The sequence below is a fragment of the Mycobacterium sp. NGS33 genome (assembly GCF_059812885.1).
This window is the reverse complement of record NZ_JCALDN010000001.1, coordinates 678,990-734,948: the sequence shown is the minus strand read 5'-3', so window position 1 is coordinate 734,948 and position 55,959 is coordinate 678,990. Positions and strand designations below refer to the sequence as shown.

The window sequence follows — 55,959 nt, the reverse complement described above, 5'->3', positions numbered from 1 at the left end:
CTGCGCGTTCCAGACCGAGGCCGGCCCGGACGGCAAGGCGCCGGTGGATGGGCTGATCCCGCAGCGCGGAAATCACCTGCCCGCGTTGACCGCCCTGGACCTGCTGTCCACCCGGCGGCTCGACGGACACATCGCGGCGCCGGCGGACCTGCTTTCGCAGGTGTACTGGCCCACCCTGGCCGGTGGAGCCCCGGGCGCCTCGCTGGATGACACGGGTGACAACGCCGACACCGTCGAGGTGGTCAGAACATGACCTGTTGCAAAAACGCGGTCATCCGGCGCAGGTAGTCCAGCTGGCTGACGTGCAACACGTGACTGCCCGGAAACCAGTGCAGCGCACACTGTTCCCAGTGGTGCCATAGTTTGACGGCGTGATCGGGCGGCGCCATCCGGTCGCCGAGGCCCGTGATGATCATGCGACGGTCCCGGGGCACCAGCGGCCGATAATTGAGCGGGCAGTGGTAGGCCAAGCCGGCCGCCACGTCGTCGTGGCTGATGCCGGACAGGCGTAGCCCCAGGCGGACCAGCTTGTTGGCGGGGAACCATTCGTCGAACAGTGTCGACGGCGTGACCACCGGGCAGTTGGGGATGACGGCCTCGAGCCGATCGTCGACCGAGGCCACCAGCGCCGACGTGTAACCGCCCAGCGAGATGCCGGTGAGCGCAATGCGGTCCACCCCGGTGTGGCGCAAATAGTCGATGATGGAACGGAAGTCGTGCACGGCCTGGGCCATCGCCTCGGCGAAGCCGCTCAGGCCGCCGGCGAAATAGCCGAAACCGCTGAAGGGTGAGAACTTTTCGGCCCGCTTGCCGTGAAAGGGCAACGTGTACATCAGCACGTCGTAGCCGGACCGGTAGTACCAGGGCAGCGAAAAGAACCGCCCGTTGGCCAGATACGACGAGCCCATGAATCCGTGGATGACGCACAGCGTCGGACGTGGCCCGTCGTCGTGGCGCCAATGCTGGGCGCGCACCATGTTGTTGGACCGCCAGGCGCCCCACTGCGCGCGCATGGCGGGGTTGACCGCGGTGAAACTGCTGGGGAACGCGATGTTGTCGACGGTGCCGCGCGCGATCCATTCCGCGAGCGGGCTGGCCCGCCGCGACGACACCCGGGGCACCTCGGTGGGGGCGGGAAAGGACCGCGCCGGATCGCCCGCCGCAGCCAGCTCGGCGTAGATATCGAGGTTCCCGCGCTCGGCGGCGGAATCGGATTGCCGCAGGGTGGCGGCCACCACGAACGGCGTCACCGTGGTGGTGAGCAGCGAGGCCACCCAGGTGCGCAGGGCCAGATCGCCCAAGGCCGACGCCTCGACTACCATTCGCTGGCGGGGCGACAACGCCGAGTGGGGGGGTAATCCGCCGGCGCCGGCCGGGAGATCGGCGCCGGGAACGTCGGGAACGGGGACGGGCGGGTCGATCGGATCTGAGTCGGGCGCCACGAACGCCGATGGTAGCCCGCCGGGCACGCGTTGCCTGGGGGTTTCGACCGGTTCGGGTCGTAGCGGTGTTATCCCGGAACCATTCGGGCCGCGTCGGCGCACCATGGGAGTTATACGGTTTGCTATCGGCCGGTGAGCGGCGGCGCGAGGGATCAGGAGGATCGACATGTGGGATCCGGACGTCTACCTGGCCTTCGCCGACCATCGCGGCCGGCCCTTCTACGATCTGCTGTCGCGGGTGGGGGCCGAGCGGGCGCGGCGCGTCGTCGACCTGGGTTGCGGACCCGGTCACCTGACGACGTACCTGGCCCGGCGCTGGCCCGACGCGGTGATCGAGGCGATGGACAGCTCGCCGGAGATGGTGGCCGCCGCCAAGGAGCGCGGCATCGACGCCGTCACCGGTGACCTGCGCGACTGGAACCCCAAACCCGACACCGACGTGGTGGTGAGCAACGCGGCCCTGCATTGGGTGCCCGAGCACGCCGATCTGCTGCTGCGCTGGGCGGGGCAGCTGGCGTCCGGATCGTGGATCGGTGTCCAGATGCCGGGCAACTTCGAGTCCCCGTCCTACGCGGCGGTGCGGGCGCTTGCCCGCCGGGAGCCGTACGCGAAACTGCTGCGCGACATACCCTTTCGGGTGGGCGCGGTGGTCCAGCCGCCGGCGCACTACGCCAACCTGCTGCTGGACGCGGGATGCAAGGTCGATGTCTGGGAGACCACCTATCTGCACCAGCTGACGGGCGAGGATCCGGTGCTGGAATGGATCACCGGCACGGCGCTGGTGCCGGTGCGCGAACGGCTCGACGACCAGACGTGGGAGCAGTTCCGTGAGGAGCTGATCCCGCTGCTGAGCGACGCCTACCCGCCCCGGTCCGACGGGACGACGATCTTCCCGTTCCGGAGGGTGTTCGTCGTCGCCGAGGTGGGCGCCCCCAACCGCTCGGCCGGCTAGCGGGGTGCGTCCGGCGCTGCGGCGGCGAGACCGCGATCAGCGCTGGGTGGGCTTGCCTTCTTCGATGCCCCGGTCGGCGGCGATCCCCGAGCGGGGGGTCGGCTTCGCGCGGTGGATCTGCAGATACGTTTCGGTGTAGCGCGCCGAGATGCGGGTGCCGGCGAACTCGGAGGGGATGACGTCGCCGGTGCGTTGCCGCCAATCATGCAGCAGCACAGCAAGATTGGCAGCGACCTCGTCCGCGTCGGTGCCGTCGCCGGCCAGCAGGTTGGTGGTCTCGGTGGGGTCGGTGCGCAGATCGTAGAGTTCACGCTCGGGCCGCGGCGCGGTGACGAAGGGCGCGACGGCCAGCCCGGACGGGCTCTCCTTGATGTCCAGCGGCAGATCCAGCAGCGGCCGGGGCGCGTAGTTCTCGATGTAGCTGTACTCCTTGGTGCGGATCGCGCGAATCGGATCGAACGAGTCGTGGTAGGTCTTCATGGTGTACAGGTGGTCGCGCACCGGCGCGGTATGCGGATCCGGCTCCAGCAGGGCGGCGGCGTGTGAGACACCGTCGACGTCGACCGGAGCGTCGATTCCCAACAGCCCCAACAACGTCGGGACCAAGTCGACCGCGCTGAACAGCTCGTCGTAGACGCGAGGCGCCAGGTTCCGGTTGGTGGGCGGGCGAACGATCATGCCGATGCCGGTGCCGGCGTCGTACAGCGTCGATTTCGCGCGGGGGAACGCCGGGCCGTGATCGGTGAAGAACACCACCCAGGTGGTGGCGTCCAGGCCGGTGTCGGCCAGCGCGTCCAGCAACCGTCCGACCGCGGCGTCGGCCGTGCTGATGGCCCCGTAGAAGTCGGCGAGATCGCCGCGCACCTCGGGGGTGTCGGGCAGGTAATCGGGCGGATCCACCTCGGCGCTGTCCGCCGGCGTGTAACGGTCCCGCGGATACGGCCGGTGCGTCTCGAAAAAGCCCGCCGTCAACAGAAATGGTTGACCCACAAGGCCTTCGGCGCTTTGCCGCAGCCACTCGTCGGCCCTGTCGGACACGTAGTCACAGTAGGAGTTCGAAACGTCGAACTCGTCGAAACCCAACCTCTTGGGATAGGAGGTCTCGTGCTGCATGCCGAAAAGCGCCGAGTACCAGCCCGATTCGGACAGAATCTGGGGAAGGGTCCGGATGCCGTCGCGGTATTCCCAGCCGTGGTGGGCCAATCCGATGAGGCCGTTGCTCTGCGGGTAGCGGCCGGTGAACAGCGATCCGCGCGACGGTGAGCACAGCGGCGCGGTGGCGTGCGCCCGGGTGAACAGGATGCCCTCGGCGGCAAGGCGGTCCAGCCGCGGGCTCGACACGTCGGCGTGGCCGTAGGCGCCCAGGTAGCGCCCCAGGTCGTGCCAGTGCACGATCAGCACGTTGTCCCGAAAGCCCGTATTCCGTTTTCGGTCCGCTCTGTCGCCCGGCGTCAATCGCGTCACCTCTCACATTGCCTTGCGACCGGCGACGTTACCGCAACTTCTCTGCAGGATTGCTGAGTGTCGACCCGTCAGGGCATTGGCAATTGACCCCAGCGGTTTTCGCAGACGAACTCCGACAACGGGCGCCCGACGGTCCAGCCGTCCAACTCCAGCGCCGGGCGGTCGGGGAACTCCGGCACCGGCCCCAGGCACAGGATCGCCACCGGCTCGGCGCCGGGCGGCATGTCCAGCAGCGCCCCCAACCGGTGCGGATCGAACAGCGACACCCAGCCCATGCCCAGGCCTTCGGACCGCGCCGCCAACCACAGGTTCTGGATCGCGCACGAGACCGACGCCAGGTCCATCTGCGGTAGCGTGCGCCGGCCGAAAACGTGCGAGTCGCGGTCGTCGCCGAGGGCCACCACGAACAGCTCCGCGCATTCGAGGATGCCCTCCACCTTCAGCGCCAAAAACTCGTCGGCGCGCTCGCCCAGCGCGGCGGCCGTGCGCGGGCGTTCCTCCTCGACCAGGGCGTGAATGCGCCGCCGCAGCGATGCGTCGGTGATCCGGATGAAGCGCCACGGCTGCATCAGGCCGACGCTGGGCGCCGCGTGCGCCGCCTGCAGCAGGCGCGCCAGCACCGCCTCGTCCACCACCGCGCCCGGAACGAACCGGCGCATGTCACGGCGTTCGGCGATGACGCGATAGACGGCCCGCCGCTCTTGCGGGCTGAATGCGTCACCGGTCACGTCAGCCATCGTAGGAAATCCGCGTTAGCGTGGATCGTGCCCCGACCCACCGACCCGGTGGACGCGGGAAGGGAGTTGACAGTGAAGCCTTCCGACGTACTCGACCAGCTGGCCGCCGACGCCGCCGCCGGCCGCCGTTACGGCGAGCCCTATCAGACCCCGGACGGCACCACCGTCATCGTGGTCACCAAACCGCTGGGGGTGTTCGCCATCCGCGACGGGCGGGCCTCCTGGACGCCGGCGGTGGACGGGGGCCGGATCGCGCTGATCGGGGTGGTCACCGGCCTGGTGGCCGCGGTGATCGGCAGCCTGGCGGTGCTGCGCCAGCCGCCCTGGCCGCGCATCACGATCAGGGACTATAGGTAACGCCGACCGCACGAAACACGTACTCCGGCGGCATGTCGAACGCCAGCGAGCGCAGGGGCAGGCGGCGCAGGACATCGTCGGGAATGGCGACCTTGTAGTGCAGCGACAACTCGCCGCTGAACTTCTCGTCGACCCGGGCGACGTCGACATTGACCTGCAGGCCGGTCGAGGAGATCTCCACCTGCGCCGCGCCCGTCTGCGGCGCATTCCACCGCACGTTGACGGTCGGGCCGGCCAGCCGGGGCAGCATGGACAGCGTCGCCAGCACCCGCTCCGAGGTGAAGACCAGCGAACCCGTGTAGCTGGCGACGCTGTGCGGCAACCGCACACCGGGGATGGTGCCGCTGAATCGCCTGGTCACGGCGACGTAATCGGCGAGATGAATGAGGCCTTCCGACTCGAGCTGGGCGTGCAGCTCGTCGGGCAGCTTGCCGATGCCGAACAACCTACGGACAAAGACGGCCATATCGACAGTATGACCGCGCGAGCGACGACGGGCGATCGCAAGCGCGGCGCTTGTCGCCGGGCGCGGCGGGTCGCCCGCATGTCACGGGCGATCGCAAGCGCGGCGCTTGTCGCCGGGCGCGGCGGGTCGCCCGCATGTCATGGGGCGATCGCAAGCGCGGCGCTTGTCGCCGGGTGCGGCGGGGTCGCCCGCATGTCATGGGGGGCACTGCTGGTATCGGTTGGGTATGACTCGCCCGAGGATGCCGATGGCACTGTGGATCGCGGCAATGGCCGCGGCGGTGTACGCGGTGCTGTGGGTCGGCTACTGCCGGCACTGGGCCTGGCTGCACCGGATGGATGGGTCGTTGCTGAACGAGGCCCGCGACATCGCGGTCAAACACCCGTCGTGGCTGGGGTTTTGGCAAGGCGTGTCCTACGTGTTAGGCCCGGTGCCGATGTCCGTGCTGGGCATCGCGATGACGGTGTTGGCCCTGGTGATGCGCAATGTGCGGGCCGCGCTGGTGCTGGTGTTCGCGTGCGGGCCGCTCAACGAGTTCGCCACCGCGGCGGCCAAGGCCCTGGTCAACCGTCCGCGTCCGGCGACCATGCTGGTCGTCGCGCCGTCTAGTTCGTTTCCGTCCGGGCATGCGCTGGAGGCGATGGCCGCCCTGCTCGCCGTGTTGTGCTTTTTCTTTCCGATGATGAACCGGTCGATCCGCCGCGTCGCGGTCGCGGTGGTGGCCGTGTCGGTGCTGATGGTCGGCGTCTCCCGGGTGGCGCTGAACGTGCACTATCCGTCCGATGTGCTGGCCGGCTGGTCGCTGGGCTATCTGTATTTCCTGGTGTGCCTCTTGATTTTCCGGCCCTCGGCCCGTCGGACGGCCGGCCCGCAGCGCCAGATCGAAAACGCTGCGGTGTGCTAACGGCGGTGTCGCGGTGGGGATTTGGTCACGGCGCGGTGACCTAACTGGGGCCGAAGCTTTACTTGACCCCGAAGATGCGCACGTTTGACGATGGAGTGCATGCACCGACTGCTCGCTTCGCTATGCGCCGCGGCGTGCGTACTTGTCGCTTCGCTGGTGCTCGCCCCGATCAGCGCCGCGGCCGGCGCCCCCTGGTTCGCGAATGCGGTAGGTAATGCGACGCAGGTGGTTTCGGTGGTCAGCACCGGCGGTTCCAACGCGACGATGGAGATCTTCCAGCGCACCGGCACCGGCTGGCAGTCGCTGCGCTCCGGCATCCCTACCCACGTCGGTTCGGCCGGGATGGCGCCGCAGGCCAAGAGCGGCGTTCCGGCCACCCCGATGGGCGTGTACAGCCTGGACTCCGCGTTCGGCACCGCGCCGAACCCGGGTACCGGCCTGCCCTACACCCAGGTGTCCGGGCCCAACTACTGGTGGAGCGGCGACGACCACAGCCCCACGTTCAACTCGATGCAGGTGTGCCAGAAGGCGCAGTGCCCGTTCAACACCGGCGACAGCGAGAACCTGCAGATCCCGCAGTACAAGCACGCGGTCGTGATGGGCGTCAACAAGAACAAGACGCCGGGTGGCGGCGCCGCGTTCTTCTTCCACACCACCGACGGGAAGCCCACCGAGGGCTGCGTGGCCGTCGACGACGCTCAGCTGGTGTCGATCATGAAATGGCTACGGCCCGGCGCGGTCATCGCCATCACCAAGTAACGCCTCAGTCGGCTGCGATGGCCCGACCGGGCTTGAGCGTGAAGTTCAGCCCTTCCAAAGACATTGTGGCGTCGTAGGTTCGGTCGTAGCCGGTGCCGCTGATCTTCCAGCCGGCATCGGTGCGGCGGTAGGTGTCGCGGTAGAAGGCCGCTCCGATCAACATGAAGTTGAAATCGGCCACCATCACCCGGTCCTGCAGATACCAACTGCCCGTTGCGGTGTCGCCGTCGACGGTGATGTCGGGATGCGTCACCCGGTGCTCGGTGATGACGTTCGCCGGCAGCGAGTTCCGCATGTACTCCACCAGGTCGGCGCGATTGGTGAAGTGCAACTCGTTGCCGATCGACGGCCCGTAGTCGGCCTTGATGTCCTCGGCCAGGGTGTCGGTGAAGTCGTCCCAATGTTTGGTGTCCAGCGCGCGCAGATACCGGTATTTGACTTGCTTGATCGCTTCGATATCGGCGAGATCGTCGAGGGTCATCCCGTCATTGCAGCACACGGTGTCACGCCGCCCGCGCTCGCATCGACGAGCCGGTCGCCGAAACGTCAACCACCGGTCATACTGTGCGGCGTGTCGGGTGCGTGGTTTACGTGTCGCGATAGCCGTGGCCTTCGGAGAGGTAGCCGGTGACCATGTCGACGAGGGCGCGTCGCTCCAGGCTCCAATCGATGGCGGTGCCGGTGACCATCTGGGCCAGCACCACACCGCGCAGCGTGGCCCAAATGACTTCGGCCACACCGGCATGCGCGGGATCGGTGGTGATCAATCGCCCCAGCTGGCCGATCGCGGAATTCATGTCGAGCAGGTGGCGCCGCGACGACGGGTCGGGGCCGCCGCGGGTTTCGCGCAGGATTTCGAAGGCGGCCATCGACGTGGGGCTGCTGTAGCAGCTCCAGGCGGTGTCGACCACGACCTCGATGCGTTCCCGCAGCGGCAGCTCGCTGACATCAGCCGACGACAGGCTGTCCACCAGCCGGGCCACCCCGTCGTCCACCACGGCCATCAGCAGGCCGTTGCGATCGCCGAAGTGGTACTGGATGACACCCCAGGTGACCCCCGCACGCTCGGCCACGTGCTTGGCGGTGGCGGCCGAGAAGCCCTCCTCCACGATGCAGCGGACCGTCTCGTCGATGATTTTCGCCCGGGTGTCATCACCGCGCTTGCGGGGCGCGGTCGTTCGCCTGGTGGGCCCCACCGGGCGATCGGGTCTTTGGCCGGCGACGATAGGCATTGTTGACTTTATAACATAGCCGAGTCTATTTTTGGGGCGTGAGCAGCCCCTCGCGATACGCGCAATTGTCCCGTGACGAGCTCGTCGTGCTGGTTCCCGAACTGCTGCTGATCGGGCAGCTGATCGACCGGTCCGGGATGGCCTGGTGCATCTCCTCGTTCGGTCGCGACGAGATGGTCCAGATCGCCATCGAGGAGTGGGCGGGCGCCAGCCCGATCTACACCCGGCGGATGCAGAAGGCGCTGAACTACGAGGGCGACGACGTCATCACGATCTTCAAGGGCCTGCAGCTCGACATCGGTGCGCCACCGCAATTCATGGATTTCCGGTACACGGTCCATGACCGCTGGCACGGCGAATTCCACCTCGACCACTGCGGTGCCCTGCTCGACGTGGAGCCGATGGGCGAACAGTACGTGTTCGGAATGTGCCACACCATCGAGGATCCGACGTTCGACGCCACCGCGATCGCGACCAACCCGCGCGCCCAGGTGCGTCCCATCCACCGCCCGCCCCGCACGCCGGCCGACCGGCACCCGCACTGCGCGTGGACCGTCATCATCGACGAGTCCTACCCGGAGGCGCAGAGCATCCCGGCGCTGGACATCGTCAGCCGAACCCGCGCCGCGACATGGGAACTCGCCGCCATCGATCCCTCGGACGAGGGGCAGGCGGATTACTCGGGACCCCTGCTGTCCGACTTCGACTTCGCCGCCTTCTCCCATTCGGCGCTGGTCCGGATGGCCGACGAGGTCTGCCTGCAGATGCACCTGCTCTACCTGTCGTTCGTGATCGCGGTGGCCGCGCGCGCCGCCAACGACGAGGAAGCCGTCGGCGTATGCACCCGCGGCCTGACCGGCATCGCGGGCGTGGCCGCCGAACGCATCCACCGCGCACTGAAGCTTCCCAGCGGGATCGACGGGGCGCTGCGGGTCCTCGAGCTGCACCCGCTGCTGAACCCCGCGGATTACGTTGTCGCCGAGACGGAGTCAAACCGGCTGCACGTCCGTCCGTCGCCCGCCCACGACGACGGGGCCTGGATCTCACTGTGCTCGCCGGATTCCGTCCAACCGCTTCAGGCGATCGCCACCGCGGTGGAACCGCGCATCGAGGTCCGAGTTAGCGGAACGGCCACCGACTGGACGGCCGAACTGGTCGAAACCGACACGCCCGCCGAGGAACTGCCAGAGGTTTCGGTGGTCAGGGTCAGCGGCGGAGCGACGTTCCAGTTCGAGCCCAGGCGTTCGCTGCCCTTGACGGTGTTGTAACACAAAGCTTTTTGTCAAGGGGTTTTCGGTACCGCTTCGGTGACGCAAGCGCATCGAGCGGATACCAATGACATTGCGAAGCATCGGCTTTCCGCGTGTCCGCGGCTATCGTTAACGCTGCCACCGACCCCTATAGACGAAGGTTTTCGCTCTATGTACGACCCACTCGGGTTGTCGATCGGGACCACGAACCTGGTCGCTGCGCGTAATGGAAGCCCGCCGGTTACCCGCCGGTCTGTGGTTACCCTTTACCCGCACTGTGCGCCGAAAATTGGTGCGCCCGAAGAGAATCCGTGCCTAACCGAGCCCGGCGTGCCGATGAGAGGTTTCATCGAGCGCATCGGTGATTCCGTCGCGCTGGCGTCGCCCGACGGTTCCGCGCACGACCCCGGACTGCTGACGGTGGAGGCGCTGGACGCAATGGTGCTGGCCGCCGGTGCGGATGCGGCGTGCTCGGAGATCTCCATCGCCGTGCCCGCGCATTGGAAGCCGGTGACCGTGCAGGCATTGCGGGACGCCCTGCGGACCCATGTGGGCTTCGTGCGAAGCGGGATGGCGCCGCTGCTGGTCAGCGACGCCATCGCCGCGCTGACCGCGGTCAAGTCCGAGCTGGGACTGCCCGACGAGGGTGTGGTGGGCTTGCTCGACTTCGGCGGCAGCGGCACGTCGGCCACCCTGGTCAATGTCGCGGGGGACTTCGAACTCGTCAGTGCGACACTGCGTTACACCGCGCTGTCCGGCGACGAGATCGACCAGGAGTTGCAACTGCGCGCGTTCGAGGAGCTGGGTCGTGGCAGCGGACTGGACCCGGCCAGCACCGCAGGCGTCGGACAACTCGGCGAACTCAGGGAACAATGCCGCGCCGCGAAGGAGCGGCTCTCGACCGACATGGCCACCGACATCGCCGCCGTCCTCGGCGGGCGCAGTTGCAGCCTGACGCTCACGCAGGACGACCTCGAAGAGCTGATCCAGGATCGGCTGACCGGCTTCATCTATGCCTTCGACGACATGCTGGTGCGCTACCGCAAGAGCTGGTCCGACCTGGCCGCGGTGGTCACGGTCGGGGGAGGCGCACGCATTCCGCTTGTCACCGAACGCCTTTCGATGCACGGCCGCACGCCGATCCTGACGCCGTCGCAACCGGCCCTGGCCGCGGCCAGCGGGGCGCTGATCCTGGCTTCCCGCGGCGGCGAGCTGGACCTGCGCACCCGGACCTCGATAGGGCTGCTCGCGTCGGCCGACGCCGCCGGCGACGTCGTCGACCTGGGGGCCGGTGACGTGCTGGTGATCGACGACGAGGCGCTGACCGATCGCGAATTGGCTTGGTCGCAAACCGAATACCCCGGCGACCTGCGGATGCGGTTCGGTGGGGAAACCTACGACGAGGACGGTCCGGCCGGCTGGTCCATGCGGCTCAACGTCATCGCGCCGCCGCGGGAACGGCGGCCATGGCTGCGGCTTCGGTTCTCCCAGTTGGTCATCGGCATGTCGGCCGTGGTCGCCATGACCGCGATCGGCGGGGTCGCCTACACGCTGACCGGGATCGAAAACCGCCAGGCGCCACCGGCGCCCTCCGTCGCGCCCCTGCCCGCGCCGCCGGCCAACTCGGTGGCGCCGCGCCCGGCCGCACCACCGCCGCCCACCGCGGTGCCGCCGCCCCCGCCGCCGCCGGCCAGTGCGCAACCGATCCCCAGCCCGGCGCCGCCACCGCCGCCCCCGCCGCCGTCCCCGCCACCGCCGCCGGTGGTGGTCACCACCGCACCGCCGGCACCCGTCTACACCCCCCGGCACACGGCGCCGCCCACCACCGCGCCGCCGCAACCGACGATCACCACGACGGTGCCGCCCCCACCGCCGATGGAAACCAGCACCACGCCGCCGCCCCCGCCGCCGCCGACGACGACCAGCACGACGGTGCCCATGACGACGGAGTGGATACACGTTCCGCTGCTGCCGATACCGATCCCGGTGCCGGTTCCGCAGACCCAGGCTCCGGCGACCCCGCAGTATCCGCAATATCCGCAGCAATATCCGCAGTATCCGGGGAACCAATACTCGCAGTATCCGGGGACGCAGAATCCGTTCCTCGGGCCGGGTTACTAGCGTCCTTCCTGCGTACGCACACCGCCTGCGGGGTTAGCCGCACGCGGGTAACGTTTATGTCACCAAGTTCGGACGGGGTTCATCCCGTCATGCCCTCCCGGGAGGGCGTTGAAAAAGACCTTGGAGGCGTTACGTGGACATCGTGCTTGGGGTGTCGATGGCTCCCAGGACAGTCCGCCTGGTAGCGATCGAAGGCCAAAATGCGGACGGCGTGACCGTCGAACAAGAAGAGTTCGCGGTTGGGTCCGTTGATAATTCGGCCGCCGGTGCGGTCGGTCAGGTGATCGACGCAATCATCGGCACCCGCGAAGGAGTGCTCGAGGGCGGCCACCGGCTGACCTCGACCGGGGTCACCTGGAGCGACCCCGCCGGCGTCGGGGCGCTGCGGGACGCGATCGCCACCCACGAACTCGACGGCGTGATGCTGGTCGCACCGTTGCTGGCCGCGGCGGCGCTGGCGCAGACGGTGGGATACGCGCTGGGCTACGAGCGCCTCGCGATGCTGTTCGTCGAGCCGGCCAACGCGACCCTGGCCGTGGTCGACGTCGCCGACGGCTCCATCGTCGATCTGCACCGGCGCCAGATCGGCGACGGTAGCGCCGACGGCCTGGCCGTCGAGCTGGCGTCGATGGTCTCCGGTCTGGACGCCCGCGGATCGCGCGCCAACGGTGTGTTCCTGATCGGCTGCGGAACCGACATCGTGGCGCTGAAGCCCACGCTGGAGGCGGCCACGCCGCTGCCGGTCACCGGCCCCGAGGAGCCGGACATGGCGCTGGCCCGCGGCGCGGCCCTGGCGTCGGCGAACGCCCCGCTGTTCGCGTCGTCGACGGCGGCCCTGGCCTACGCGCTGGACCCGGGCACGGGCGAAATGAATCCGCCCGCCCTCGGCCCCACCTACCTGGACGTCTGGGGCCACGCCGACGTCGACACCGACGTTCGGGCGTACAGCGCCGTCGCCGACGACGACGAGACGCCCCCGCGCCGCCCCTGGTCCATGCTGTTGGCCGGTAGCGCCCTGGCCGGCATCGTCGCGGTGATCGGCGGGGTGGTGCTGGTGACTTTGACGTCGGACCGCCCGGGGCCGGGCGTGCGGCACGACTCCGGCGTCAGCGTCGCCACGCCGGGAGTGCAGCTGCCGGCGGCCCCGCCGAGCACTCCGCCGCAAGCGCAGCTGCCCGCCCCGAGCCCGGCACCGCCGCCGCCCGCCCCCGCGCCCAGCCCGTCGGAGGTGGCCGCCCCGGCGCCCGCGCCGTCGCCGGTGGAGCAGCCCGCGCCGCAGGCCCCGGTCACCGTGCCGCCTGCGGCGCCGGTCCGGCGCGCCCCGACCCGCCCCGCGCCGCAGTATGTGCCGCCACCCGTCGAGCGCCCGGCGCCCCCGCCGGCCGCGGCACCGGTCGCACCCCCGCCGGCGGCACCGCCCCCGGCGCCCCCGCCCGCCGCGCCGCAGCTGCCCCAGCAGCCGCCGGTGACGATGTATCTGCACTTCCCGTTCGTCACGGTGCCGATTCCGATCACCCCGCCGCCCCCGCCTGCGCCACCGGCTCCGTAGCGCGTGGCAAACGGTCTCGACTGAGCGCACACTGGCAGTTACGGCACGAGCGCCAAGGAGGTCGCGTGGGCGAGCACAGTGGATTCGGATTCGACCCCGACGAATTCGATCGAATGATTCGGGAAGGCAGCGAAGGCCTGCGCGACGTGTTCGAGCGAGTCGGCAAGTTCGTGGCCGGCCCCGGCGGCCGGACGGGCTGGTCCGCCGTCTTCGACGACCTGACGCGTCGCCCGCGCGGCGCCCCGGAAACGGCCGGCGAAGCGGGTGAGGGCGTGTGGGCTATCTACACGGTCGACGCCGCCGGCGGGGCGCGCGTCGAACAGGTCTATGCGACCGAACTCGACGCGCTGCGGGCGAACAAGACCAACGTCGATCCCAAACGCAAGGTGCGGTTCCTGCCCTACGGCATCGCGGTCAGCGTCCTCGACGACGACACCGAAGAGCCTGCGTAGCAAGCGCTTTCGGCTCAGCCCTGGCCCACCACGTTCGAGCCGCCGGAGTTGCTGATCTTCGGTGCGCCCGAGTGGTAGGTGACCTTGTTGTTGAAGCCGGAGGCCTCGATGCTGTCGACGGCCTCCACGGTGATCGAATTCTGCACGCCGGACACCGACAGGCTGGCGCAATGCCCGGTGATCGATACCGTGTTGGAAACCCCACTGACGCTGACGATGTTGTCGTTGCAGGCGATGGTCCGGTTCTCGTTGATACCGGAAACGCTGAGCTCGGTGCCGGGCGGAGCGGCCGGTGAGGTCGAGGGCGAGGCCGACTTGCGGCGGGAGGTCGACGGGCCGGGGCTCATCGAAACGCTCGGTGGGCCAACCGTTGTGGAGATGGTCGGCGGCGTCGCGATGATCGACTTGACCCCCGAAAGCCGGTGCGCGGCGAACGCCGCGATGCCGCCGGCGAGGGCCAGCACACCGATGGCGACGATCGTGCCGAGGATCCACCACGCGCGGTTGGCGGACGGGCGTTGCTGGGGCGGTACGAACGGGGGGCCACCGTACGTCCACGGGGCGGGCGGCGGTGGCGGGGCACCCGCCGGTCCGGGGGCATAGTTCTGGCCGGCGGGCTGCGCGCTGCCCTGCTCTGACGCCCGCGCCGCCTCGGCGAGCGGGCGTTCGAGTTCCCGGATCCGGTCTTCCGGGTCTTCGTTTGCTGCCATGGGAATGAATATGCCATTCGCTTCTGCGTTTACGGCCGGTTCGGTAGTTTTTACGATCGTGCCCGATCTGCCGAATCGCCAGGTCCTCCTCCGTCGCCGCCCTTCCGGGCTGGTCCGGCCGGACGACACGGAAATGGTCACCACACCGGCGCCCGAACCCGCCGACGGCGAGGCGCTGTTGCGCACCACCTACGTCGGCATCGACGCCGCCGCGCGCACCTGGCTCGATGACCAGCCCAGCTACCTCCCGCCGGTGCAGCTGGGTGAGGTCATCCGGGCGGCCGGGATCGGCGAGGTGGTGGCATCGCGGTGCGACGCCTACGCCGTCGGCGACGTCGTCACCACGCTGACCGGCTTTCAGGAATACGCGCTCATCCGCGACGACCTGTTCAGCACGCCGATCCCCGGCGAGGACGACCAGCTGGCCATCATGTCGGTCTACGGGCCGACCGGTGCCACCGCCTACTTCGGGATGACCGACATCGGCCGCCCGCAGCCGGGGGAGACGGTGGTGGTGTCGGCGGCCGCGGGCGCCACCGGATCGATCGCCGGGCAGATCGCCAAGATCGCCGGCGCGCGGGTGGTGGGCATCGCGGGCGGCCCCGAGAAATGCCGGGCGGTGGTGGAGGACTTCGGCTTCGACGCGTGCATCGACTACAAGAACGACGACGTCGCTGCGGCCCTGAAAAAGCATTGCCCGCAACGGGTCGACGTCTACTTCGACAACGTGGGCGGCCCCATCCTCAACTCCGTGCTGGGCCGCCTGGCCGCCCGCGCGCGCGTCGTCCTGTGCGGCGTCATCTCCAGCTACCTGACCGGAGAGCACCCCGGGCCGGCCAACTACGTCAACCTGTTGTCCAAGACCGCGTTGATGCAGGGGTTCAACGCGCTCGATCAGTGGGGACGCTTCGACGAGGCGTTCGCCGCGCTACGCCAGTGGGAGGCCGAAGGCCGACTTCACCACCGGCAGACCATCTTTGAGGGCATCGAGTCGTGTGTCGATGCCCTCAACGGCCTGTTCACCGGCGTCAACGTCGGCAAGACCCTGGTCAGGCTCAGCGAACCCAGTCCCCGCTAGGTGGCATCTCCTCGGACGGCCTGACGGCCGGCCACACCCTGGTGGCTACTGGTGGGTGGGGATGAGGATGGTCTTGCCGTGCAGGCTGCCGCTGTCGGAGTCGGCGTGCACGGCCGCGGCCTGCTCCAGCGGGCGGCGGTCGGCGACCTCGATGCGCAGTTGCCCGTCATCGACGCGACTGACCAGCTCGGCGAGCTGGGTGGCGTCACTCCGGACGAAGACCCGCTGGCTGCGGACCCCCCGGCCCGGGTTCTGCGGCCCGAAAACCATGGTGCCGACGTGGAAGCCGCCGTCGGCGACGACACCGATCAGGGCTTCGGTTTCTTCATCGGTGGTGCTGACGAGGTTGAGCACCACATCGAACGGTGCACCCGCAACGTCGATCGGCGAATGCGTGTAGTCGATGTAGCCCACGATTCGATCCGCACCCAAACCGCGCAGCCGCTCGGCATCGCGTTCCCTGGCCGTCGCGGTGACGACCGCTCCGGCCCGCTTGGCCAATTGAACCGCATAGCCACCGACCGCACCCGAGGCGCCGTTGATCAGGATCGTCTGCCCGGCGGTTAAACCGGCGATCTCGAACAGCGCCTGCCACGCCGTCAGCGCGGCCTCCGGCAGCGCCGCCGCGTCGGCCAGGTCCACCGACTGCGGCGCGGTGGCCAGCGACTCGGCCGGTGCTATCGCGTACTGGGCGGCAGCGCCGTCGGCATCCAACGGCAAAAACGCCACCACAGTGTCGCCGACGTTCCACCCTTGCACGCCCTCCCCGATTTCAGCGACGGTCCCGGCGACGTCGACACCGGGGATGTGCGGGAAGCCGATCTCGTACACCTCCGCCAAATAACCGCCGCGGATGCCTGCATCCACCGGGTTGAACGAGGTGGCGGCTACCTGCACCAGCACCTGGTGCGGGCCTGGCACAGGTCGCGGTGCCTCCTCGTACCGCAGAACGTCGCTACCGCCGTATTCGTGGTATCGCACGGCCTTCATGGTGTCCCTCCTTGGTCGTTGCTTCAACTTCGAAGCAGTTACACCGTCTACAACTCGCTTCAATGTCGAAGCAATCCCAAGGGTCCAGTGATGGTCGTCATACCGGTGACTGGCGCACGATCGCCCGTGTCAGTCAGTTGGTCGGGGGCGGCAGCCGGTAGTAGCCGACCAACGCGAGGAGTCGTGGCGCGTAATCCACCGAATTGACGACCAGGCCCGCGGAGTCCCACTTGTAGGGGCACTCACCCACGCGGACACCGTCATATCCGCGCCAGGATTACGCCTGATTTCTGGGCTGCGCTTCACGGGTTGGCCATTCTTGGCGCCGGCCGCGCACGCCTCGAAATCGCTGCGACGTCGAAGCATTAAGATGGCCGCATGGCCAAAGGCCTCAAGCCGGCGCAAATGCGCACGTACTTCGCCCTGACGGAAGCAGCCAGCCTGCTGCAGTACGCCGTGCGAGAGCAGTTGCAGGCCGAGGGTGGCCTCAGCTACGTCCAGTTCGAGGTCTTGGCCAAACTAGTCGACGCCGATCGGCCGCTGACGATGACGGAACTGGCCGACGGTGTGGTCTACAGCCGCAGCGGCCTTACCCATCAGGCCGGACTTCTGGAAAGTGCGGGGCTTATCACCCGCAAGGTCAGCACCCATGACAAGCGCGCCACTGCAGTCGGCATCACCAGGGCGGGCCGAGCCCGTGTCGACAAAGTCCTCCCCGGTCACATCCGGATCGTGCGCGACCTGCTGTACGGCACGCTTTCCGACCAGGACGTGAACACCCTGGGCGACCTCATGGGTCGTATCCGCGACCACATGCGTGACCGGCCACCCCGCTCGGCCGCACCGCGCAAGCGTCGCACTGGTACGAAGTGATCCAAAGCGCGCGGCCCTGCTGACCGGCTCACACATACCCGTTGTGCCGGTTGCTCTTTCGATGGCGGCCGGCCTTGCACTGCGATCAGCGACACGGGCAACCGAGAAGGTTCCCGTGCCAGCGTCGCCGGCGCCCTAGGCCGCGCCGAGAACCCGGTGCAGCGCCTTGCGCGCGTCGGTCAGCGCCTCGAGCACCTTGGTCCGGGTCTCGGCGAGCTGCTGCTTTTGCTCGTCCGTGCCCGTCCAGGCGATCGTGCGGGCCAGCCCCGCGATCTCGAAGAACTCCTTGCGGATCTTCAGAACGTCACCGAACTTGGCCGCCCGGCCCAGGAAGGCGTGCGCGGTCTCGCTGCTGATTCCGCGCCAGGCCAACAGGTTTCGGCCGAGCTCGGTCAGCGTCGCCACGCCGCCGTCGACGGTGACCACGCCGCGGCCCGCGAGAACGCCGATCGCCAGCTCGGCCACGTCCTGCGGAGGGGTGAACGCGCCGCCGGTCGCGTCGGACACCCGCTGCACCACCTGAGCGGCGTCGGCCGGCCCGTCCAACAGCAACGCCGCGGTGACGAATGCCGCGCGCCTGAGGCCGTGACGGCCCTTCTTGCCGAACGGCGCCAACCCGGGACCGCCCGCGCCCGGGCCGCCGAAGCCCGGGCCGCCGAAGCCGGGGCCACCGAACCCGGGACCGCCAAAGCCCGGACCGCCGAAACCGGGCCCACCAAAGCCCGGGCCGCCGAAACCGGGCCCACCGAAACCACCGAAGAATCCATGAGACATGGCTGTTGTCCTTTCTCGAACCATCAACCTCCTTGATACCAGCGGAAAGGGGTATGTCAACCAGATTGATGGTCGACGGGGGAAATCCCAGGAAATCGGGGCCGCTGCTGCTATCGTCGCTTGCTTATGCCAGCGGAATGTCGGCGACGGACCGGCGCGCGGGTGGTGACCGGCTACGGCGCGCGCGCGTCCCTATCGAGGGATGCGCGCCACCCCACCGCGTGGTTTCATAACACCGTTTGCGAGAGTTGCCTGGGGAGATCGCGCCGAGCTTGACGAGCCGGCTTTCAACGATGGGTGGTTTAGATGGATCGTCGCAGCATGATGCTGATGTCGGGCCTCGGCATGATCGGGGCGGCGATGCGCTTGCCGGGTGCCTGGGCCACCCCCTCGGGCCCGCCGGTGCCGGCCGCGCCGGCGGCGGGCGGCGGCGGCTACATCTTCGCCGACGAGTTCGACGGTCCGGCGGGTTCGGCTCCCGATCCGGGCAAGTGGACCATCCAGACCTGGCAGGACGACGTGTTCCCGCCGGTCGCGGGCATCTACCGCGACGACCGCCGAAACGTGTTCCAAGATGGCAACTCCAACCTCGTCCTGCGCGCCACCCAGGAAGGCGACACCTACTACGGCGCCAAACTGCGGGGCAACTTCCGCAGCATGATCAACCAGACCTGGGAAGCGCGGATCAAGCTGAATTGTCTGGACCCGGGCCTCTGGTCGGCGTTCTGGGGCGTCAACGAGGATCCGCTGCCGGACGGCGAGGTTGACCTTTTCGAGTGGTACGGCAACGGCTCGTGGCCGCCGGGAACCACGGTGCACGCCGCCTCGAACGGCAAGACGTGGGAAGGCAAGTCCATCCCCGGCATGGTCGACGGCAACTGGCACACCTGGCGAATGCATTGGGGCGAGGACGGATTCCAGTTCGCCCGCGACGGGGCGCAGTACTTCAGCGTGCCGAACAAACCCATCCACGTCCACGGCGGCGCCCCCGACGACTTCCGCTGGCCGTTCAACAATCCCGGCTACTGGATGACGCCCATGTTCACCCTGGCCGTCGGTGGCGTCGGCGCCGGTGACCCCGCGGCGGCGACGTACCCGGCGGACATGCTCGTCGACTGGATCCACATTTGGTGACTAGCGCTGGGCTTTGATCACCTGGACCAGGTTGAACTGCCAGCGCTCCACCAGCCGAAAGCCGAGGTCGTGCGGCACCGCGAAGGCGGTGCTCGCCCAATAGACCGGCCCCGGCGGTAGCGCCGGGCCCTGCTCGTGCGACGGCTGCGACGGGTCGGCCTGGGTGATGATCCAGACGACGCTGCACTGGCTCAACGGCCTGGCCACCACCTCGGGGATGAGGTTGGTGTCGAACACGTCGTTGCGGTCGGTCGCCTTCTGCCACAGCGTCAGGTCGATCAGCTTGCGATAGGCATCCGGTCGCGCCGCCATCAGCGGTCGCATGGGGGCCGGCATGAAGGTCACCGTGTCGTTGACCAGTAGGCAATCGCCCGGCGCCGCCTTCGCGGTGATCAGGTCGGCGACCTGGCTGTAGTCCATGCCGTATTTGGCATACGGGTTACGTTGCACCCGAACGTAATTGGGCGCGGCGGCCACGGCGAAAAGACCGACGATCGCCGTCGTGGCCCACGGTTTGGCGGCCACCGCGCCGGCGCAGACGCCCAGGATCAGCGCCAGCGCCGGCGCGGTGAAGCACAGGTATCGCGGTGTGTAGATCGGATGAACCAGTGCCGAATACACCACGATCGCGGCCGTCGGTGCGGCAAGCCACCCCGCCGCCAGCACCAGCAGCTGGCGCTGCGACCCCGTCGGGCGCGCGGAACCACTGAGCCACAACACGATTGCCGCACCGATCAGCAACGCCGACAGCACGGCGAACGGCGGGCATCGTTCGAAATACTGTTGCATCACCACGTCTTCGATGGTGCGGTGACCGATGGGTGCGACCCAACTGATCTGGTGTGCCTGCCCGGCGACCGTCATCAGGAACGGCAGCAACGCGGCCACCGCGAGGCCCGACGCAATGGCGAAGCCCGCCAACGCCGTTCGGCTTCGGTGGAAGACGCCGACGAACACGGCATACGCCGCGAGCAGCAGGGCGACGTACGCGTCGAGCACGATCGAGCAGGCCAGCGCGATGGCATACGACAGCCACAGCCAACCGGTGTCGCGGCGCGCGGCGTAGACCAGCAGGACGGTGAGCCAGACGGCGGCCATCATCGACATGGCGTACGGGCGCGCCTCGATGGCCGCCCACGTGGTCCGGGGCAGGATCGCGCAGAACACGCCGGAGGCCACCGCGACGGTCCGGGAGGAGAACTGCTTGCCCAGCACGACGACGCCCGCCGCGGCCGCCCCCACCGCCAGCGCGCTGGGGGCGCGCGACCAGAACTCGGTGGGCGGAAAAACCTGGAACCACCCGTGCATGAGCAGGTAGTACAAGCCGTGGACGGCGTCGACGTTGCCCAGCATGTGCCACATCTGGGTCAGTGACCGGCTGTAGGCGGCCGAGATGGTCGCGGCCTCGTCGTACCAGAAGGACGGCCGGGCCGCGCCGGCCATTCCGACCGCGGCGGCCAGCAGGGCGACGAGCACCGGGTCCAGCACCGCCGGGCGGCGACCCCGCAGCGCACCGCGGCGACTCGGTGATTCCTCGGTCGTTCCGATGCTCACCGAACCGCCCGGGACGTCGCGGTTTGGCTGAACACACCGCTATGTTGCCAGAAGCGAACCGGCCCGCTCGGCGGGCTCAACGCGCCATGCATTCGAACGTATGATCGATCAATGGGTCCGCTCGTGTCGATCGGGTACAACGGCCAACCGGTCCGGAGCCCATTCCGGGTGGTCCGTCCGGCCGTCGCCGTCCTGGTCGACCTCACGGTGCTGTTCCCGCGCGAGCCGCACCGCTCGGGGCGGTATCAGCCCAACGGTCTGCAGCTGCACAAGGTCGTCGAGGGGTGGCTGAGCTGCTGGGCCCTGTGCGAGCAGGGCGACTGGTGGGGGCTGGTGACCTACCCCGTCGCCTACGGAGCCAAGCGCCGAACGGTGACGCACTGGGTGCCGGCCTGGACGCTGCGCCGCAAAGGCTGAGGGCCGCGGTCGCGCTCTGCGTGAGCGCCACGCCAATGCGATGATTGCTGCCCGTGGACGCAAGTTGGGCCTCGGTGCTGAGCAAGCTCATCGCGTTGGCGGCGGTCATCGCCCTGTCGCCGATCACGGTCATTCCCGCCGTGCTGGTGCTGCACGCGCCCCGGCCCAGGCCGACCAGCCTCGCTTTTCTGGGCGGCTGGCTCCTGGGCCTGATCGCGCTGACCGCCGCGTTCGTCAGCGGCTCGGAGTTGCTCAGCGGTTTCCACGCCACGCCGCCGAAATGGGCGTCGTGGGTGCGGGTGGGCTTCGGTGTGGCGCTCCTCGCGCTGGCGGCCTATCACTGGTTCACCCGGCATCGGCAGCGCAGCATGCCGCGCTGGATGCGGTCGTTCTCCACCCTCTCGCCGGTGCGCGCGGGGGTGATGGGGACGGTGCTGGTGCCCCTGCGGCCCGAGGTGCTGATCCTGTGCGCGGCCGCCGGCCTGGCCGTCGGCAACAGCGGCCTGGGCGCCGGCGCGCAAGTGGTCGCGGCCGCGGTCTTCGTCGTCCTCGCCGCGTCGACGGTCGCCGTCCCGATATTGGCCTACGTCGGTGCCGGTGATCGCCTCGACGATGCGCTGGAACGCCTCAAGGCGTGGATGGAGGCGAACCACGACGCGATGATGGCGATCATCCTGCTTCTGATCGGATTGATCGTGCTCTACAACGGGATTCGCACGCTGGCCTGATCCGGATCGGGGCGGATACGGCGCGTTTCGGCGTCGCATCGCCCGCGGCAATGGCAGGATGCCGCCCATGGCAGGAAGCTGGGGGACGGTGCTGACCGGGCTCGTTCCGCTTGGACTGGTCATCTCGCTCTCTCCGCTCACGGTCATTCCGGCGGTGCTGGTGCTCCAGGCGCCGCGGCCGCGGCCGAGCAGCCTCGCGTTTCTGGGCGGTTGGTTGCTGAGCCTGTCCGCGCTGACCGCGATCGCGGTCGCGGCCTCCGGCCTGCTGGGCGGTTTGGACAAGGCGCCGCCGCGGTGGTCGTCGTGGCTGCGCGTGGTGCTCGGTTCGGCGCTGATCGTGTACGGCATCTACCGATGGCTCAACCGGCACGGTCAGTCCGAGTCGCCGGCCTGGATGCGTTCGTTCGCCAGCATCACCCCGGCCCGCGCCGGGGTCATCGGGGCGGTGCTGGCCGTGGTGCGACCGGATGTGGCGCTCATCTGCGTTCCCGCCGGGTTGGGCATCGGCACCAGCGGCCTCGGTCTGACCGGTGACTGGGTGGCCGCCGCGTTCTTCGTGGCCATCGCCGCGTCCAGCGTCGCGATCCCGATCCTGGCCTACCTCGCGGCAGGCAGCCGGCTCGACGACACGCTGGCGCGGCTCAAGGACTGGATGGACCGCAACAACGGTGCCCTACTCGCGGCGGTGTTCGTGGTGATCGGCGCGATGGTGCTCTACCACGGGATTCACGCCCTATAACCGCCGTCGGCCAGGCCCGCGTCCTCTTCGAACCCGTTCACCGCGCCAAAAGCCAACTCGCGGAACAACTCCCGACCGTAGCCGGTGAGCATCCCCAAATAACCCCGGTCGGCCCATTGCGCGGCGTGCCGCTCCTCGTGGTGCAACACCCGGTCCAGGTCGAGGCGGCTGGGGCGCGGGGCGCCGGCCCGGTCGAGAAACCACGCGCACCCCGACGAGACGATCCGGTGCAGCTGCCCGCCCGGGTCGGCGACCCGGCCCGCATTGACCAGGAAGATGTCGCCCCAGGTGGTGCCGCCGCGCTGGCTGAACAGCCGCTGGATCCAGTTGCCGCCCAGGCCCATGAGCATGCCGTTGGGGGTGGTGACCAGGCGTCCCCCGTTGCGGTGCACGAATCCGACATCGCGGGTGTAGCTCCAGCGATTCGCGTTCTGCCGGGCCATGATTCGGGCCACCTCGGCGGCGCCGTAGGGGGTGGCGGGAAAGTCGGTGGGCCGCGTGTCCGGCTTGCCGTAGCCGGTGTCCGCGTTGAGGACGTAGGTCATCAGCGCGGCGTCGCGGGCCCGCGCACCGTCGGCGTAGGCCGGGATCAGGAAGAACGATTTGCCGTGCGGATCGGTGAATTCGGCCATGCCCTCGAGGACCCCGAAGCGCGCGGCGGTGACGCCGTAGCGGCGGGCGATCTCGGCGACGACGGGCGCGGTCACGCCGCGGCGATCGGCGTTGTCGCGCATGTCTTCGGACCAATTTAGGGTGTAGCGAATGAGCAGGGGGCCCTGGCAACGCGCACGCGGCATCAAACAGATCACCCGGGGACTGGGCACGCTGGATCGAGAACTGTTCGATGCCATCGCCGAGACGGACACCCCGCTGCTGGACGCGGTGATGCCGCCGCTGACCCGGGCGGCCGACCACTCCAAGCTGTGGGTGGGCATCGGCGCGGCGCTGCTGGCCACCGGCAAGCAAAGCGCGCAGCGCGGCGCGACGCGCGGGCTGGTGACGCTCGCCGCCACCAGCCTGGTCACCAATCAGGTCGCCAAGCGGATCCGCCGACGGCCCCGGCCCGGTTACGACCTGGTGCCCTTGGTCCGGCAGGTCCGCCGCCGCCCCACGTCGAACTCGCTGCCGTCGGGACACTCGGCCAGCGCCGCGGCGTTCGCCATCGGGGTGGGGCTGGAGAACCCGCCGCTGGGTTTCGGGCTGGCGTTGCTGGCCGGGCTGGTGGGTCTGTCCCGGGTCGTCACCGGCGCGCACTACCCCGGCGACGTCATCGCCGGATTCGGCATCGGCTCGGGCCTGGCCGTGCTGGGCGGCCGGCTCGTCCCCCCGATCGTCGAAACCGCCCTTCCGCGAACGGAACCGCTTCGTGTCGCGGCGCCGCAGCGGCCCGATGGCTCCGGCGTGGTGCTGGTGATCAACCCGGAGTCGGGCAGCGGCACCGGGGCCCGAGTGGTCGACGAGGTGCGTGCGGAGCTGCCGAAGGTGGACATCCGCGAGCTGGGTCCCGACGACGACCCGGTCCAGGTGCTGCGCGGCGCGGCCGAAGGTGCCGAGGTGTTGGCGGTGGGCGGCGGTGACGGCACCGTCGCGGCCGCCGCGGGGGTGGCCATCGACGCGGGGCTGCCCCTGGCCGTCTTTCCCGCCGGGACGTTCAACCACTTCGCCAAGGACATCGGCTGCGACACCGTCGCCAAGACGGTCGACGCGATCCGGCGCGGCCACGTGGTCTGCGTGGACCTGGTGTGCCTCAACGACTCTCAGATGGTCCTCAACACCGCCAGCATCGGCGCCTACCCGGCCTTCGTGCGGCGGCGCGAAAAGCTCGAGAAACGCATCGGCAAGCCGCTGGCCGGCCTGTACGCGATGCTGCGCACGCTGCGCAAGGAGCAGCCCGTGCGCATCCGTTACGACAACAAGACCCTGCTGACGTCCCTGTTCTTCCTGGGCAATTCGCTGTACCTGCCGAGCGGGTTCGCGCCGGCGCGGCGGACGAGGATGGACGACGGTCTGATCGACGTGCGCATCCTCGAGACCGGGCGGCACTGGGCGAGGACCAGGATCCTGACCGCGCTCGCCCTGGGCCGCCTGGAGCGCAGCCCGCTCTATCACGAGCTGCAGGTGCCGGAATTCAGCTTCAGCGCCGTCGACGGTCCCACGGTCATCGCGTGCGACGGCGAGGTGGGCGCGAAATACGACAAGGCCAGCTTCAGCGCGAAGTACCGGATACTGCCGGTGTTCCGGCCGCTTCCCGGCGACTAGGCGGTTCCCTCGGTGAGGTCGCGCACCCGCGCGTAGCGCGCCGTCACCTCGGGTGCGGGGGCGGCGGTGTATTCGGTGGTGGGCGGCGGATCCCACGCGGGCGGGCGGGGTGATCCGCTCAGCGCCCAGGCGGCCTGCCGCGCCGCGCCCAGCGCGACATATTGGGCCGGGGCGGGTACCAGCACCGGACTGCCGAACACCGTGGGCGCGATCTCGCGCAGCGCTTGCGATTGCGCGCCGCCGCCGATCAGCAGGATGCGGCGCACGGCGACGCCGTGCGCGGTGAGCTGCGCGACGCCGTCGGCCAGCGAGCACAGCAGTCCTTCCACCGCGGCCCGGGCCAGGTTGGCCGGCGTCGCATTGGACACCCGCAGCCCGTGCAACGCACCGGAGGCGTTGGGCCGGTTGGGTGTTCGTTCGCCCTCCAGGTACGGGACCAGTACCAGCCCCGCGGCGCCCGGGGCGCCGACAGCGCGAGCCGGGACAGCTCGTCGTGGTCGACCCGCAGCATCGCGGCGGCCGCCTCCAGCACCCGCGCGCCGTTGAGGGTGCACACCAGCGGGAGGTAGCGTCCGGTGCCGTCGGCGAACCCGGCGACGAATCCCGCGTCGTCGCGGATCGGGTCCGCGGTGACGGCGGCCACCACCCCCGAAGTCCCGATCGACACCATCACGTCGCCCTCTTCGGCGCCAAGGCCCAGCGCGGCGGCGGCGTTGTCGCCCAAACCCGCGCCGAACACCGTTGTGCCGCCGCCGGTGTGGTCCGACGGTCCCAGCACGGTCGGCAGCCCGGGGCACCGGCCGCGCAGGGCCAGTTCCAGCAGATCGAATCGGTAAGCGCCGGTGGCGGCGTCGTAGTAGCCGGTGCCGCTGGCGTCGCTGCGATCGGTGGTCAGCGCCGCAAGGTCTGCCTGGCCACGCAGGCGCCACGTCAACCAGTCGTGCGGCAGGCAGACCGCCGCGGTGCGGTCGGCGTGGGCCGGCTCGTGGTCGGCGAGCCAGCGCAGCTTGGCCGCCGTGATCGCGGCCAGCGGCACGACGCCGACGGCCCTGGCCCAGGCCCGCGGGCCACCCAGCTCGTCGACGAGTGCGCGCGCGGCGTCGGCCGAACGCACGTCGTTCCACAGCAGCGCCGGGCGCACCACCCGGCCGGTCGCGTCCAGGCACACCATGCCGTGCTGCTGCGCGCCGACGGCCACCGCGTCGACCCCGTCCAGCCCGCCCGCGGCCGCGATGGCCTGACGAGTCGCGGATTCCCATGCGGCAGGGTCGATTTCGGTGCCGTTGGGGTGGCTGGCGTGGCCCTCGCGAACCACCCGGCCGGTGGCGGCGTCGCACACCAGCACCTTGCAGGACTGGGTCGAGGAGTCGATGCCGGCGACCAGGGTCACGGCGGGTCGGCCCCGAGCAACGCCCGCAGGGTGGCGCGCGCGCCCTGCTGGTGCAGCGAGTCCAGCGCCCACAGGTAGGCCTCGCGGAAGCGCTCGTGGTCGACGAGGTCGCCGAAGACCGCCCGGTTGGCCAGGAATGCGAGCCGGTCGTCGCGCTGCGCGCGGGCCAGCGGCACCAGGGTGTCGGCCAGGCGGTCCACCACCTCGATCGGTTCGCCCCGTTCGTCGACGCCCTCGGCGTAGCGCGCCCAGCTCGCGACGATCGCCGCGGACAGCCGCACCGGCCCGCCGGCGCGCAGGTTGTCGCGCACCACCGGCAACAACCACTTCGGGATGCGGTCCGAGGATTCGGCGCACAGCCTGGCGACGGTGTCGCGGATGTAGGCGTTGGCGAAGCGCGGCAGCAGGCCGGCCCGGAACTCGTCGAGGCCCGGGACGCGCCGCAGCGTCGGCATGGCCTCCGAATCCATATAGCGGGCAAGGAAATCCGCGATCACCGGATCCTGGGCGGCGTCGTGCACCAGCCGGTATCCCGCGAGGTAGGCGAAATAGCACAGGCCCTGATGCCCGGCGTTGAGCAGCCGCAATTTCATCGCCTCGTACGGCGCCACGTCCTCGACGAGTTGCACCCCGGCCCGATCCAGCGGCGGGCGGCCGTCGGCGAAGTTGTCCTCGATCACCCACATGGCGAACGGTTCGGCGATGACGGGCCAGGCGTCGGCCACCCCGAATTCGGACTCCAGCCGCTCGAGCACGTCGGGCGTGGTCACCGGTGTGATCCGGTCGACCATCGAGTTGGGAAAGGTGGTCTTCTCGCGCATCCATTGCGCCAGTGCGGGATTCACTCGTTCGGCGGCTGAGGTGAAGACGCGCCGGGCCAGGTCTCCGTTGCCGGCGATGTTGTCGCAGGACACGATCGTGGGGGAGGGCAGGCCGCGCACGCGCCGCCGGTCGCACGCCTCGGCCACCAACCCGAACACCGCGCTCAGCGGCGGCTGGTAACCACCCTCGGTGATGGTGAGCGAGATGATCCGGGTGGCCGGATCGGCCAGCAGCTCGATCACCGAGTCGGGATCGTCGGGCGCATAACGGTAGTCGACGATCGCGCCGATCACCCGCGGCTCGCGGGTGCCGTCGGGGTGCTCGAGGATCAGCGTGTAGAGGTGGTCCTGGCCGCGCAGGGCGTCGCGCATGCGCTCGTCGCCCGGCAGCACGCCGACTCCGCAGATGCCGAAGTCGTGTGCGAGCCCGTCACTGAGCAGCCGGTCGATGTACATGGCCTGATGCGACCGGTGGAAGCCGCCGACGCCGAAATGTGCTATGCCGACGCCGATTTGGCTGCGGTCATAGGTCGGGACCGGGATCTCGAGGCCGGCCAGGTTCCGTGCGCTCAGCTTCACTCGAGTGTCACCCTAGCGCGGAGCGGACTGCCCGCCACTAGCTCGCCGTCAGGCGTTGGGGCACAGGTCGCGCAGCGCGAAGATGACGACGTCGGCGGCCTGGCGGCCGTTGATGCCCCCGGTGCCCTGGTCGGCGTCGGAGCGCTGCAGCGCCAAGCCCTCCAGCTGTTGCGGGGAGGCGCCCCAGGAAAGCTGCTGGCACAGGTCGGCGCCCATCTGCAGCAGCTCCGGGTCGCCGCCGTTGACGGCATGGATGCCGGCGTTGTGCAGGTCGTTGAGGAAGGCTGCCCCGTCGGCCCGCGCCGGGCCGGCGCAGAGGACCCCGGCCAGCACAAGTGGGCCACTGGCCAGCGCCGCGCCCATCACCCGGCCATATCGCCTGCGTGCCGCCATCCAACCTTCTCCTTACGTCTGCGCCCGATGCGGATGATGCACTTTTACACAAAAGTGCGACGACCCGCTGCGCAAAGAAATCGGGAGAGTGAATAGTCGGCAAAGAACGGCCGGTCGCTAGGCCGCCGAAGTCTGTTGGATCGGGGCCCTTTCTAGCTGGGGCACAGATCGCGCATGGCGTAGACGACCACGTCGTCGGCCTGTTTGGCGCTCAGGCCACCCGCCCCCTGCTGGTCGTCGGAGCGCTGCAGCGCCAAGCCTTCGAGCTGCGCGGGCGGAGCGCCCCAGGAGATTTGCTGGCATACGTTCAGGCCGGCCTGCAACAGCGCGGCGTCGCCGCCCGAGACGGCGTGGACCCCGTCGCGATGCATGTCATTGAGGAAGCCGGCCGCGTCGGCCTGCGCTGGACTTGCCCAGACAAGACCGGCCAGAAGCGGGCCGCCGAACAGGGCTGAACCGATGAACCCGGCGGCGAGACGACGTGGTGACATGGCCCCTTCTCCTCTTCCCGTCAACAGTTCTAATCACGATGTTAACTTCTACGTAACCTTGGGAACGATAACTGTTCACCTACAGTTTCCTGTGAAGGACCTGCGGAAAAATAAAGTCCGTGGGATTTGAAGTCGGCCAGCCGAGCATCCGGGCGGCTGTCCGTCGGGCGCTACGACGAGGGCGCGGCCAGCACGCGGGATCGCCGCACGACGCGCCCGGTCGGCGGCGTGGCCGGGGGGCGACGATCGCTGAGTACCGCTACGGCGCAAGCCCATTCGTGCAGGTCGATCGGTGTCCGCCGAGGGTGTTCTGATTCGTGACGCCGTTGTGACGTCACCATTTGGAAACGGCGCGGTGCGGCGTGGCGCGTGTCGCGCGTCGGCTGCTGACAATTGGCGCGGTCGTGAAAAGCGGCCTCGGTACGGCTAGGCGGGCCTGCTGCACCACATGATTGCGGAAATAGCTGAGCGTGAATAAAGGAGAGTTGACGCTGATGGCGATCGTCGATCGGTTCAACATCAAAGTAGTTGCCGGCGCTGGGTTGTGCGGAGCTGCTATCGCGTTGAGCCCCGACGCGGCGGCCGCCCCGCTGATTACGGGCGGCCACGCGTGCATTGAGGGGCAGTCGGGCGAGGTGGCGCCGGCCGCCGGTGGCCCGGCAGCGGGCGCCGGAACAGTGGCCGCGGGCGCACCAGCCGGCGGCGTGTGTGCGGCGCCCATGACCGACATGTCCGGCGTGCCGATGGCCGTGCCCGGGCCGCTGCCGATCGGTGCACCGCTGCCGATCGTGCCGCCGCTGCCCCTGGCGCCGCCGGTGCCGCTCGTGCCGCCGGTACCCGTCGTGCCGCCGGTACCCGTCGTGCCGGCCGGCGCGCCGCTGATCGCCCTGGGCGGGCCGGCGGCCGCTGGTGCTCCCCTGGAGGCGGCGGCTCCCATCATCGACATGTCCGGGGTGAAGGATGCGCCGAGCGGACCGGCACCCACCGGCGGCCCGACGGCCGGCCAGCCGATCCGCCCCGGTCCTGCGGGCGCGAGCTGAGGCCACCTCAGCTTCGGAACGGGCCGGGCCCGCTGGTGTTCACCAGCGGGCCCGTTTCGTTCGCGGTGAAAAGCTCTCTACCGCAGCGCGATTAAAGCTCCGCACCCGGGCTTGCGCCGGGGTGCGGAGCTGCGTAACGGGTTGGCGGATCAGTCCTGGACGATCACCGGGTCGCCCACGTGGACGTGGTCGTAGTACCACTCGGCGTCGTCGGGGCTGAGGCTGATGCAGCCGTGGCTGACATTCTCGAGTCCCAGGGCGGGGACGGCCCACGGGGCGGAGTGCACAAACAGGCCGCGGCTGGTGATGCGGACGGCGTAGTTGACCGTCAGCAGGTAACCGTTGGGGTCGTCGACGGGGATGCCGACGCTGCTCGAATCCATCGTCACCGCTTCCTCTTTGGACAGGACGGTGTACGAGCCGACCGGCGTCGGGTATTCGGGCCGGCCCATCGAGGCGGGCATCACGCCCTGCTCGCCGAAGTGCGGCCGGTGGTGCGGCGCGGGCAGCGAGGTCGGCGGTCCCGCCTCGGCGCCGTCGATGCTGACGGTGAAGGTGTGTTCGGAGATGCTCGCGACGCCGATCACGGCGGGGCCCGTCTTGATCTCGGCGGCCGCGCCGCCCACCGTCAACGGAATCGTGCTGTGCGCCGGCCAGTATCGGTCCGGCACCCACTGCACAACCTTGTTGTCGAGCCATTCGAACCTGCCGGTCATCGCGGGTGTCGACTTGACTGCGACGGCGCGCTCGGCCGCCTGCCGCAGGGCCGGGTCGGTGATGGGGGCGGTGAAGCGCACCTGGATGGGGTGGGCCACGCCGACCACCTCGTCGCGCCCCGGGGAGATCGACGCGACCGCGAAACCATGCGATTGGTTCGCCGCGGCCAGGCTTACCCCGGCCGGCGTCACGACAACACTCGCAGCGGTTCCGATGACCGCAAGAACACACCGAACACCCGTCCGCATGGCCCCATTTCCTTTTAACTGACAGAGTTGTAATAGGGATGATAAATGTGTGCTGACCTGCGGAAGCGTAAGGGCGCGTTGATATTTGGGCACGCGACGGTCACGGTTTGGCCACGGGAGGTTTGGTGAGGCGGCGCCGCGGCCAGCGGGACGGTCGACAACGCCGGCCCGACGGGCCGGCCGCCGCGCATCGCCGCCGTGACGCACCCGTCCAGCAAATGCGGTGGGCGACCGGAAAACCAATATGACCAAACCGCTGGCGCTTGGTGGCGGCGGATCGAATACTGAGGGGATGAGTAGGCCCGCACCGCCCGTGCTGACGGTTCAATCTGACTGGTCACGGCGCAGTTTCGCCGCGGGCCACGACCTCGTCGTCGGCAGCGACCTTCGCGCCGACATGCGTGTCGCCCATCCGCGGATCGCCCGTGCGCACCTGCTGTTGCGGTTCGATCGGGGCAAATGGCTGGCGATCGACAACGGATCGCCGACGGGGATGTTCGTCAACGGCGGTCGGGTGTCGGTCGTCGACATCCGCGACGGCCAGACCATCAACGTCGGGGGTCCCGACGGGCCGCGTCTGAGCTTCGTGATCGAACGTTCCGACAGGACCGTGGGGCAGCTGCCGCCCACGGTCGAGGGGATGCAGGCCCTGGCCCGGCCCGGCGCCGTGAGGCCCCCTCGCCCGGAGCCCGCCCAGCCCGTCGGCGGCCCGGCGCCCCGCATCGCGCGCCAGCAGCCCGCCCCCTTGCGCTACGGGCCGCCGCCACCGCAAGCGGCCAGCGGCCCGCGCCGCGCCGTCGGCTATCCGAACCAACCGCCGCCGGCGCGCGGTCCCCAACCGGGGCCGCCGCCCGACAGGCCGGCCGGCGTGCCGGCGAAGGGCCAACCGCTGACCGAGATCGGCGCGCAAGCCCTCGAAGCCGCGGAGTTCGACAGCACCAACCTGCGCCGCGCGGTGCAGCGGTCCCGGTCGAGGCTCGCCGCGCCCCCCGCGGGCGCCGCCGTCATCGGCCGCGCCGAGGACAGCGACATCGTCATCTCGGACGTCCTGGCGTCGCGCCAGCACGCCTACCTGGTTCCGGGTCCGAGCGGCATGGAGATCCACGACGCGCACAGCATCAACGGGACGTTCGTCAACGGCACCCGAATCCTGTCGGCCCCGCTGACCGAGGGCGACGTCGTCACCATCGGCAACGTCGACCTGGTGTTCAACGGCGAGATCCTGCTCCGCCGCGCCCAAGCGGCCACCCGCACCGGCGGGCTGGAGGTGCGCGAGGTCGACTTCGAAATCGACAGCAAACGGCTGATTCACAAAGTCTCGCTGACCGCCAGGCCCGGCACGCTGACCGCGCTCATCGGCGGGTCCGGGGCCGGCAAAAGCACGCTGTCGCGGCTGATCGCCGGGGCCACCTGTCCCAGTTCGGGCTCAATCACCTTCGAGGGACACGACATTCACGCGAGCTTCGCGTCGTTGCGCAGCCGCATCGGGATGGTGCCCCAGGACGACGTCGTGCACCGCCAGCTGACGGTGACCCAGGCGCTCAACTATGCCGCCGAGCTGCGGCTGCCACCCGACACCAGCAAACAAGACCGCGCCCAGGTCGTCGCGCAGGTGATCGAGGAACTCGGGCTGACCAAGCACGCCGACACCCGGGTGGACAAGCTGTCCGGCGGGCAGCGCAAGCGTGCCTCGGTGGCGCTCGAACTGCTCACCGGGCCGTCGCTGCTGATCCTCGACGAGCCGACCTCCGGCCTGGATCCCGCGCTGGACCTGCAGGTCATGACCATGCTGCGGCAGCTGGCCGACGCCGGTCGCGTGGTGCTGGTGGTGACGCACTCGCTGAGCTACCTCGACCTGTGCGACCAGGTGCTGCTGATGGCGCCCGGCGGCAAGACGGCGTATTGCGGGCCGCCCGACGAAATCGAAGCGACCATGGGAACCACCAACTGGGCCAAGATCTTCGGCATGGTGGGCGCGGACCCCGACGAGGCCAACCGCCGCTTCCTGGCCCAGCAAAAACCGCCGCCGGCCGGGCCCGAGGCGGAGAAGCCGGCCGATCTGGGTGCCCCGGCCCGCTCGAGCACCCGCCGCCAGTTGGCCACGATCGCGCGCCGCCAGATCCGGCTCATCGTCGCCGACCGCGCCTACTTCATCTTCCTGGCGCTGTTGCCGTTCGTGATGGGCGCGCTGTCGCTGACCGTGCCGGGTTCGACGGGATTCCGTGTCGCCGATCCCAGCGGGGACGGCTCGGACGAGCCGGGCTCGGTATTGATGTTGCTGACCATGGCCGCCGTGTTCATGGGCACCGCGCTGACGATCCGCGACCTCATCGGCGAGCGGCCCATCTTCCGCCGGGAACAGGCGGTCGGCCTGTCCACCAAGGCGTACCTGCTGGCGAAGATGGCCGTGTTCTTCGTGTTCGCCGTCATCCAGTCGGCGATCGCCACCACCATCACGATCCTGGGGAAGGGCGCACCGACCCGCCCGGCCCTGCTGCTCGGCAGCGCCACCCTCGAGCTGTACGTCGCGACCGCCGCGATGTGCGTCGCCGCGGCGATGGTCGGCCTGGTCCTGTCCTCCCTCGCCCGCTCCAATGAGCAGATCATGCCGCTGCTGGTGGTGTCCCTGATGCTGCAGTTGGTGCTCTGCGGGGGAATGGTCCCGGTCACCAACCGGATCGGCCTGGACCAGATGTCGTGGGCGGTGCCCTCGCGCTGGGGGTACGCGGCGCAGGCCTCGACGGTCGACCTGTGGACGATCGAGCCCGGCCCGCTCGCCCCGAAAGACCGCCACTTCAAGCACACGGCCGCAACCTGGCTGTTCGACGTGGGCATGCTGGCGTTGCTGACCATTGTGTACGCGGGATTCGTGGGGTGGCGCAGCCGGCTCAGGCGCCACTGATCGGCTAGATGAAGTCCAGGGCCTCGACGGTGGCCACCGGGCCTTCGTGGGTCGGCCGGTTCGCGCCACCGATGCAGTAGACGGTGTTGCCCACCGTCGCGACGGCCTCGGCGTGGCGCGGGGTGGGCATGGGAGGCAGGACGCTCCACGTTCCGTTGGCGATGTCGTACATCTCGGCCACCCCCAACACCCGCGTCGGCTCCTCGCCGCCGACCGCCAGGATCCGGCCGTCGATGAACGCGGCGCCGTAGCTTCCGCGCGGCGTCGGCATGTCGACCAGCTTGGTCCACGCCCCGGATTGCGGGTCGAACCGTTCGAACGCCGCGGAGTTCTTGTCGGCCGACAGGAATCTGCCGCCGACCGCGTACACGTAGGTGCCGTCCGACACCGCGGCGAGATGCTCACGCGGAGTTGGCATGTCGGCCGCGTCGCGCCACGAGCTGCCGTCGAAGACCTCGGTCTGGGCGACGAGCTGCTTGGCGTTCTGGCCGCCGACGGCGACGAGTTTGTCACCGACCACCGCGGCGGCCAGCGCCGCGCGGGCGTGGGTGAGGCTCGGCAACTCGATCCACTTGCCGCCGCGCAACGCGAACACCTTGGTGGACGCCTGCGTGAGGTCGCTGCTGGCGCCGCCGAGCACCACCACCTCGCCGTGATAGGTCGCCGCCGCGGCGTGGTGCAGCGGGACGGGCAGGGGCGGTTGGGTCTGCCAGGTGCCGGCGCGCGGGTCGTAGCTTTCGACCGTCGACAGCGCGACCCCGTCACGCAGCCCGCCGACGATCCAGATCTTGTCGTCGAGCACGGTCCACGCCGTCATCAGCCGGGGCGTGGGTGCGTCCGGCAGGGAACGCCACTGCGCGGCCGGCTGGATTCGGCGGGCCGGCAGCTGTAGCGCCTCGGCCGACGAGGTCGCCTGGCCGTCGCCGGCCTCACTCGACCCGCCGATCGCGAACACGGCCTGCCCCACCGCGTCGACCGCCATGCCGTGGCGCGCCGCCCCCATGTCGGGCAGGCCGGCCCACGCATTCGTCGTCAGGTCGAACACCGACACGCTCTTGAGGACCTGCCCGGCCGACTGCCCCCCGACGGCCACCAGGCGGCGATCGGCGATCGCCACGCCGAGGTCACCGCGCGGCTGGGGCAGGTCGGGCAACCGCGTCCAGCTTTTCGCGGCCGGGTCATACGCCTCGACCGCCGCCAGGTCGGCGGTCCCGGTGCTGCCGCCGACGGCGTACACCAGCTTGCCGTCCGACGCCGCGGCGAGCATCTGCCGGGGGGTCGGTATCGGCGTGCCCAGGGTCCAGGAGTTGCCGTCGAAGATCTCGGTGGTGTTCAGCAGCGCGCCGTTCGCGTCGACGCCGCCGGTGACGACAATGCGGTCTCCCACCACCGAGGCCGCGGCCGCCGCCCGGGGCTGCAACAGGTGGGGCAGTTCGACCCAGTGGCTGTTGACCACCCGCCAAACCTGGTCGCTGGCAACCTTTTGCGGACCCGCGGCGCGCCAGCCGCCGAGCACGATCGGGTTGCCCCGCCACGTCACCGCCATGGCGTGCTGGACCGGAACGGGAAGGTCGTCGCCGCTCTTCCAGCTGTCGATCACCGGGTCGTAGCCCTCGTGGTTTGCGACGAGCGCGTGGTTGCTTCCCAGCCCGCCGAAGATCCAGATCGTGCCATCGGCCTGCGTGGTCGCCGCCGCCTGGCGCGCGATGCGCGCGTTGGTGATCGGCTGCCACTTGACCGCCGGGGCGCTCGGTTGATTCGCGGCTTGGTGGTGTTTGTTGCCCTGGCTGAGCAGCACGTAGACCCCGCTGCCGAGCACCAGCACGGCCACCACGATCCCCACAACGATCAGAGGGGCCGTGAGGCGGTTGCGCTTCTTGCCCGACGAGCTCAGCCACTTCACCGCCCCGGCGGCCGGCCCGCGGCGCTCGACCGCGGGTGGCTCCGCGTCACCCGACGGCGTGATCGCGTCGGTGATGCTGGTCGGTGCGGCGATCGCCTCGGTGGGCTGAGACGTGTTGGGCCTGGCCGGAATTGGGCCTCGCCTGTCCACCGATGGGCCGCGTGGACCGGTCTGCTGCGGGCCGGCAGGGCGCGACGGTGCGGGCGTCGTTCGGCGGTCGTTGAGCGGATGGATCAGCGAGGTGGCACCGTCCGGGTCGGCGTTTCGTGGGGCCGGTGTGGCGATGCGCGGCGGTCGCGGGGCCGCTGTCCCCGTCTTCCCGCCAGGCCCGGACGGCGGCAGGGTCCGCGCCTTGGCCGGACCCGTCGAGCCGCCCACCGCGCGCGCCGCGCCCGCGCCGACGGCGGTGATGGCCATGGCGTCGGGTTTCAAGCCGTTGCGGCGCAGGCTTTCCTGCAATCCGCGACCGAACTCCGCCGCCGACGTCGGCCGCTCGGCCGGGTCGACCGCCATCGCCGTCTCGATCGCCGAACACACCGCGTCGGGGATTCCGCCGGGACGCAGGTCCGGGACGCGCGTGTTGTTGATTCGCGTGTAGTGCGCGAGCAGGTCTTCGCTGCCGCGGCGCTCGTATGCGGGGCTGCCCGCAATGAGCGAATACAGCGTGGCCCCAAGCGAATACACGTCGCTGCTGACGGTCGCGGGCTCGCCCGCCATGATTTCGGGGGCGAGGTAATCGATCGTGCCGGAGAACAATCCGGCCGCCGTCTCGTATCCGCCGGCGATGTGGGCGGTCCCGAAGTCGGTCAGCTGCGGTTCGCCGTAGTCGTTGACCAGGACGTTGGCGGGCTTGATATCGCGGTGCAACGTGCCGCTCAGGTGTGCGGTTTCCAATGCACCGCAGAGCTTTACGCCGATCCGCACGGCCTCGGGCCAGGCGATGGGACCCTCGCGCTGCACCCGCAGGCCCAGCGAACCCGCGGGGCAGTAGGACATGACGATGTAGGGGCGCCCGCTCGCGGTCAGGCCGACCCGCAAAATGTTGACGATGTTGGGGTGCCCCGACAGCCCGCCCATGGCGTAGCCCTCGCGGAGAAACCGTTCGCGGCCGGCGTCGTCGATGAATGTCGGTAGCACCTTGATCGCCACGTTGCGCCCGAGCGCGGTCTCGTGGCAGCAATAGACCACTCCGGCGGCGCCCCGAGCGATATGGCGGGCACTGTCGAACCCGGCGGCGGCTAACTCCGCCACGACCTCGCTCGGCCCCGACGCGCGGGCGCGAGCCTTGGGTTTTTCAGCCATTACCTGGCCCCAGCTTCCCAGGCGATTGAACAATCGGGGTCAAGCGTAGCGAACATCAGTTCGCCGTCAGTATGGTTCCGACACCTCATTTGACGGCGATGCGCCGTCGGCCGGCGCCCGTTCCTCAGACGTTCGTCAGTGGATGCGTGCGCTGCCGCCGAGGCCGATCTCGAGCACGCTTCCGGTGATCACCCCGGGGTCGGTGACCAGATACACCACGCCGCGGCTGACGTCCTCGGGCTGCAGCCAGGGCTGCGGTATCGGGTTGGCTTTGGTCATCCGGCGCGCCAGGTCGTCGGGGACGTCGTCGCTTCCGGTGGGTTGCACCATCGGCGTCTGGGTGGTGGTGGGGCAGACGACATTGATCGTGATGCCCTCTTTGGCGACCTCGAGCGCGGCGGACTTCGCGAGGCCGATGACACCCCACTTGGTCGCGTTGTAGGCGGCGAGCTCGGGGATGCCCATGCGGCCGCCCATCGAGGAGGTCACGACGATCCTGCCGAACCGCTGCTGCCGCATCACCGGTATGGCGGCCCGCAGGGTGTGGAAGGCGCCGGTCAGGTTGGTGCCGATCAGCTGTTGCCACACCACGTCGCTGACGTCTTCCAGCAGCCCGGTGCTGACGATTCCGGCGTTGGCCACCACGACGTCGAGGCTGCCCAGGTCGGCGACTGTCTGCGTGATCGCGGCGTTGACCGCGGCCGCGTCGCGCACGTCCAGGGTGATCGGCACGCAACGCCGGCCCAGCTCTTCGACGAGCTTGGTGGTTTCCCGTAGGTCGTCCTCGGTGCCCAGGGGATAGGTCAGGTCGGTCATCGCCTGCGGGGCATCGGCGATGACGACGTCGGCCCCCTCGGCGGCCAGGGCCAGCGCATGAGAGCGGCCCTGCCCGCGAGCTCCGCCGGTGATAAAGGCAACGCGACCATCCAAGGCACCCATGGCGGTAAAGTTACCAGCGGATAAGGCGCTTGCCGGCGCGCCGGGTGGGGTTATGAAAGCGGTTGCTGTGGGCGCTGTTTCGGCGCCACATCAGCGTGAGCGGACCGGCGGTGCATTGTCGGGTGGAACTGGCGGGGACCGGGCGTCGGCGGAGGTACCGTCGTAGCTGATTTGTAGAACTACGGGCGAGTGTTCAGGGTGGAACAGTGCAGCTGAAATGGCTTAGCATTGCCGATCTGATCGCCCAGGCCGGCGGTGATCCGTGGGCGATCAATCAGAGCTTGCAGGCCGGCAGCCCGGCTCAGATTTCGAGCTTGGCCGAGGCCTTCCATGGCGCGGGCCGACACACCGCAGAGGCGGACCACGCGTTCCAGCAAGCCCGGCAGCGTTTCGGCGCGGCCTGGAACCACCAGAATGGTGACCACCCGATCAACGACGCCGCTGAAGTGCAGCGGCTCGTCAAAACGCTCGGTGCGCAGTCCGAGCGGTTGCCCAGAATCGGCGCTGACTTGGAGAACATCGCCGCCGCGTTGGCCGAGGCCCAAAAAGCCGGAACGCAACGGATCGCCACGTTAGAACACGAGTTGCAGGGCCTCGACAACATCATCGACGCCGCGGAGCACGATCTGCAGCACGGCCACCCCGACGCGAAGACCGAGGCTTTCCTGAAGAAGTTGATCGACGACGCGAAAGCCGACGCCGCCGACGATGTCCGGGATGCGTTGCACGAGCTGCAGTCGATCCGCGACGGCTACGAGGCCACGCTGCGGAACTGTCTGGGCAATCTGCGCACCGACGGCTACGACCCGAATATCCTCGCGCCCGTCGACGCGGACGACCAGATCCCGCCACCGAGCACCAATCCCGAGGACGTCCATCGCTGGTGGACATCACTGACCCCGCAGCAGCGCCAGCGATTCATGGCCGAGCACCCCGACCAAGTCGGCAACCTCAACGGCGTCCCCATCCTTGCGCGCAATGACGCCAACCTCACCGTGATGAACCAAGACCTTGACCGGGTGCGCGGGATCGCCAGCCGCAACGGCGTCTCGGTGGACGACGTACTTCGAGACCCCGCGAAATTCGGCCTGTCGGCCACGGACGTCACCCGCTACCACAACGCCAACGAGACCAAGCTAGGCCTCGACCACGACGCGGGAGATCCGCTTCACCCGAATCCGGTCTACCTATTCGCTTACGACCCAATAGCATTCGGCGGCAAAGGTCGCGCCGCCATCGCGATCGGAAACCCAGACATTGCGAAGAACACCGCGGTGATCGTGCCTGGCACCAGCAGCAGCGTGAAAGGGGGCTGGCTGCACGACGGCCACAACGACGCCATCAACCTGTTCGAACAAGCCAATGCCGCCGATCCCCATAACCCGACGGCGGTAATCGCGTGGATGGGCTACGACGCCCCCAACGGATTCGACGACGTTGTGCGCATCTCCACCCCAGAACTGGCCCGCACAGGCAGTGCGGCGCTGGCGCAGGACGTCAATGGTCTGTGGGCGACACACCTCGGGGCAGGTCAGCATGTCACGGTGCTGGGCCACTCGTATGGTTCGACCACCGTCGCGGATGCGTTTGCCATGCACAACATGCACGCCAATGACGCTGTGCTGCTGGGCTGTCCGGGTACCGACCGTGCCACCACCGCCGCAAGCTTTCACCTGGATGGCGGGCACGTGTTCGTGGGAGACGCCTCAACCGATCCTGTCGGCATGCTCGGTCATCTCGATGGCGCGAGCAAGCAAATATTCGGCGAGAATTTCTTCGGCAACAATCCCAGCCTGGGCGGCGACCCCGCCGTCGACGGGTTCGGATCGGTCCGCTTCCGCGCCGAGGTACCCGGGTCGGACGGCATCAACCCCCACGACCACTCGTACTACTACCACCGTGGCAGCGAGGCCCTGTACGGCATGGCCGACATCGTCTCCGGCCACGGTGACCAGCTCCAAGCCGACGGCATGACCGCCGAACATCGCCATTCGCTAGGCGGCGTGCAAGTCAGGATTCCGGGGCTACCGCCCGTCACCATCGGCCCACACACGCCGGCCGTCGTTGACCCGGAGTGGGACCGATCGCCAGGATCTATCACCGACAACCATGTCTTCGATGCCCAACACCACCATTAAGGAAGAACGCGTGCCGTTGCGCCAAGCACTGCTTACGTCGGTCGTGGTCGTCGCCATGCTGTTAGGAGGATGCGCGCCAGTGCAACACAAACCACACGCCGCCGGATCGACAAATCCGTATGAAGACACAGCCCACCCGATGAGCGACGATCAGACCAAGGCCCAGGTCATCGAGCCCGCCAAACAAATCGTCGCCGTCGCTAACCTGGACGGCGTCAGCGGGGCGTTCTCCTTCGCCTCCTGTAACGACCAGGGAGACCCGCCGTTTCAGGGCACCGTCACCCTCAGCTTCCTGATCCACGGCGACCCCGACGCGTATTTCCAGCAAGTACGCGCGGCGATGGTCGCGCACGGCTGGAACGACGGCGCGCCCGCCGGCCAGCACTACCACGGCGCTTCGCTGAATAAAGATGGCGTAGCCGCCAGCATCAACTACATGCCGTCCGACCACAGTTACGGGCAGATCATCCTCGACGGCCAATGCCGAAACATGGGCAACCACAAGGGCGAAGGTCAATGGAGCAACATCAACGACCAGTTGGCCCAGCGGTAGAGCCGGCGCTCGCGCGCAATGGTCAAAGTTGTGGATGAGTCTTGGCGATGCGGCGTGAGCAGGGCGCGCCTTCCCGAGGATGATCTTCAGTCCGTTTGTCTGATCAAGGACCAGCGTAACCCCGTCGAAAGTGCCTTGCCGCAGTAGGTTTGAGGACCAAAGTCACGAAAGGGCCGGGTTCGCGCGTCCGGGATCGCGATGCCTACGCGCTGATTGAGGGCACCCAGGCGCGCCGCACAGTCAATGCCCCCGGATTGGTGGCCCCCGTTCGTGCCGGCGCCGTCTTCCGCAAGCGACTTCCCCGGCTGCCAGGCGTATCTGATCGGTCACGATCGCGCCGACCCGGATACCGTCTACGTCGTGGAGATTTGGGCCGACGAAGGGGCCGCCGCCGCAGCGCTCGAAGCCGACCAAAAGCGGGGATCGGCGTCGAATGTTGGGAAGGCGCGATGACCGCGGGGGATCAACTGCCGGAGCTGATCGTCGCCGACGCCAGCGCGTGGCGGGAATGGCTGGGGACGTACCACGACAGCTCACCCGGGGTGTGGTTGGTGCTTGCCAAGAAGGGCACGACTCAACCCACCCGCCTCACCTATGACGAAGCGCTCGAAGACGCGCTCTGTTACGGCTGGATCGACGGACAGGTGCGGGGCCGCGATGAGACCACCTTTCGCCGAAGCTTCACCCCGCGTCGTCCGCGCAGCGCATGGTCAGCACGCAATGTTGCTCTCGTCAACGGCCTGATCAGTGCTGGCCGGATGCATCCGGCCGGCCTGAGCGAGATCGAGCGTGCCAAGGCCGACGGCCGCTGGGACGCGGCCTACGCCGGGCAGGCCAGCATCGAGGTACCGAACGACCTGGCCGCCGCGTTGGCCGCCGAGCCCCGGGCCCAGGAAATGTTCGACATCCTGACCTCGCGGAACCGCTATGCCGTCATCTACCGAGTTTCAAATGCCAAACGCACCGACACCCGGACTCGCCGGATCGCCCAGTTCGTTGAGATGCTCGCCCGCGGGGAGACGATCTATCCCCAACGGCGCACCCTCGACGGCTGAAACCGACTCTGACAATTGCTCGCGTTCGTATCGGGGTACCTGTTCGGCCGATCTGGATGGTCCGCCCGACCGGCTGCTCATCCCAGACCCGCTGTGCTGCAGGGGAATGAACGCGCAGTCCCAAGATGGCGCGCTGAAGGCGGCTGGTGACATTTGAATCGGGGTATGAATCCCTGGCACCGGCACTGGCCAGTCGAACGGCACCGCCGCTCATCGTGGGCCGATGACGGGAATCGAACCCGCGTATTCAGCTTGGGAAGCCTTTTCTACGCCCGAACGGGTGAGCGGTAGACACTGGTCGGCGGGTACAGGGAGCCGTGAAATCCAGCCCCTACCTGCGATTGCAGTACGACTAGGGGCGCTATCGGTACGATTCCGATCCTGCCGCAGTACGGGCACGGCCCAGGGTATCGCCGGGGTAAGACGCGCTGCAATCGAACGTATGGGTGCGAGCTATTCAACGGTCGGCTTCTTGCCGGTACGGGAGAGCAGCGGGACCTTGTAGGCGCGCATGGCCGTGGCGACGTCGTTCAGTCCCTTCGTGTTGCCGGTCTTGATGACCACGAAGGCCATGAACAAGAGGTACGCGAGGAAGCAGAGTCCAGCCGTGACCGGCACAGCTGCCGCTGCCAACCCAAGCCACATCGCGGCCTCCACGCGTTCCTCGACCTAAACTCAGTCGTCGTTGCCGACTGGCGCCGCGGCGGGCGTAGGCGTCGGCGGCTCGGTAACGGATTTCAGAAGCTCCTGCATTGCCGCCGCGATCTCAGCCATTTTCGCCATCTCGGCGTAGATGGTGGGCGGCAGCGCCTTCGGAGTTCTGATCACGAACTCAATCTCCCCGCCGTCGATGGGCCAGGACTGGCGAAGCGCTACCGGAATCTCGGGCTGTGCAGGGGCCGTAGGTGTTTCGGCTACTCGCACCACTCGGTCCAACGGAGGGGCTGGCGACTTCGGTGCTACTAGCTGCCCATTCGCCTCGAAGATGTTGGGGAACCCGGAGGTCGCTTGATGATCCTCCAGAACGGTCGTCGGCCTGTCACGCGGCAGAAGAGTGACCTGATTTCCGTCTCGCTTCGCGAGCCCGGCGTAACCAGCGCTGTCGACGAAGATGTCGATGAACTTGTCGGCTTGATCGGTGGCAACATTGTGCCGCATGACGACGGTCGTTCTGAATCGTTCCGTTGTCTGCGGAACGTCCTTCGCGCTGTCCTCATACAACTGCTCAAATACTCGGCACGAATCAAAGGCTGCCAGCAGAAGAGCGCGTGCATGCGCGTGATCGGGGGCCGCCATCACCAAGTCTTTGGCCAACTCGGTCAGAATGACGCGCTCCTTGTCACCCCGCTTGATGAGACCCCAATCACGGAGTGCGGCCAGCTTTACGCGGTAGGCACCGCTGTTTGTTGTCTGGTGTCCTAAGTACGCGGCCGCAGCATCCTGGCTGTGGTCTGCGCCGTGCTGTCCCATGGCCACAATCGCCTCGACAGCCGCCTCCAGCGACAGTTGCGGAAAGGCCACCCCGCGTTTCTTGGACGGTGTCGGGGCTGTAGATGTCTGTTCAGTCATCCTGTCCTCCTGATCTACTCAGCCCGCAGTATATCTAGAGACTGAAAAACTATGCAAGCTCCGGTGGTGTACTGCGGATTGCCCCGGAAGCCGAGGCTAGTTAACGCCAGCGCTCCTTGGTCTGTTTGGCGGTGCTCTTGGCCCGGCGACCGACTTTGGTGTTGCCCTGGGCGCGGGCGGCCTTGGCAAACTTCGCACGGGCAGCGGACTGGTTCTTGGTAAGCCATCACAGTTCCTCTCTTGTGGGGTGGGAGGCCGGAGCGGGGAGCCTTGCCCGATAACCCCTCAACCCGCCCCGGCGACCGTCTCGGGTGTGCGGCCTACAGGCCTAGCGTGGCCATAGCCGTGCGCGCGGGGCCTCTGCTGCTCGGCGGCACTGGCACGGTGGGCGGCCAGGACGGAGCCACCGGGCACACAAACCCCGCTCCGGCCACGTCTCAGGGTTGTGGGGGCTGTTGCAGCCGATGAACCTGGCGGCGTGGTCGGGTCGGCGCGCGGCGGAACTCGGCGGCCTGCAAATCCAAGACATCGAGACTTCGCCCCACGGGGGCATGAACATTCACGTTGACTGAACGCCCATTGGGCCTACCAAGACAGACGGCTCAATGCGAACCGCGCCTGTGCCGGGCCGACAGCGAGTCTGGTTAGGGACTACCTCGCCGACCACCCGCGCGCGACGAGCCGACCGCGCCCCTGTTCCCCGGTGCGACGTTGACGCGGCCACGGCCCACCGGAGTGCGGGCGGCGCTCGACGCACCAGGAGCGGCGACTACGGGTGTGGAAGAGACAGCGAACGCGAAGGACCGCGCCCGGCGACAGGCCGAAGCCCTCGCCGGTCTCACCGTGAAGGACGCGCAGAAGCGGTTGGTGCTCGACTGGACGACGCCGCTACGTCACGCGACGTTCTAGGAGGCGGTGTTCCGGCCCGCTGTACTCCGGGCCAACCGGATAGCGGGCGGCGCGGTGCTCCCGGCGGGGTTGCGGTTCCACTCGCTCCGCCACACCTACGCGAGCCTGTGCGCGGCAGTCCCCACAATTCCGGTGCGACAGGTGGCTGAGTGGATGGGCCACGCGAACCCGACTAGGACCGAACTCGTCTACACCCACCTCTACGCGAAGGCCGACCACGACGACCAGGTGGCGGCGCTCGGTGCGTTGGCGACTACGCCGAATTACCACGGGAACAACGTAATCCCGCTGCACGGCTGATCAGAAGGCTCATGTCGGACCAAATTCGCGAATCTTGACCGCCTTCGAACGGACGAGAAAGCCGGAGCTTGCCAGCTCACCGTCAGTCATGGCCGTCACGTCGATTGGAAGTGCACCAGACCGGCAATCGACGTCGTCCAAAAATCGTCGAAGATCGTCTCGGTCTTGGTAAATCACCAGGACGTCGAGGTCTGCAGGATCTTCGCGCGTCAACGCGGAGCCGAACACGTAAATCTCAATTCCTTGGTGCTGATCGAGGATCGAACTGATTCGTGCAAGCAGCTCCAGAATCATCGGTGCAGAGAGGCCAGAGTCTCGCGCCACTTCAGCATCTGTATCCCCGCGTCGGCCGCGACTTGAATCGCTTCGGCGGTCGGATCACTGTTGGGGTTCGTTGCCGCAAACAGGTCGAAATCACCGTAGCGGTCGATCGCGTCGCGGACAGTCTCGGCGGTAGGTTGGTACATCGATCCGACGAAGACGACAAGGTCAGGCAGACCTTGGCGGACAACGAGGATTCGGTGATCGTCAAGAATGGTCAGCGAAGTAACTCGCCCATGTTGACGCAAGCCGCGCATGACGAACGTCAGTTCGCGTTCTTGGTAGTCACCCAAGCGGTCGAAATCGCGGAGCGCGCGAATTGAATCAGCAAGCCCGCCCCATCCGATGTTTTTCAGCGCCAACCGTTCGATCGCGTCACCCATGAATCGTCCCGCTTTCGGGATGTTGAGTACGAAGTCGACACTCTGAACCCCCTCGACAAGCGGGAGTACATCGGCGACCGTTACATCTCGCAGTGAGATCACCCCAATAGACGCCGTCGGGCGCGAATCACGAACGACGCTCAATCGGTTGCCATCCACTTCGACCGAGGTGACGAAGTTACACTTGTTCAACCGATCGGAGATCCACTGTGCTGAACTACTCAAACAGGTTGTCCATTTCCGTCGGGTAGCGGCGGCTCACGAGTCCTCGTCGGTCGTGCACATGTCGTGCTTCTAGATCGTCGACGTGCGAGCGGTATCGCTCGATCAACTGAATCTCAGGCTCAGACAGCAGATTTCGGTTGCCGTCGGCGACTCGCAGGATTCGTCGGTGGTTTGGGATGACCGTCTCAATGACTGATCGCCGCCAGACGGCTGCTTCTTCGGCCTCTGGGTTAATCGAGTAATCGTTGTCGGGTCCATAGTCTTCATGGATTACGCGGTTCTGCACCAGCAATCCCTGTATCGATGCCCGCGCTTCCTCACGAGTAGCGAACGACGCTACACCGATTGCTTGCTCCGTCTTCTCGATGCGGATGCGTTTCCACTTAAGCAGGAGATCCACAGGGTAGGCCGTTGCCGACTTATCTACGAGCCTGTGGCAGTTGGCGCAGAGCAACAGTAGGTTGCTCCATGCGCGGCGTTCCTCGGCTGACGCAGTGGCAGCACCCCGTGGACCGTCTTCGCTCGCCGCGATGATGTGAGCTGCCTCCGCGAAATGCACGTCTTGACCGTCTGGATCCTCAACGACCAGTCGAGCAAGACAATCAGGGTTTCCGCAGAAGCCCGCTGAATCCGCCCACAGTCGCCGCCGAGTGGGATCAGAGGGCTCCGCTGCACCGCGTGAGCAAGCCATACCGTCATTTTCCATCACGCGGAGTTGCATGACGTAGGTTGGCGCGGACGAAACGCGTGGCGACGTCGTAGTCGCCCCGACGGAAGGACGGAAGGTCGTGACGTCCCGAGTTCGGGGTACGGGCAGGGTATCGGCTCCGTCGTAGGGAAGCTCTCGCGCCGATATGCCCTGGTAATTGTGGAGCCGATGACGGGAATCGAACCCGCGTATTCAGCTTGGGAAGCTGATGTTCTGCCATTGAACTACATCGGCACTTCTCGCCAAGGAAGGCTAGCACCCGGCGGCGGCCGTCGAGGTCAGGACGGCGCGCCGACCCCCGCGCAGCCCCCGGCCTGCGCCGTCGTGCCGATGCAGAGTTATTCCGTTCACAAATTCCCATTCCCATATTTATTATTTCGTTATTGCGCCGTAATGTGCTCGGCGTGGGTCGGCACAGGTTAGCCAGGAAGCGACGCAAACCGTCGGTCGCCCTGGCAGCGGTACTCGCTCCCGCGGCGGTCTTCTTCGCGGTGGGGGCGGACGTGCACCCCGCAGCGCCCCGCATCGAGGCCAAACCCGTTATCAGCGAACCCGCACCCTGCTGCGCGGAAATCGTGACCGTGGCGTCGCATCGCCTCCTCACCGGCACCGGTGACGCCGAGCCCGCCGCGGCCTCGCGGTATCACACCCGAGCCCCGCTGCTGACCGCCGACGTCGCCCCGGAACGGGGCCTGCAGGTCCGCACGATTCTGACCGCGCGCAGCATCACCGCCGAGTTTCCCCAGATCCACGAGATGGGCGGAGTGCGACCGGATCCGTTGCCGTGGCACCCGCTGGGCCTGGCGATCGACGTGATGATTCCCAACCCGGAGTCGGCGGAGGGCATCGCGCTGGGCAACGCGGTCGTCGCCTACGTGCTGCAGAACGCCAAGCGCTTCGGCATCCAGGACGCCATCTGGCGCGGCGTCTACTACACGCCCGGCGGAGCGCAGCCGAGCCGGCTCGGCCACTACGACCACGTGCACGTCACGACCACCGGGGGCGGATATCCCGACGGCAGCGAGGTCTACCTCCGCTGAGCACGCGGGGCAGCGAGCTAGGCTCGTCGCGTGCTGCTCTCCGATCGCGACCTCAGGGCCGAAATCAGCGCCGGGCGGTTGGGCATCGACCCCCTCGACGACGCCCTGGTGCAGCCGTCGAGCATCGATGTGCGGCTTGACTGCATGTTCCGGGTCTTCAACAACACCCGCTACACCCACATCGACCCGGCCAAGCAGCAGGACGAGCTGACCACCCTGGTCGAACCCGTCTCCGGCGAGCCCTTCGTCCTGCACCCCGGCGAGTTCGTGCTCGGCTCCACGCTAGAGCTCATCACCCTGCCCGACGACCTCGCCGGCCGCCTGGAAGGCAAGTCGTCGCTGGGCCGCCTCGGCCTGCTGACCCATTCGACGGCCGGGTTCATCGATCCCGGCTTCAGCGGCCACATCACGCTGGAGCTGTCCAACGTCGCCAACCTGCCGATCACGCTGTGGCCGGGCATGAAGATCGGTCAACTGTGCATTCTGCGATTGACCAGTCCCGCCGAACACCCTTACGGCAGTACGCAAGTTGGTTCGAAGTACCAGGGCCAGCGAGGACCCACCCCGTCGCGCTCCTATCAGAACTTCATAAGGACTACATAGGTTCTGCGGGGCGCTCCCGCACCCCTTCTGCGCGATACTTAGTTAGCCGTGGTTTTTTCCTCCGCCTGGCCGTGGCTCATCGTGCAATACCTTTGGAGGGGTTTGTATTGGATATCGTGCTCGGGGTGTCGATGGCACCGTCATCGATCCAAATGGTCGTCCTGGAAGGCGAATACGCCGACGGCGCAACCGTAGAAGAGGACGTGTTCGACGTCGCCGACGTCGACGACGCGGCCACCGCCACCGGGCCCGACCAGGTGATCTCGGCCATTCTGGGCACCCGTGAGGGCGCGGCCGATGCCGGCCTGGAGCTGTCGTCGATCGGCGTGACGTGGACGGATCAACTCGAAGCCGCGGCGTTGCGCGACGCGCTGACCGCCCACCGGATCGACCACGTCATGCTGGTCTCGGCGTTTTTGGCCGCGGCGGCGCTGGCGCAAAACGTCGGCGGGGCAATGGGTTACGAGCGTACCGCAGTGCTGCTGGTCGAGCCCGACACCGCGACGCTGGCGGTCGTCGAGACCTCCGACGGGTCCATCCCCGACATCTACAAGCAGCCGATCCACGCCCAGTCCTACGGTGATGCCGCCGAGCAACTCGGCGCGATGGTCGCCGGCATGGAAAAGCTGGAACTCGTGCCCGGCGGCCTGCTGCTGGTCGGTTCGGGCATCGACGTCGCGCCGCTGAAGTCGGTGCTGCAGTCGACGACCTTCCTCGACGTGAGCGTGCCCGAGGAACCCGAGACCGCGCTGGCCCGCGGGGCGGCGCTGGCGTCGGCCAACGCGCCGCTGTTTGCCTCGTCGACCGCTGCGTTTGCCTACGCGCAGGATCCCGGCACCGGTTCGGTCGACCAGTACTCCCTTCCCGAATACCTCTACGTTCCGATCGGCTCGGAAGCCGGCGGCGACGAGCTCGCCTACAGCGCGGTCGGGGACGAGGACGCCGATTCGCCGACCGTGGTCATCGAAAAGCTCTTCCTTCCCGAGGAAAGCCAGCCGAAGCGGCGGCCGGCCTTGCTGGTCGGCAGCGGGCTGGCGGTGGTCGGCATCAGCGCGGTGCTGGCGCTCGAGATCGCACTGGCAATCGGCATCCGCACGACGGGAACCGTTGCCCTGCAGCCCACGCCCGGGCAGCACCTCATCGTCCCCGAGCAGGCGCCGGCACCGGCGCCGGTGCAGGCGTCCGAACCGCTGTCGAAGATCAGCCTGCCCGCTCCGGCGGCGGCACCCAAGCCGCTGAGCCCGCCGGCCGCCGCGCCGTTGCCCGCGGTTCCACCGCCGGCGGCGCCCCCGCTGCCCGCCGCCCCTCCGATTCCGGCGGCCCCGATCGTTCCGGTTCCCGTCGTGGTCCCGCCGGTCCCGGTCCCGGTTCCGGTGCGCATTCCGGTTCCCGACCCGATCGAGAGCCCCCCGCTGTTTGCGGCCCCGCCGCGGCTGACGATCCCGCAGCCGGTGCAGCCCCAACCGCCGGTGCACCTGCCCCAACCGCCGCAGGTCACCGTCCCGCAGTCACCGCCGCACCAGACGCCGCCCGGCGAAGGCACCCCGCCCAAGCCGAGCGGTCCGGGTAACTACGGCGGCGGCCACTCTTCCACGCCCGGCGAGAGCGGCCCGGGTGGCACGGGGGGTTCGGGCGGCGGCCACGTTCCCACTCCGGGCTCGGGTGGCCCGGGCGGGCATGTGCCGACGCCTGGTTCGGGTGGACCGGGTGGTCATGTACCGACGCCGGGTTCGGGCGGACCCGGCGGGCACGTGCCGACGCCGGGCTCGGGTGGCCCCGGCGGTTTGGGCGGCGGCCACGTCCCCGCGCCCGGCAGCGGCCCCGGCGGCCTGGGCGGCGGTCACGTTCCCACGCCTCCCGCGGGCGGTCCGGGCGGTCCGGGTGGCCTGGGCGGCGGTCACGTTCCCGCGCCCGGCAGCGGCCCCGGCGGCCTGGGCGGCGGTCACGTGCCCACACCTCCCGCGGGCGGCCCGGGCGGTGGCCTTGGCGGCTTCGGCGGTGGTCATGCCCCGGCCCCTGGCGGCGGCCTTGGCGGCTTCGGCGGCGGTCACGCCCCGGCCCCGGGCGGTGGTCTTGGTGGGTTCGGCGGCGGTCACAGCGGCGGCGGCTTCGGCGGTGGCGGCGGCTTTGGCGGCGGCCACGGCGGCGGCGGTGGCGGCGGAGGCGGCGGACACCACTAGTCCGGTTTGCCATCTAACACACAGCAACCGGCGCCTACTTCTCCCAAGCTCACACGCGTAGGGTCGGGGTATTGAGGCTGGCAAAAAAATGCCGACTCAGCCGCCAGAATTTCATCGGCCCCAGCAACATGTGCGGGCATGCGGCCCACGCTCTGCGGTGACAGAAATCCTTGGTGATCACTCAACAGTGGCGTCGCCGACGGGGAAGTCGGGCGACACAGCAAATTGGGCAGGGGGAGCGTACGCGATGGTGGGCATCGTGCTCGGCGTCTCGATGACGCCGACAAAGGTGCGCATGGTCCTCGTCGAAGGCGAGAGCGCCGACGGCGTCACCGTCGACGAGGACGACTTCGATGTCGACACCCAGCGCACCGCACTGCCCGGCACCGCCCCCACCGAGGTGATCTCGGCCATTCTCGGCACCCGCGAAGGCGCCGCCGACGGCGCTACGAGTTGTTGTCGACGGGCGTGACCTGGACCGACCATGTCGAAGCGGCGATGCTGCGCGATGCCCTGATCTCGCACAAGGTCGAAAACGTCATGCTGGTCTCGGCGTTCATGGCCGCGGCCGCGCTGACCCAGGCCGTCGGCGACGCCACCAACTACGCGCGCACCGCACTGCTGTTCGTCGAGCCTTACAGCGCCACCCTGGCCGTCGTCGACACCGCCGACGGCTCGGTATCGCAGGTGCGTCGCAGGCCTCTCGCCGACGACGAGGACGAAGCGGTCGCCGAACTGGTCGACATGGCCTCGGGCGCCGCGGCGCTCGAAACCCACCCGGAAGGCCTGGTGCTGGTCGGTTCCGGCATCGACATCCCGATGATCAAGCCGGTACTGGAGGCCGCGACCTCGCTCGAGTTGTCCGTGCCCGACGAGCCGGAGATGGCCCTGGCCCGGGGCGCCGCGCTGGCGTCGGCGAACGCGCCGCTGTTCGCGTCGTCGACCGCCGCGCTGGCCTACGCGCAGGATCCCGGCACCGGAGAGGTCGATCCGCTGCTGCTCGCCGGGCAGCACCCCGGGCTAGTGCCCGCCTATCAGCCCGACTACCGAAGTCACATCGCGGCGCTGGCCGTCGACGCCCGGCAGGGTAAGACCAACGTGGCCTACAGCGCAGTTCCGGACGACGACGCCGACGCCAAAACCGTCGTCGCCCTCGACGAACGCGGGCGTCGGCGCAGGTCCATGCTGTTGGTCAGCAGCTCACTGGCGGTGATCTTCATCGCGGCCGTGGTGGCGCTGGAAATCGCGTTGGCCATCAGCATCCGCCCGACCGTCGCGTTGCGCCCCAGCCCCAACGAGAACATCGTCGCCCCGGCTCCCACCCCAGCTCCGCCCCACCCCGCGCCGCCGGTGCAGGCTGCGCCGAAGATCGCGCCGCCGCAGCCGCTGGCCGCGCCGCACCCCATCGCCCCCCCGCCGCCCGCCGCTGCGCCCATCCCGGCGCTGCCCCCGCCGGTGTTCGTTCCACCGCCTCGCCTGCCGGCCCCCGGACTGGGCGGCGGCCACGCGCCTCTCGGCCCTCGCGGGCCGTTCGGTGGTCACGGGCCATTCGGCGGTCGCGGGCCGTTCGGCGGCGGTCACGGCCCGTTCGGCGGGGGTCACGGATTCGGCGGCGGCCACGGCTTCGGCGGCGGTCACGGTTTCGGCGGCGGTCACGGTTTCGGCGGCCACGGCTTCGGCGGTGGTCACGGCTTCGGTCACCGATAGCGCCTTCGCTGTTGCCGGGCGCGCCTCACCCGGCGCGCTAGGGTGGCGAATCGGGGCAGGGCAACCAATTTCGGACGATGTGGAGGGGCAGTGGACGTCGTACTTGGTGTGTCTATGGCACCTGAGACGGTCCGCATGGTGCTTGTCGAAGGCGAAGCCGCGAGCGGGGTGACGGTCGATCAGGATGGCTTCGATGTCGCCGGCCACGAAACCCCCATTGCCGCAGCGAATCACGTCGTCGCGGCCATCCTCGGAACCCGGGACAGCGCGGCGCAAGGCGGGTATCGGCTCAAGTCCAGCGGAGTGAGCTGGACCGACCCCGTCAAGGCGGCCGCGCTGCGAGACGCGTTGGCGGCGCGCAGGATTGACAACGTCATGCTGGTCTCGGCGGTCATGGCCGCCGCGGCGCTGGCTCAGGCCATGGGCAGCGCGACCAACTGGGCCCGCACGGCCCTGCTGCTCGTCGAACCGGCCTGCGCTACGCTGGCGGTCGTCGACACGTCCCGCGGAACGGTCACCGACGTGCATCGGCACCGGCTGCCCGGCAACGACGACGCCGCACTGGCGAAGCTGACCGCGATGGTCACGGACGCCGAGTCGATGCGGGCGCGACCCGACGGACTGTTCCTGGTCGGTTCGGAGGTCGACATTCCCACGATCAAGCCGACGCTCGAGGCGGCGACCGCCCTGTCGGTGACGACGCCCGAGGAACCCGAGATGGCCCTGGCGCGCGGCGCCTCGCTGGCCGCGGCGAACGCGAGGCTGGGCGCGCCGCGCACCGTCGCGATGAGCGCCACCGAGACCGCCTCGGCCGCCGTGGCCGACCTCGCCTACAGCGCCGAAGAGGGCCCGGCTTCCGACGCCCACCGGCTCCCGGGCGCCCCGTCACAGCAGCGCCGCACCCGCAGGTCGATCCTCACGATCGCCGCCGTGACGGCGGTGTTCGTCGGCGGCATCGTGGCGTTGACGCTGGCGCTGATCTTCGGGAACCGGCCGCCCGCCGACCAGCGGCCCGACGTCAGCACGAACGTCGTCGCCCCGCAGAATCCGGACGCCGGTCCACCGGGCCCACCCCCGCCACCGGCCGCACCGCCCCCGACGCCCGCGTCGCCGCCGCAGCCCTCGCCGCATTCCGGCGACCACCACAACCTGGACGACTGGCTGCACCGCCACCTGGGCACCGGAATTCCGTCCCCGTAGGCCGGCCGAGGCCCGCTCCCGGGCCACCACCTAGGCGGCGAACGAGCGTAAAATCAGATCACTAGGGGAATATCGGTGGGGACTCAGCGATCTCACGCGCCACCAATTCGTGCGACGAGCCCGCCCCCACCGCGACCGGCTAGCAACCGACCATTGGAGGAGCTTTGGACACCGTACTTGGCGTGTCGATGGCGCCGACGGCGGTCCGGATGGTGCTGGTCGAGGGGGAAAACGGCGACGGCGCGACCGTCGATGAGGACAACTTCGACGTCGCCACCGCTGCCGATGCAGCAACGGTAACCGCCTCGGACCAGGTAGTTTCGGCCATCTTGGGGACCCGTCAGGGCGCGGCAGAGGGCGGCTATCAGCTGGCGTCGACCGGGGTCACGTTCACCGACCCGCTCGAGGCCGCCGCGCTGCGCGACAAGCTGGCCGCCCACAAGGTCGAAAATGTGATGCTCGTCTCGGCCTTTTTGGCCGCGGCGGCGCTGGCCCAGGCGGTCGGTCACCGAACCAACTACGCGCAGACGGCGCTGCTCTACATCGAGCCCGACACCGCGACGCTGGCGGTCGTCAACAGCGCCGACGGCTCCGTCGCCGACGTGCAGCGGCAGGCCCTACCCGCCGACGACGAGGCGGCGGTCGCCCAGCTGGCCGCGATGGTGTCCAGCGCGGAGAACCTGGAGACGCGCCCGGACGCCGTGTTCGTCGTCGGTTCCGGCATCGACATCCCGATGATCAAGCCCGCCCTGGAGGCGGCGACCACCCTGCCGCTGACGGCGCCCGAGGAACCGGACACGGCCCTGGCGCGCGGCGCGGCGCTGGCGTCGGCGAACGCCCCGCTGTTCTCGTCGTCCACCGCGGCCCTGGCCTACGCGCAGGATCCCGGCACCGGCGCCATCAACCCGCTGGCGGTGGCGCCCGGCTACTTCGAAACGCCGGTCGAGGCCGGCGCAGACGGGCTCGCGTACAGCGCCGTGCCCGACGACCCGGACGAGTTCTTCACCGGCTCGCACACCGCCGCGACGGCGCTGGTCGGCGCGGACTACCAGGAGCGCAGCTCGTTCCGGCTGGTGGGCAGCGCGGTGGCGGCCATCTTCGTCATCGGCGTGGTGGCCCTGGTCGTGTCACTGGCCATCGCCATCCGGCCGACGGCCAACGTGCGGCCCAACCCGGACCAGAACGTCGTGGTCGCCCCCACCCGGCCGGCCCCGGCGCCGGCGGCGCCCGCCCCCGAGCAGGCTCCCGCACCGGCGGCGCCCGCCCCGGCCCCCGAGGCTCCCGCACCGGCGGCGCCCGCCCCGGCCCCCGAGGCTCCCGCTCCGGCACCGGCTGCGGCCCCCGCGCCGGCGCCCGAGGCTCCCGCTCCTGCGCCGGCGGCCCCCGCTCCCGTCCCGGTGCCGGAGGCACCCCCACCGGTGCCGGTGGCTCCGCCGCCCGCCCCGCCCGCGGTCGCGCCGATCCCGGTCCCGATTCCGCTGCCGATCCCGGGCCTTGGCGGGCCGGGCTTCGGTGGACCGCCCGGAGGAGGCTTCGGTCCCCACGGCGGCGGTGACGACGGGCCGCATGGTGGCGGTGGCCACGGCGGTGGCGGCTTCCCCGGGTTCCCCGGTGGCGGCGGCGGCCATGGCGGCGGTGGCGGCTTCCCCGGCTTCGGCGGAGGTCACGGCGGCTTCGGTCGCCACTAGCCCACAGGGTGGTAACCGCACCGCCCGGCTGCGCCGCGCTCGCGTCGCCACGAGCAGGTGATCGATCGCGCTGACCGGAGGGCGCGGTCACCTGTCATCTTCCGTTTGCCTCCCGCTCAACCCTGCGATGCAATTAGCTCATGGCGACCACCTACACCGGTTGTATGCGATGCACGGTGTTCGGCACGGGTTACCTCGGTGCCACCCATGCGGTTGGGATGGCCGAACTCGGACACGATGTGCTCGGGGTCGATATCGACCCGGGTAAGGTCGCCAAGCTCGCCGGGGGCGACATCCCCTTCTACGAACCCGGCCTGCGAAAGCTGTTGAGGGAGAACCTGGCTGCCGGTCGGCTGCGGTTCACCACCGATTACGACATGGCGGCCGACTTCGCCGACGTGCACTTCCTCGGGGTGGGCACACCGCAGAAGAAGGGCGAGTACGGCGCGGACCTGCGCCATGTCTACGCGGTCATCGATGCGCTGGTGCCGCGGCTGACGACATCGGCTGTGCTGGTTGGCAAGTCCACGGTTCCGGTGGGCACCGCGGCTGAGCTCAACCAGCGGGCCGCCGCGCTGGCGCCGCACGGGGTCGACGTCGAAATCGCCTGGAATCCGGAGTTTTTGCGCGAGGGCTATGCCGTGCAGGACACTCTCAATCCGGATCGGATCGTGCTTGGCATCAAGCAGGATTCGACGCGCGCCGAGGCCGCCGTTCGTGAGCTGTACGGTCCGCTGCTGGACGCCGGGATACCGTTCCTGGTGACGGATCTGCAGACCGCGGAGCTGGTCAAGGTTTCCGCCAATGCCTTTCTGGCGACCAAGATTTCGTTCATCAACGCCATCTCCGAGGTGTGCGAGGCGGCCGGTGCCGACGTCAGCCTGCTGGCCGATGCGCTGGGCTACGACCCCCGGATCGGGCGCCAATTCCTCAACGCCGGTTTGGGTTTCGGCGGCGGCTGCCTGCCCAAGGACATCCGCGCGTTCATGGCGCGCGCGGGGGAGCTCGGTGCCGACCAGGCGCTGACGTTCCTGCGCGAGGTGGACAGCATCAACATGCGCCGCCGCACCCGGATGGTGGAACTGGCCAGCGCCGCATGCGGCGGCTCGCTGCTGGGCGCCAACATCGCCGTGCTCGGTGCGGCCTTCAAACCCGAATCCGACGACGTGCGTGACTCACCCGCGCTCAACGTCGCGGGCCAACTGCAGCTCAACGGGGCCGCCGTCAACGTCTATGACCCCAAGGCCCTGGACAACGCGCAGCGCCTGTTCCCGACGCTGAACTACGCGGTCTCGGTCGAAGAGGCCTGCGAGCGCGCCGATGCGGTGCTGGTGCTCACCGAGTGGCGCCAGTTCGTCGACATGGACCCCGACGACCTGGCCGACCGGGTGCGCGCCCGCGTCATCGTGGACGGCCGCAACTGCCTGGACGCCGGCCGCTGGCAGCGGGCGGGCTGGCGGGTATACCGCCTGGGTGCGCCGCGGCCGTAGAAGCGAGCCGAAAACGGCTCAAAAACAACGGCATTCGTCGTCACCCGATCATCGGCCGGCCCGGGCGCACAGCACCGCGCGGGGGTACTCACCGCCGTCGTCGAACAGCTCGACGTCGATGTCGTCGAACCCGGCCGAGCGCAGCGCGTCGACAACCGGTGCCGGGTCCGGGATTTCACGAAACGGCAGGCTCGCCGCGACGTCCTCGGCGTAGTGATGACCC

53 protein-coding genes, 1 tRNA gene and 3 pseudogenes (2 of these 57 running past the window's edge) are annotated in these 55,959 nt (G+C 68.9%); 32 read left to right on the top strand and 25 right to left on the bottom strand.

Going from position 1 to position 55,959, the window contains the following annotated elements; all coding sequences use genetic code 11:
* Positions 1-253, top strand: the 3' end of a protein-coding gene (gene eccE, locus AC5Y5B_RS03330) for a type VII secretion protein EccE (protein WP_112635113.1). It extends 767 nt beyond the left edge of the window; the window shows 253 of its 1,020 coding nt (coding positions 768-1,020); the start codon falls outside the window, past its left edge; its stop codon occupies positions 251-253.
* Here the strand turns inward: eccE and AC5Y5B_RS03325 are convergent.
* Positions 243-1,442, bottom strand: coding sequence for an alpha/beta hydrolase family protein (locus AC5Y5B_RS03325; protein ID WP_500003473.1), 1,200 nt, complete (start codon positions 1,440-1,442; stop codon positions 243-245). The genes eccE and AC5Y5B_RS03325 overlap by 11 nt on opposite strands.
* A gap of 166 nt (positions 1,443-1,608) precedes the next feature.
* On the opposite strand from AC5Y5B_RS03325, the gene AC5Y5B_RS03320 reads away from it, so the two are divergent.
* Entirely contained in the window at positions 1,609-2,394 is a 786-nt protein-coding gene (locus AC5Y5B_RS03320) for a trans-aconitate 2-methyltransferase (protein WP_500003468.1), read from the top strand.
* A gap of 36 nt (positions 2,395-2,430) precedes the next feature.
* Here the strand turns inward: AC5Y5B_RS03320 and AC5Y5B_RS03315 are convergent, their stop codons facing one another.
* Together AC5Y5B_RS03315 and bluB are read right to left on the bottom strand one after the other, a co-directional pair.
* Complete coding sequence (locus AC5Y5B_RS03315; RefSeq protein WP_500003464.1) at positions 2,431-3,858, bottom strand: sulfatase family protein; 1,428 nt, start codon at positions 3,856-3,858, stop codon at positions 2,431-2,433.
* 68 nt (positions 3,859-3,926) lie between these two features.
* Positions 3,927-4,595 (bottom strand): 5,6-dimethylbenzimidazole synthase, encoded by a 669-nt coding sequence (gene bluB, locus AC5Y5B_RS03310; protein ID WP_112635116.1) that lies wholly within the window; start codon positions 4,593-4,595, stop codon positions 3,927-3,929.
* 72 nt (positions 4,596-4,667) lie between these two features.
* On the opposite strand from bluB, the gene AC5Y5B_RS03305 reads away from it, so the two are divergent.
* Positions 4,668-4,952 (top strand): hypothetical protein, encoded by a 285-nt coding sequence (locus AC5Y5B_RS03305; RefSeq protein WP_112635117.1) that lies wholly within the window; start codon positions 4,668-4,670, stop codon positions 4,950-4,952.
* Here the strand turns inward: AC5Y5B_RS03305 and AC5Y5B_RS03300 are convergent.
* Complete coding sequence (locus AC5Y5B_RS03300) at positions 4,936-5,418, bottom strand: hypothetical protein (RefSeq protein ID WP_112635118.1); 483 nt, start codon at positions 5,416-5,418, stop codon at positions 4,936-4,938. The genes AC5Y5B_RS03305 and AC5Y5B_RS03300 overlap by 17 nt on opposite strands.
* 226 nt (positions 5,419-5,644) lie before the next feature.
* Between AC5Y5B_RS03300 and AC5Y5B_RS03295 the strand changes: the two genes are divergently transcribed.
* Positions 5,645-6,322, top strand: a complete 678-nt coding sequence (locus AC5Y5B_RS03295) for a phosphatase PAP2 family protein (RefSeq protein ID WP_112635122.1) — start codon at positions 5,645-5,647, stop codon at positions 6,320-6,322.
* Between the two features lie 99 nt (positions 6,323-6,421).
* Positions 6,422-7,081, top strand: a complete 660-nt coding sequence (locus AC5Y5B_RS03290) for a L,D-transpeptidase family protein (RefSeq protein WP_112635134.1) — start codon at positions 6,422-6,424, stop codon at positions 7,079-7,081.
* 4 nt (positions 7,082-7,085) lie between these two features.
* Here AC5Y5B_RS03290 and AC5Y5B_RS03285 read toward each other — a convergent pair whose 3' ends face one another.
* On the bottom strand, positions 7,086-7,562 hold the full coding sequence (locus tag AC5Y5B_RS03285) for a nuclear transport factor 2 family protein (RefSeq protein ID WP_500003461.1): 477 nt from the start codon (positions 7,560-7,562) through the stop codon (positions 7,086-7,088).
* A 106-nt stretch (positions 7,563-7,668) separates the two neighbouring features.
* Positions 7,669-8,313, bottom strand: a complete 645-nt coding sequence (locus AC5Y5B_RS03280) for a TetR/AcrR family transcriptional regulator (RefSeq protein WP_112635126.1) — start codon at positions 8,311-8,313, stop codon at positions 7,669-7,671.
* Between the two features lie 38 nt (positions 8,314-8,351).
* Between AC5Y5B_RS03280 and AC5Y5B_RS03275 the strand changes: the two genes are divergently transcribed.
* The 4 genes from AC5Y5B_RS03275 (at position 8,352) to AC5Y5B_RS03260 (ending at position 13,685) form a co-directional block, all read left to right on the top strand.
* On the top strand, positions 8,352-9,581 hold the full coding sequence (locus AC5Y5B_RS03275; protein ID WP_112635128.1) for a hypothetical protein: 1,230 nt from the start codon (positions 8,352-8,354) through the stop codon (positions 9,579-9,581).
* A gap of 153 nt (positions 9,582-9,734) precedes the next feature.
* Entirely contained in the window at positions 9,735-11,684 is a 1,950-nt protein-coding gene (locus AC5Y5B_RS03270; protein WP_500003458.1) for an Hsp70 family protein, read from the top strand.
* Between the two features lie 133 nt (positions 11,685-11,817).
* Positions 11,818-13,233: a DUF7159 family protein gene (locus AC5Y5B_RS03265; RefSeq protein ID WP_500003457.1), complete on the top strand. Its 1,416-nt coding sequence runs from the start codon at positions 11,818-11,820 to the stop codon at positions 13,231-13,233.
* Positions 13,234-13,298: 65 nt separating this feature from the next.
* On the top strand, positions 13,299-13,685 hold the full coding sequence (locus tag AC5Y5B_RS03260; protein ID WP_112635332.1) for an Rv0313 family protein: 387 nt from the start codon (positions 13,299-13,301) through the stop codon (positions 13,683-13,685).
* 14 nt (positions 13,686-13,699) lie between these two features.
* Here the strand turns inward: AC5Y5B_RS03260 and AC5Y5B_RS03255 are convergent, their stop codons facing one another.
* Positions 13,700-14,395 carry a DUF3060 domain-containing protein gene (locus AC5Y5B_RS03255; RefSeq protein ID WP_112635330.1) on the bottom strand — a complete coding sequence of 232 codons (696 nt, stop codon included), beginning with the start codon at positions 14,393-14,395 and terminating at the stop codon, positions 13,700-13,702.
* A gap of 58 nt (positions 14,396-14,453) precedes the next feature.
* Here AC5Y5B_RS03255 and AC5Y5B_RS03250 point away from each other — a divergent pair, with 58 nt between their 5' ends.
* On the top strand, positions 14,454-15,473 hold the full coding sequence (locus AC5Y5B_RS03250; RefSeq protein WP_112635328.1) for an NADP-dependent oxidoreductase: 1,020 nt from the start codon (positions 14,454-14,456) through the stop codon (positions 15,471-15,473).
* A gap of 45 nt (positions 15,474-15,518) precedes the next feature.
* On the opposite strand, the gene AC5Y5B_RS03245 is transcribed toward AC5Y5B_RS03250, so the two are convergent.
* Positions 15,519-16,463, bottom strand: coding sequence for an NADP-dependent oxidoreductase (locus AC5Y5B_RS03245; RefSeq protein WP_500003454.1), 945 nt, complete (start codon positions 16,461-16,463; stop codon positions 15,519-15,521).
* Between the two features lie 378 nt (positions 16,464-16,841).
* Between AC5Y5B_RS03245 and AC5Y5B_RS03240 the strand changes: the two genes are divergently transcribed.
* Positions 16,842-17,336 (top strand): MarR family winged helix-turn-helix transcriptional regulator, encoded by a 495-nt coding sequence (locus AC5Y5B_RS03240; protein WP_112635324.1) that lies wholly within the window; start codon positions 16,842-16,844, stop codon positions 17,334-17,336.
* A gap of 135 nt (positions 17,337-17,471) precedes the next feature.
* On the opposite strand, the gene AC5Y5B_RS03235 is transcribed toward AC5Y5B_RS03240, so the two are convergent.
* The gene (locus tag AC5Y5B_RS03235; RefSeq protein ID WP_205869232.1) at positions 17,472-18,110 is read right to left on the bottom strand and encodes a hypothetical protein; all 639 of its coding nucleotides are present in this window, start codon (positions 18,108-18,110) and stop codon (positions 17,472-17,474) included.
* Between the two features lie 306 nt (positions 18,111-18,416).
* Between AC5Y5B_RS03235 and AC5Y5B_RS03230 the strand changes: the two genes are divergently transcribed.
* Positions 18,417-19,244 carry a glycoside hydrolase family 16 protein gene (locus AC5Y5B_RS03230; RefSeq protein WP_112635320.1) on the top strand — a complete coding sequence of 276 codons (828 nt, stop codon included), beginning with the start codon at positions 18,417-18,419 and terminating at the stop codon, positions 19,242-19,244.
* Here AC5Y5B_RS03230 and AC5Y5B_RS03225 read toward each other — a convergent pair whose 3' ends face one another.
* Positions 19,245-20,687: a glycosyltransferase family 39 protein gene (locus AC5Y5B_RS03225; RefSeq protein WP_240631876.1), complete on the bottom strand. Its 1,443-nt coding sequence runs from the start codon at positions 20,685-20,687 to the stop codon at positions 19,245-19,247.
* Between the two features lie 222 nt (positions 20,688-20,909).
* Between AC5Y5B_RS03225 and AC5Y5B_RS03220 the strand changes: the two genes are divergently transcribed.
* The 3 genes from AC5Y5B_RS03220 to AC5Y5B_RS03210 all read left to right on the top strand — a co-directional run bounded on the left by AC5Y5B_RS03220 (position 20,910) and on the right by AC5Y5B_RS03210 (position 22,682).
* The gene (locus AC5Y5B_RS03220) at positions 20,910-21,215 is read left to right on the top strand and encodes a hypothetical protein (RefSeq protein ID WP_112635318.1); all 306 of its coding nucleotides are present in this window, start codon (positions 20,910-20,912) and stop codon (positions 21,213-21,215) included.
* A 74-nt stretch (positions 21,216-21,289) separates the two neighbouring features.
* Complete coding sequence (locus AC5Y5B_RS03215) at positions 21,290-21,943, top strand: GAP family protein (RefSeq protein WP_500003845.1); 654 nt, start codon at positions 21,290-21,292, stop codon at positions 21,941-21,943.
* A gap of 67 nt (positions 21,944-22,010) precedes the next feature.
* The gene (locus AC5Y5B_RS03210; RefSeq protein WP_112635336.1) at positions 22,011-22,682 is read left to right on the top strand and encodes a GAP family protein; all 672 of its coding nucleotides are present in this window, start codon (positions 22,011-22,013) and stop codon (positions 22,680-22,682) included.
* On the opposite strand, the gene AC5Y5B_RS03205 is transcribed toward AC5Y5B_RS03210, so the two are convergent.
* Positions 22,670-23,416 (bottom strand): hypothetical protein, encoded by a 747-nt coding sequence (locus AC5Y5B_RS03205; RefSeq protein WP_500003446.1) that lies wholly within the window; start codon positions 23,414-23,416, stop codon positions 22,670-22,672. The two genes, AC5Y5B_RS03210 and AC5Y5B_RS03205, sit on opposite strands and share 13 nt — an antisense overlap.
* A gap of 28 nt (positions 23,417-23,444) precedes the next feature.
* On the opposite strand from AC5Y5B_RS03205, the gene AC5Y5B_RS03200 reads away from it, so the two are divergent.
* Positions 23,445-24,941, top strand: coding sequence for a bifunctional phosphatase PAP2/diacylglycerol kinase family protein (locus AC5Y5B_RS03200; RefSeq protein ID WP_112635313.1), 1,497 nt, complete (start codon positions 23,445-23,447; stop codon positions 24,939-24,941).
* A 2-nt stretch (positions 24,942-24,943) separates the two neighbouring features.
* Here the strand turns inward: AC5Y5B_RS03200 and xylB are convergent.
* The 4 genes and pseudogenes from xylB to AC5Y5B_RS03180 form a co-directional block, all read right to left on the bottom strand.
* A pseudogene (gene xylB / locus AC5Y5B_RS03195) lies at positions 24,944-26,331 on the bottom strand (xylulokinase); the annotation flags it as partial.
* The gene (locus AC5Y5B_RS03190; protein WP_112635843.1) at positions 26,328-27,731 is read right to left on the bottom strand and encodes a mannitol dehydrogenase family protein; all 1,404 of its coding nucleotides are present in this window, start codon (positions 27,729-27,731) and stop codon (positions 26,328-26,330) included. The gene AC5Y5B_RS03190 and the pseudogene xylB, both read right to left, overlap by 4 nt.
* A 48-nt stretch (positions 27,732-27,779) precedes the next feature.
* The gene (locus tag AC5Y5B_RS03185) at positions 27,780-28,124 is read right to left on the bottom strand and encodes a DUF732 domain-containing protein (RefSeq protein ID WP_112635845.1); all 345 of its coding nucleotides are present in this window, start codon (positions 28,122-28,124) and stop codon (positions 27,780-27,782) included.
* 152 nt (positions 28,125-28,276) lie between these two features.
* On the bottom strand, positions 28,277-28,615 hold the full coding sequence (locus tag AC5Y5B_RS03180) for a DUF732 domain-containing protein (RefSeq protein ID WP_112635847.1): 339 nt from the start codon (positions 28,613-28,615) through the stop codon (positions 28,277-28,279).
* Between the two features lie 485 nt (positions 28,616-29,100).
* Here AC5Y5B_RS03180 and AC5Y5B_RS03175 point away from each other — a divergent pair, with 485 nt between their 5' ends.
* Positions 29,101-29,655 carry a hypothetical protein gene (locus AC5Y5B_RS03175; protein ID WP_289176578.1) on the top strand — a complete coding sequence of 185 codons (555 nt, stop codon included), beginning with the start codon at positions 29,101-29,103 and terminating at the stop codon, positions 29,653-29,655.
* 149 nt (positions 29,656-29,804) lie between these two features.
* On the opposite strand, the gene AC5Y5B_RS03170 is transcribed toward AC5Y5B_RS03175, so the two are convergent.
* A complete protein-coding gene (locus AC5Y5B_RS03170) occupies positions 29,805-30,620 on the bottom strand; it encodes a L,D-transpeptidase (protein ID WP_289176577.1) in 816 nt (271 codons plus the stop codon).
* 292 nt (positions 30,621-30,912) lie between these two features.
* Between AC5Y5B_RS03170 and AC5Y5B_RS03165 the strand changes: the two genes are divergently transcribed.
* The gene (locus AC5Y5B_RS03165) at positions 30,913-33,522 is read left to right on the top strand and encodes an ATP-binding cassette domain-containing protein (RefSeq protein WP_500003438.1); all 2,610 of its coding nucleotides are present in this window, start codon (positions 30,913-30,915) and stop codon (positions 33,520-33,522) included.
* A gap of 4 nt (positions 33,523-33,526) precedes the next feature.
* Here the strand turns inward: AC5Y5B_RS03165 and AC5Y5B_RS03160 are convergent, their stop codons facing one another.
* Together AC5Y5B_RS03160 and AC5Y5B_RS03155 are read right to left on the bottom strand one after the other, a co-directional pair.
* Positions 33,527-36,727, bottom strand: a complete 3,201-nt coding sequence (locus AC5Y5B_RS03160; RefSeq protein WP_500003436.1) for a DUF1668 domain-containing protein — start codon at positions 36,725-36,727, stop codon at positions 33,527-33,529.
* Between the two features lie 135 nt (positions 36,728-36,862).
* Positions 36,863-37,666 (bottom strand): mycofactocin-coupled SDR family oxidoreductase, encoded by an 804-nt coding sequence (locus AC5Y5B_RS03155; RefSeq protein WP_500003434.1) that lies wholly within the window; start codon positions 37,664-37,666, stop codon positions 36,863-36,865.
* 206 nt (positions 37,667-37,872) lie between these two features.
* On the opposite strand from AC5Y5B_RS03155, the gene AC5Y5B_RS03150 reads away from it, so the two are divergent.
* The 5 genes and pseudogenes from AC5Y5B_RS03150 to AC5Y5B_RS03130 all read left to right on the top strand — a co-directional run bounded on the left by AC5Y5B_RS03150 (position 37,873) and on the right by AC5Y5B_RS03130 (position 41,412).
* Entirely contained in the window at positions 37,873-39,804 is a 1,932-nt protein-coding gene (locus AC5Y5B_RS03150) for a putative alpha/beta hydrolase (protein ID WP_500003431.1), read from the top strand.
* Positions 39,785-40,357, top strand: a complete 573-nt coding sequence (locus AC5Y5B_RS03145; RefSeq protein ID WP_500003428.1) for a lipoprotein LppJ family protein — start codon at positions 39,785-39,787, stop codon at positions 40,355-40,357. Before AC5Y5B_RS03150 ends, AC5Y5B_RS03145 begins: the two co-directional genes overlap by 20 nt.
* A gap of 137 nt (positions 40,358-40,494) precedes the next feature.
* Positions 40,495-40,650, top strand: a pseudogene (locus tag AC5Y5B_RS03140) (IS256 family transposase); the annotation flags it as partial.
* Positions 40,601-40,810, top strand: coding sequence for a putative quinol monooxygenase (locus AC5Y5B_RS03135; RefSeq protein ID WP_500003424.1), 210 nt, complete (start codon positions 40,601-40,603; stop codon positions 40,808-40,810). The pseudogene AC5Y5B_RS03140 and the gene AC5Y5B_RS03135, both read left to right, overlap by 50 nt.
* Positions 40,807-41,412 carry a YdeI/OmpD-associated family protein gene (locus AC5Y5B_RS03130; protein ID WP_500003422.1) on the top strand — a complete coding sequence of 202 codons (606 nt, stop codon included), beginning with the start codon at positions 40,807-40,809 and terminating at the stop codon, positions 41,410-41,412. Before AC5Y5B_RS03135 ends, AC5Y5B_RS03130 begins: the two co-directional genes overlap by 4 nt.
* Positions 41,413-41,865: 453 nt before the next feature.
* Here AC5Y5B_RS03130 and AC5Y5B_RS03125 read toward each other — a convergent pair whose 3' ends face one another.
* The gene (locus AC5Y5B_RS03125; protein WP_500003419.1) at positions 41,866-42,069 is read right to left on the bottom strand and encodes a hypothetical protein; all 204 of its coding nucleotides are present in this window, start codon (positions 42,067-42,069) and stop codon (positions 41,866-41,868) included.
* Positions 42,070-42,087: 18 nt separating this feature from the next.
* The gene (locus AC5Y5B_RS03120; RefSeq protein ID WP_500003416.1) at positions 42,088-42,981 is read right to left on the bottom strand and encodes a hypothetical protein; all 894 of its coding nucleotides are present in this window, start codon (positions 42,979-42,981) and stop codon (positions 42,088-42,090) included.
* Positions 42,982-43,758: 777 nt separating this feature from the next.
* Between AC5Y5B_RS03120 and AC5Y5B_RS03115 the strand changes: the two genes are divergently transcribed.
* Both AC5Y5B_RS03115 and AC5Y5B_RS03110 read left to right on the top strand, forming a co-directional pair.
* The gene (locus tag AC5Y5B_RS03115; protein ID WP_500003414.1) at positions 43,759-43,890 is read left to right on the top strand and encodes a hypothetical protein; all 132 of its coding nucleotides are present in this window, start codon (positions 43,759-43,761) and stop codon (positions 43,888-43,890) included.
* Between the two features lie 141 nt (positions 43,891-44,031).
* Entirely contained in the window at positions 44,032-44,190 is a 159-nt protein-coding gene (locus AC5Y5B_RS03110) for an integrase (protein WP_500003413.1), read from the top strand.
* A 9-nt stretch (positions 44,191-44,199) separates the two neighbouring features.
* On the opposite strand, the gene AC5Y5B_RS03105 is transcribed toward AC5Y5B_RS03110, so the two are convergent.
* The 4 genes from AC5Y5B_RS03105 to AC5Y5B_RS03090 form a co-directional block, all read right to left on the bottom strand.
* Positions 44,200-44,484 (bottom strand): hypothetical protein, encoded by a 285-nt coding sequence (locus AC5Y5B_RS03105; protein WP_500003410.1) that lies wholly within the window; start codon positions 44,482-44,484, stop codon positions 44,200-44,202.
* Positions 44,481-45,119 (bottom strand): hypothetical protein, encoded by a 639-nt coding sequence (locus AC5Y5B_RS03100; protein ID WP_500003407.1) that lies wholly within the window; start codon positions 45,117-45,119, stop codon positions 44,481-44,483. The genes AC5Y5B_RS03105 and AC5Y5B_RS03100 overlap by 4 nt, the downstream gene beginning before the upstream one ends.
* The gene (locus AC5Y5B_RS03095) at positions 45,112-45,678 is read right to left on the bottom strand and encodes an HNH endonuclease (protein WP_500003405.1); all 567 of its coding nucleotides are present in this window, start codon (positions 45,676-45,678) and stop codon (positions 45,112-45,114) included. The genes AC5Y5B_RS03100 and AC5Y5B_RS03095 overlap by 8 nt, the downstream gene beginning before the upstream one ends.
* A 310-nt stretch (positions 45,679-45,988) precedes the next feature.
* Positions 45,989-46,062: transfer RNA gene (locus tag AC5Y5B_RS03090), tRNA-Gly, on the bottom strand.
* A gap of 170 nt (positions 46,063-46,232) precedes the next feature.
* Between AC5Y5B_RS03090 and AC5Y5B_RS03085 the strand changes: the two genes are divergently transcribed.
* The 7 genes and pseudogenes from AC5Y5B_RS03085 (at position 46,233) to AC5Y5B_RS03055 (ending at position 55,736) form a co-directional block, all read left to right on the top strand.
* Positions 46,233-46,868 (top strand): VldE C-terminal domain-containing protein, encoded by a 636-nt coding sequence (locus AC5Y5B_RS03085; RefSeq protein ID WP_500003403.1) that lies wholly within the window; start codon positions 46,233-46,235, stop codon positions 46,866-46,868.
* A gap of 30 nt (positions 46,869-46,898) precedes the next feature.
* On the top strand, positions 46,899-47,471 hold the full coding sequence (gene dcd / locus AC5Y5B_RS03080) for a dCTP deaminase (protein WP_500003399.1): 573 nt from the start codon (positions 46,899-46,901) through the stop codon (positions 47,469-47,471).
* A 131-nt stretch (positions 47,472-47,602) separates the two neighbouring features.
* Positions 47,603-49,651 carry a DUF7159 family protein gene (locus tag AC5Y5B_RS03075; RefSeq protein WP_500003842.1) on the top strand — a complete coding sequence of 683 codons (2,049 nt, stop codon included), beginning with the start codon at positions 47,603-47,605 and terminating at the stop codon, positions 49,649-49,651.
* A 247-nt stretch (positions 49,652-49,898) separates the two neighbouring features.
* Positions 49,899-51,358: pseudogene (locus AC5Y5B_RS03070) on the top strand (DUF7159 family protein).
* Between the two features lie 90 nt (positions 51,359-51,448).
* Positions 51,449-52,558, top strand: a complete 1,110-nt coding sequence (locus tag AC5Y5B_RS03065) for a DUF7159 family protein (protein ID WP_353852110.1) — start codon at positions 51,449-51,451, stop codon at positions 52,556-52,558.
* Positions 52,559-52,722: 164 nt separating this feature from the next.
* A complete protein-coding gene (locus tag AC5Y5B_RS03060) occupies positions 52,723-54,246 on the top strand; it encodes a DUF7159 family protein (protein ID WP_500003396.1) in 1,524 nt (507 codons plus the stop codon).
* Between the two features lie 164 nt (positions 54,247-54,410).
* A complete protein-coding gene (locus AC5Y5B_RS03055) occupies positions 54,411-55,736 on the top strand; it encodes a UDP-glucose dehydrogenase family protein (RefSeq protein ID WP_500003840.1) in 1,326 nt (441 codons plus the stop codon).
* Between the two features lie 48 nt (positions 55,737-55,784).
* Here AC5Y5B_RS03055 and AC5Y5B_RS03050 read toward each other — a convergent pair whose 3' ends face one another.
* On the bottom strand, positions 55,785-55,959 hold the final stretch of the coding sequence (locus AC5Y5B_RS03050; RefSeq protein WP_500003393.1) for a class I SAM-dependent methyltransferase. Its footprint extends 482 nt past the window's final position; the window shows 175 of its 657 coding nt (coding positions 483-657); its start codon lies off the right edge, out of view; its stop codon occupies positions 55,785-55,787.

What these genes read in the sequence shown, in the direction of transcription:
- bluB (WP_112635116.1), bottom strand. Translation starts at nt 4,595, where the DNA reads ATGGCTGACGTGACCGGTGACGCATTCAGCCCGCAAGAGCGGCGGGCC.
- AC5Y5B_RS03075 (WP_500003842.1), top strand. Translation starts at nt 47,603, where the DNA reads ATGGCACCGTCATCGATCCAAATGGTCGTCCTGGAAGGCGAATACGCC.
- AC5Y5B_RS03245 (WP_500003454.1), bottom strand. Translation starts at nt 16,463, where the DNA reads ATGAAGGCCGTGCGATACCACGAATACGGCGGTAGCGACGTTCTGCGG.
- AC5Y5B_RS03230 (WP_112635320.1), top strand. Translation starts at nt 18,417, where the DNA reads ATGGATCGTCGCAGCATGATGCTGATGTCGGGCCTCGGCATGATCGGG.
- AC5Y5B_RS03135 (WP_500003424.1), top strand. Translation starts at nt 40,601, where the DNA reads ATGCCCCCGGATTGGTGGCCCCCGTTCGTGCCGGCGCCGTCTTCCGCA.
- AC5Y5B_RS03170 (WP_289176577.1), bottom strand. Translation starts at nt 30,620, where the DNA reads ATGCGGACGGGTGTTCGGTGTGTTCTTGCGGTCATCGGAACCGCTGCG.
- AC5Y5B_RS03200 (WP_112635313.1), top strand. Translation starts at nt 23,445, where the DNA reads ATGAGCAGGGGGCCCTGGCAACGCGCACGCGGCATCAAACAGATCACC.
- AC5Y5B_RS03210 (WP_112635336.1), top strand. Translation starts at nt 22,011, where the DNA reads ATGGCAGGAAGCTGGGGGACGGTGCTGACCGGGCTCGTTCCGCTTGGA.
- AC5Y5B_RS03220 (WP_112635318.1), top strand. Translation starts at nt 20,910, where the DNA reads ATGGGTCCGCTCGTGTCGATCGGGTACAACGGCCAACCGGTCCGGAGC.
- AC5Y5B_RS03300 (WP_112635118.1), bottom strand. Translation starts at nt 5,418, where the DNA reads ATGGCCGTCTTTGTCCGTAGGTTGTTCGGCATCGGCAAGCTGCCCGAC.
- AC5Y5B_RS03235 (WP_205869232.1), bottom strand. Translation starts at nt 18,110, where the DNA reads ATGTCTCATGGATTCTTCGGTGGTTTCGGTGGGCCCGGTTTCGGCGGC.
- AC5Y5B_RS03280 (WP_112635126.1), bottom strand. Translation starts at nt 8,313, where the DNA reads ATGCCTATCGTCGCCGGCCAAAGACCCGATCGCCCGGTGGGGCCCACC.
- AC5Y5B_RS03105 (WP_500003410.1), bottom strand. Translation starts at nt 44,484, where the DNA reads ATGATTCTGGAGCTGCTTGCACGAATCAGTTCGATCCTCGATCAGCAC.
- AC5Y5B_RS03205 (WP_500003446.1), bottom strand. Translation starts at nt 23,416, where the DNA reads ATGCGCGACAACGCCGATCGCCGCGGCGTGACCGCGCCCGTCGTCGCC.
- AC5Y5B_RS03290 (WP_112635134.1), top strand. Translation starts at nt 6,422, where the DNA reads ATGCACCGACTGCTCGCTTCGCTATGCGCCGCGGCGTGCGTACTTGTC.
- AC5Y5B_RS03130 (WP_500003422.1), top strand. Translation starts at nt 40,807, where the DNA reads ATGACCGCGGGGGATCAACTGCCGGAGCTGATCGTCGCCGACGCCAGC.
- AC5Y5B_RS03225 (WP_240631876.1), bottom strand. Translation starts at nt 20,687, where the DNA reads ATGGCCGGCGCGGCCCGGCCGTCCTTCTGGTACGACGAGGCCGCGACC.
- AC5Y5B_RS03255 (WP_112635330.1), bottom strand. Translation starts at nt 14,395, where the DNA reads ATGGCAGCAAACGAAGACCCGGAAGACCGGATCCGGGAACTCGAACGC.
- AC5Y5B_RS03160 (WP_500003436.1), bottom strand. Translation starts at nt 36,727, where the DNA reads ATGGCTGAAAAACCCAAGGCTCGCGCCCGCGCGTCGGGGCCGAGCGAG.
- AC5Y5B_RS03120 (WP_500003416.1), bottom strand. Translation starts at nt 42,981, where the DNA reads ATGACTGAACAGACATCTACAGCCCCGACACCGTCCAAGAAACGCGGG.
- AC5Y5B_RS03185 (WP_112635845.1), bottom strand. Translation starts at nt 28,124, where the DNA reads ATGGCGGCACGCAGGCGATATGGCCGGGTGATGGGCGCGGCGCTGGCC.
- AC5Y5B_RS03145 (WP_500003428.1), top strand. Translation starts at nt 39,785, where the DNA reads ATGCCCAACACCACCATTAAGGAAGAACGCGTGCCGTTGCGCCAAGCA.
- AC5Y5B_RS03320 (WP_500003468.1), top strand. Translation starts at nt 1,609, where the DNA reads ATGTGGGATCCGGACGTCTACCTGGCCTTCGCCGACCATCGCGGCCGG.
- AC5Y5B_RS03270 (WP_500003458.1), top strand. Translation starts at nt 9,735, where the DNA reads ATGTACGACCCACTCGGGTTGTCGATCGGGACCACGAACCTGGTCGCT.
- AC5Y5B_RS03295 (WP_112635122.1), top strand. Translation starts at nt 5,645, where the DNA reads ATGACTCGCCCGAGGATGCCGATGGCACTGTGGATCGCGGCAATGGCC.
- AC5Y5B_RS03055 (WP_500003840.1), top strand. Translation starts at nt 54,411, where the DNA reads ATGCGATGCACGGTGTTCGGCACGGGTTACCTCGGTGCCACCCATGCG.
- AC5Y5B_RS03240 (WP_112635324.1), top strand. Translation starts at nt 16,842, where the DNA reads ATGGCCAAAGGCCTCAAGCCGGCGCAAATGCGCACGTACTTCGCCCTG.
- AC5Y5B_RS03165 (WP_500003438.1), top strand. Translation starts at nt 30,913, where the DNA reads ATGAGTAGGCCCGCACCGCCCGTGCTGACGGTTCAATCTGACTGGTCA.
- AC5Y5B_RS03180 (WP_112635847.1), bottom strand. Translation starts at nt 28,615, where the DNA reads ATGTCACCACGTCGTCTCGCCGCCGGGTTCATCGGTTCAGCCCTGTTC.
- AC5Y5B_RS03155 (WP_500003434.1), bottom strand. Translation starts at nt 37,666, where the DNA reads ATGGGTGCCTTGGATGGTCGCGTTGCCTTTATCACCGGCGGAGCTCGC.
- AC5Y5B_RS03285 (WP_500003461.1), bottom strand. Translation starts at nt 7,562, where the DNA reads ATGACCCTCGACGATCTCGCCGATATCGAAGCGATCAAGCAAGTCAAA.